The sequence below is a fragment of the Streptomyces sp. NPDC047982 genome (genome assembly GCF_043204165.1).
Lineage (GTDB): Bacteria > Actinomycetota > Actinomycetes > Streptomycetales > Streptomycetaceae > Streptomyces.
Map to the genome: position 1 here is coordinate 1 of NZ_JBIDBS010000029.1, position 57671 is coordinate 57671.

The 57671-nt window shown below is 72.0% G+C and carries 41 protein-coding genes and 1 pseudogene (1 of these 42 running past the window's edge); 15 read left to right on the plus strand and 27 right to left on the minus strand.

The features are described from left to right. The first annotated feature begins 89 nt into the window (after positions 1 to 89). Positions 90 to 503 (plus strand): hypothetical protein, encoded by a 414-nt coding sequence (locus ACGF2V_RS28175; protein WP_362709994.1) that lies wholly within the window; start codon positions 90 to 92, stop codon positions 501 to 503. A gap of 394 nt (positions 504 to 897) precedes the next feature. Here the strand turns inward: ACGF2V_RS28175 and sucD are convergent, their stop codons facing one another. From sucD to ACGF2V_RS28205, 6 genes are all read right to left on the minus strand, one after another. Then, entirely contained in the window at positions 898 to 1782 is an 885-nt protein-coding gene (gene sucD / locus ACGF2V_RS28180; protein ID WP_362709992.1) for a succinate--CoA ligase subunit alpha, read from the minus strand. Positions 1783 to 1803: 21 nt separating this feature from the next. Then, positions 1804 to 2985 (minus strand): ADP-forming succinate--CoA ligase subunit beta, encoded by a 1182-nt coding sequence (gene sucC / locus ACGF2V_RS28185; RefSeq protein ID WP_362625160.1) that lies wholly within the window; start codon positions 2983 to 2985, stop codon positions 1804 to 1806. A gap of 790 nt (positions 2986 to 3775) precedes the next feature. Then, entirely contained in the window at positions 3776 to 5005 is a 1230-nt protein-coding gene (locus ACGF2V_RS28190; RefSeq protein ID WP_362625162.1) for a VWA domain-containing protein, read from the minus strand. Next, on the minus strand, positions 5002 to 7827 hold the full coding sequence (locus ACGF2V_RS28195; RefSeq protein WP_362709990.1) for a DUF5682 family protein: 2826 nt from the start codon (positions 7825 to 7827) through the stop codon (positions 5002 to 5004). The genes ACGF2V_RS28190 and ACGF2V_RS28195 overlap by 4 nt, the downstream gene beginning before the upstream one ends. Further along, a complete protein-coding gene (locus tag ACGF2V_RS28200) occupies positions 7824 to 8948 on the minus strand; it encodes an AAA family ATPase (protein WP_362709988.1) in 1125 nt (374 codons plus the stop codon). The genes ACGF2V_RS28195 and ACGF2V_RS28200 overlap by 4 nt, the downstream gene beginning before the upstream one ends. A 251-nt stretch (positions 8949 to 9199) precedes the next feature. Then, the gene (locus tag ACGF2V_RS28205; RefSeq protein WP_362625168.1) at positions 9200 to 9673 is read right to left on the minus strand and encodes an MmpS family transport accessory protein; all 474 of its coding nucleotides are present in this window, start codon (positions 9671 to 9673) and stop codon (positions 9200 to 9202) included. A gap of 168 nt (positions 9674 to 9841) precedes the next feature. Between ACGF2V_RS28205 and ACGF2V_RS28210 the strand changes: the two are divergent. Next, positions 9842 to 11248, plus strand: a pseudogene (locus ACGF2V_RS28210) (SWIM zinc finger family protein); the annotation flags it as partial. Between the two features lie 455 nt (positions 11249 to 11703). Beyond that, on the plus strand, positions 11704 to 13419 hold the full coding sequence (locus tag ACGF2V_RS28215; RefSeq protein WP_392913532.1) for a DUF5691 domain-containing protein: 1716 nt from the start codon (positions 11704 to 11706) through the stop codon (positions 13417 to 13419). A gap of 350 nt (positions 13420 to 13769) precedes the next feature. On the opposite strand, the gene ACGF2V_RS28220 is transcribed toward ACGF2V_RS28215, so the two are convergent. Continuing rightward, a complete protein-coding gene (locus ACGF2V_RS28220) occupies positions 13770 to 14183 on the minus strand; it encodes a cobalamin B12-binding domain-containing protein (protein ID WP_362625171.1) in 414 nt (137 codons plus the stop codon). Between the two features lie 246 nt (positions 14184 to 14429). On the opposite strand from ACGF2V_RS28220, the gene ACGF2V_RS28225 reads away from it, so the two are divergent. Together ACGF2V_RS28225 and ACGF2V_RS28230 are read left to right on the plus strand one after the other, a co-directional pair. After that, positions 14430 to 15293, plus strand: coding sequence for an esterase/lipase family protein (locus ACGF2V_RS28225; protein WP_389044608.1), 864 nt, complete (start codon positions 14430 to 14432; stop codon positions 15291 to 15293). A 452-nt stretch (positions 15294 to 15745) separates the two neighbouring features. Then, on the plus strand, positions 15746 to 17326 hold the full coding sequence (locus ACGF2V_RS28230; protein ID WP_362625175.1) for a M23 family metallopeptidase: 1581 nt from the start codon (positions 15746 to 15748) through the stop codon (positions 17324 to 17326). Between the two features lie 96 nt (positions 17327 to 17422). Here the strand turns inward: ACGF2V_RS28230 and pcrA are convergent, their stop codons facing one another. Further along, entirely contained in the window at positions 17423 to 19879 is a 2457-nt protein-coding gene (gene pcrA, locus ACGF2V_RS28235; RefSeq protein ID WP_362625177.1) for a DNA helicase PcrA, read from the minus strand. 450 nt (positions 19880 to 20329) lie between these two features. Further along, complete coding sequence (locus ACGF2V_RS28240; RefSeq protein WP_362625179.1) at positions 20330 to 20683, minus strand: hypothetical protein; 354 nt, start codon at positions 20681 to 20683, stop codon at positions 20330 to 20332. Between the two features lie 355 nt (positions 20684 to 21038). On the opposite strand from ACGF2V_RS28240, the gene ACGF2V_RS28245 reads away from it, so the two are divergent. Beyond that, positions 21039 to 22082 (plus strand): NlpC/P60 family protein, encoded by a 1044-nt coding sequence (locus ACGF2V_RS28245; RefSeq protein WP_362625181.1) that lies wholly within the window; start codon positions 21039 to 21041, stop codon positions 22080 to 22082. 138 nt (positions 22083 to 22220) lie between these two features. Further along, the gene (locus ACGF2V_RS28250) at positions 22221 to 23057 is read left to right on the plus strand and encodes a GNAT family N-acetyltransferase (protein ID WP_362709983.1); all 837 of its coding nucleotides are present in this window, start codon (positions 22221 to 22223) and stop codon (positions 23055 to 23057) included. Between the two features lie 169 nt (positions 23058 to 23226). Here the strand turns inward: ACGF2V_RS28250 and ACGF2V_RS28255 are convergent, their stop codons facing one another. Continuing rightward, the gene (locus ACGF2V_RS28255) at positions 23227 to 23928 is read right to left on the minus strand and encodes a response regulator transcription factor (RefSeq protein WP_362709981.1); all 702 of its coding nucleotides are present in this window, start codon (positions 23926 to 23928) and stop codon (positions 23227 to 23229) included. Beyond that, entirely contained in the window at positions 23912 to 25210 is a 1299-nt protein-coding gene (locus ACGF2V_RS28260) for a PspC domain-containing protein (protein ID WP_362625186.1), read from the minus strand. The genes ACGF2V_RS28255 and ACGF2V_RS28260 overlap by 17 nt, the downstream gene beginning before the upstream one ends. A gap of 396 nt (positions 25211 to 25606) precedes the next feature. On the opposite strand from ACGF2V_RS28260, the gene ACGF2V_RS28265 reads away from it, so the two are divergent. Together ACGF2V_RS28265 and ACGF2V_RS28270 are read left to right on the plus strand one after the other, a co-directional pair. Further along, complete coding sequence (locus tag ACGF2V_RS28265; RefSeq protein ID WP_362625188.1) at positions 25607 to 26944, plus strand: PspC domain-containing protein; 1338 nt, start codon at positions 25607 to 25609, stop codon at positions 26942 to 26944. Beyond that, a complete protein-coding gene (locus ACGF2V_RS28270; protein ID WP_392913539.1) occupies positions 26931 to 27194 on the plus strand; it encodes a hypothetical protein in 264 nt (87 codons plus the stop codon). The genes ACGF2V_RS28265 and ACGF2V_RS28270 overlap by 14 nt, the downstream gene beginning before the upstream one ends. Here the strand turns inward: ACGF2V_RS28270 and ACGF2V_RS28275 are convergent. From ACGF2V_RS28275 to guaA, 5 genes are all read right to left on the minus strand, one after another. After that, on the minus strand, positions 27101 to 27637 hold the full coding sequence (locus tag ACGF2V_RS28275) for a DoxX family protein (RefSeq protein ID WP_362625192.1): 537 nt from the start codon (positions 27635 to 27637) through the stop codon (positions 27101 to 27103). The genes ACGF2V_RS28270 and ACGF2V_RS28275 overlap by 94 nt on opposite strands. 395 nt (positions 27638 to 28032) lie before the next feature. Continuing rightward, on the minus strand, positions 28033 to 29301 hold the full coding sequence (locus tag ACGF2V_RS28280; RefSeq protein WP_362625258.1) for a hypothetical protein: 1269 nt from the start codon (positions 29299 to 29301) through the stop codon (positions 28033 to 28035). Between the two features lie 199 nt (positions 29302 to 29500). Further along, positions 29501 to 30295 carry a class II aldolase/adducin family protein gene (locus ACGF2V_RS28285; protein WP_362625194.1) on the minus strand — a complete coding sequence of 265 codons (795 nt, stop codon included), beginning with the start codon at positions 30293 to 30295 and terminating at the stop codon, positions 29501 to 29503. A gap of 100 nt (positions 30296 to 30395) precedes the next feature. Then, positions 30396 to 31004, minus strand: a complete 609-nt coding sequence (locus ACGF2V_RS28290) for a Uma2 family endonuclease (RefSeq protein ID WP_362625196.1) — start codon at positions 31002 to 31004, stop codon at positions 30396 to 30398. Positions 31005 to 31147: 143 nt separating this feature from the next. After that, complete coding sequence (gene guaA / locus ACGF2V_RS28295) at positions 31148 to 32743, minus strand: glutamine-hydrolyzing GMP synthase (RefSeq protein WP_362625199.1); 1596 nt, start codon at positions 32741 to 32743, stop codon at positions 31148 to 31150. Between the two features lie 487 nt (positions 32744 to 33230). Here guaA and ACGF2V_RS28300 point away from each other — a divergent pair, with 487 nt between their 5' ends. Beyond that, positions 33231 to 33596 (plus strand): chorismate mutase, encoded by a 366-nt coding sequence (locus ACGF2V_RS28300; protein ID WP_362625201.1) that lies wholly within the window; start codon positions 33231 to 33233, stop codon positions 33594 to 33596. A gap of 566 nt (positions 33597 to 34162) precedes the next feature. Here the strand turns inward: ACGF2V_RS28300 and ACGF2V_RS28305 are convergent. The 5 genes from ACGF2V_RS28305 to ACGF2V_RS28325 form a co-directional block, all read right to left on the minus strand. Further along, on the minus strand, positions 34163 to 36040 hold the full coding sequence (locus ACGF2V_RS28305; protein WP_362625202.1) for a GMC family oxidoreductase: 1878 nt from the start codon (positions 36038 to 36040) through the stop codon (positions 34163 to 34165). Positions 36041 to 36088: 48 nt separating this feature from the next. After that, the gene (locus ACGF2V_RS28310) at positions 36089 to 37741 is read right to left on the minus strand and encodes a succinic semialdehyde dehydrogenase (RefSeq protein WP_362709978.1); all 1653 of its coding nucleotides are present in this window, start codon (positions 37739 to 37741) and stop codon (positions 36089 to 36091) included. A 319-nt stretch (positions 37742 to 38060) separates the two neighbouring features. After that, positions 38061 to 39779, minus strand: a complete 1719-nt coding sequence (locus ACGF2V_RS28315; protein WP_362709975.1) for a serine/threonine-protein kinase — start codon at positions 39777 to 39779, stop codon at positions 38061 to 38063. A gap of 211 nt (positions 39780 to 39990) precedes the next feature. Continuing rightward, positions 39991 to 42744 carry a serine/threonine protein kinase gene (locus ACGF2V_RS28320; RefSeq protein WP_362709973.1) on the minus strand — a complete coding sequence of 918 codons (2754 nt, stop codon included), beginning with the start codon at positions 42742 to 42744 and terminating at the stop codon, positions 39991 to 39993. 183 nt (positions 42745 to 42927) lie between these two features. Further along, entirely contained in the window at positions 42928 to 44934 is a 2007-nt protein-coding gene (locus ACGF2V_RS28325; RefSeq protein ID WP_362709970.1) for a serine/threonine-protein kinase, read from the minus strand. 219 nt (positions 44935 to 45153) lie between these two features. Between ACGF2V_RS28325 and ACGF2V_RS28330 the strand changes: the two genes are divergently transcribed. Next, complete coding sequence (locus tag ACGF2V_RS28330) at positions 45154 to 46260, plus strand: serine hydrolase domain-containing protein (RefSeq protein ID WP_362709967.1); 1107 nt, start codon at positions 45154 to 45156, stop codon at positions 46258 to 46260. A 121-nt stretch (positions 46261 to 46381) separates the two neighbouring features. Here ACGF2V_RS28330 and ACGF2V_RS28335 read toward each other — a convergent pair whose 3' ends face one another. Next, the gene (locus ACGF2V_RS28335; protein WP_362709963.1) at positions 46382 to 48088 is read right to left on the minus strand and encodes a glycerol-3-phosphate dehydrogenase/oxidase; all 1707 of its coding nucleotides are present in this window, start codon (positions 48086 to 48088) and stop codon (positions 46382 to 46384) included. 318 nt (positions 48089 to 48406) lie between these two features. On the opposite strand from ACGF2V_RS28335, the gene ACGF2V_RS28340 reads away from it, so the two are divergent. After that, positions 48407 to 49669: a nucleotide sugar dehydrogenase gene (locus ACGF2V_RS28340; RefSeq protein ID WP_362625216.1), complete on the plus strand. Its 1263-nt coding sequence runs from the start codon at positions 48407 to 48409 to the stop codon at positions 49667 to 49669. Positions 49670 to 49801: 132 nt separating this feature from the next. After that, positions 49802 to 50434, plus strand: a complete 633-nt coding sequence (locus ACGF2V_RS28345; protein WP_362709961.1) for a hypothetical protein — start codon at positions 49802 to 49804, stop codon at positions 50432 to 50434. Between the two features lie 165 nt (positions 50435 to 50599). Here ACGF2V_RS28345 and ACGF2V_RS28350 read toward each other — a convergent pair whose 3' ends face one another. From ACGF2V_RS28350 to ACGF2V_RS28365, 4 genes are all read right to left on the minus strand, one after another. Beyond that, a complete protein-coding gene (locus ACGF2V_RS28350) occupies positions 50600 to 51724 on the minus strand; it encodes a GuaB3 family IMP dehydrogenase-related protein (protein WP_073786904.1) in 1125 nt (374 codons plus the stop codon). 143 nt (positions 51725 to 51867) lie between these two features. Next, positions 51868 to 53373 (minus strand): IMP dehydrogenase, encoded by a 1506-nt coding sequence (guaB, locus tag ACGF2V_RS28355; RefSeq protein ID WP_362625220.1) that lies wholly within the window; start codon positions 53371 to 53373, stop codon positions 51868 to 51870. 274 nt (positions 53374 to 53647) lie between these two features. Then, positions 53648 to 54223, minus strand: coding sequence for a sigma-70 family RNA polymerase sigma factor (locus ACGF2V_RS28360; protein ID WP_362625222.1), 576 nt, complete (start codon positions 54221 to 54223; stop codon positions 53648 to 53650). A 315-nt stretch (positions 54224 to 54538) separates the two neighbouring features. After that, positions 54539 to 55150 carry a response regulator transcription factor gene (locus tag ACGF2V_RS28365; RefSeq protein WP_003948568.1) on the minus strand — a complete coding sequence of 204 codons (612 nt, stop codon included), beginning with the start codon at positions 55148 to 55150 and terminating at the stop codon, positions 54539 to 54541. 422 nt (positions 55151 to 55572) lie between these two features. On the opposite strand from ACGF2V_RS28365, the gene ACGF2V_RS28370 reads away from it, so the two are divergent. After that, positions 55573 to 55911 (plus strand): WhiB family transcriptional regulator, encoded by a 339-nt coding sequence (locus tag ACGF2V_RS28370; protein WP_073786897.1) that lies wholly within the window; start codon positions 55573 to 55575, stop codon positions 55909 to 55911. Between the two features lie 111 nt (positions 55912 to 56022). Here ACGF2V_RS28370 and ACGF2V_RS28375 read toward each other — a convergent pair whose 3' ends face one another. After that, the gene (locus ACGF2V_RS28375; RefSeq protein WP_362625224.1) at positions 56023 to 56913 is read right to left on the minus strand and encodes a LysR family transcriptional regulator; all 891 of its coding nucleotides are present in this window, start codon (positions 56911 to 56913) and stop codon (positions 56023 to 56025) included. Positions 56914 to 57126: 213 nt separating this feature from the next. Here ACGF2V_RS28375 and ACGF2V_RS28380 point away from each other — a divergent pair, with 213 nt between their 5' ends. Continuing rightward, positions 57127 to 57671, plus strand: the 5' portion of a protein-coding gene (locus tag ACGF2V_RS28380; RefSeq protein WP_362625226.1) for an SDR family oxidoreductase. The gene runs 229 nt beyond the window's last position; the window shows 545 of its 774 coding nt (coding positions 1-545); it begins with the start codon at positions 57127 to 57129; its stop codon lies off the right edge, out of view.

The window sequence follows — 57671 nt, forward strand, 5'->3', positions numbered from 1 at the left end:
CCCTGGCGGCGAATCGCAGCCCTTGCCCTGCTCCACAGGAGTCCGTTTCCTCTCCGCCCTGAAGGGCGGAGTATCCACGGAGGAATCAGATGAACGCGCGTGCCGCGGTCGCCGAGCGGCTGCCCGAACTGGTGGAACCGCCGTCCCCTGCCGAGTGGTCGGCCCTTCTGCGTGAACGGATCGGCATGCTCGCACAGGGGCGGGCCGAGGTGTCCGCCGGGCTCCCCCCGCCCGACGCGATCCGTACCGGCAGCGAGCGCAGGGCGCGGCAGTGGACCGGGGCGGTCTTCTCCTTCGTGGCGCTGCTGATCGGTCTGGCCCTGTTCACCCCGGTCACGGCACCGGACCGGTACGAGCCCCCGAAGTCCCCGGCCAACCGGGGCGAGGAGGCACCGCCGCGGTTCGCTCCGCAGCCGCTGACCGCGCAGGAACTGCGGCTGCGCGCGCGACTGTACGGCGAACTCGTGCGGGGGCCCGCGCGGCTGATCCCCCGAGCCGGCTGACCCCGCTCCCTGTCTGTCGCAAGGCTTCCTGTCCCGTCACAGGGCCGATCTGCTGCCACGGGCCCGGCCATCTGTCACCGTGCTTGCCGCCTGTCAGGACCGGCCACCTCCTGTCACGGCGTGGCCTCGTTCACGAAGCCGGACGCACGGGGCCGGACATGGCCAAGCGACGGGGCCGGACATGGGCCAGGCGACGGGGCCGGACATGGGCCAGGCGACGGGGCGGACATGGGACGTACGGAGCCAGCATACGGAGCCGGGCATACGGAGCCGGGCATACGGGCGGTCCGGCGGTGGCACGAAAGCGGCGCGGGCCCGCACCCCGATCAGGGGTACGGGCCCGCGCCGTCTGTGCGGTGGCTCACCGAGGCGTGCCGCTCCGATGACGGAACGGTCAGGCGCCGAGGATCTCGCGCGCCAGCTTGGCGGTCTCGGTCGGCGTCTTGCCGACCTTGACGCCGGCGGCCTCGAGGGCCTCCTTCTTCGCCTGCGCGGTGCCGGAGGAACCGGAGACGATGGCGCCGGCGTGGCCCATGGTCTTGCCCTCAGGGGCGGTGAAGCCCGCGACGTAACCGACGACCGGCTTGGTGACGTTGGCCTTGATGAACTCGGCCGCACGCTCCTCGGCGTCGCCGCCGATCTCGCCGATCATCACGATCAGGTCGGTCTCGGGGTCGGCCTCGAACGCCGCGAGGGCGTCGATGTGCGTCGTACCGATGACCGGGTCGCCACCGATGCCGACGGCGGACGAGAAGCCGATGTCACGCAGCTCGTACATCATCTGGTAGGTCAGCGTGCCGGACTTGGACACGAGACCGATGCGGCCGGGCTTGGTGATGTCGCCCGGGATGATGCCGGCGTTGGACTGGCCGGGGGTGATCAGACCGGGGCAGTTAGGGCCGATGATCCGGGTCTTGTTGCCCTTCGAGCTCGCGTACGCCCAGAAGGCGGCGGAGTCGTGGACGGCGATGCCCTCGGTGATGACGACGGCGAGGGGGATCTCGGCGTCGATCGCCTCGACGACGGCGGCCTTGGCGAAGGCCGGCGGCACGAAGAGGACGGACACGTTCGCGCCGGTCTTCTCCATCGCCTCGGCGACGGAGCCGAAGACGGGAACCTCGGTGCCGTCGAAGTCGACGGACGTGCCGGCCTTGCGGGGGTTCACGCCGCCGACGATGTTGGTGCCGTCACCGAGCATGAGCTTGGTGTGCTTCATGCCGGTGGCGCCGGTCATCCCCTGGACGATGACCTTGCTGTCCTTGGTGAGGAAGATTGCCATGGTGTGGGAGTCCCTCGTCCTTTACTTCGCAGCCGCGGCGAGCTCGGCGGCCTTGTCGGCCGCGCCGTCCATGGTGTCCACGCGCTGAACCAGCGGGTGGTTGGCGTCGGAAAGGATCTTGCGACCCAGCTCCGCGTTGTTGCCGTCAAGGCGCACGACCAGCGGCTTGGTGACCTCTTCGCCCTTGCTCTTGAGCAGCGCCAGCGCCTGTACGATGCCGTTGGCGACCTCGTCGCAGGCGGTGATGCCACCGAAGACGTTGACGAAGACGGACTTGACGTCCGGGTCGCCGAGGATGATCTCCAGGCCGTTCGCCATGACCTCGGCGGAGGCACCGCCACCGATGTCGAGGAAGTTGGCGGGCTTCACGTTGCCGTGGTTCTCACCGGCGTACGCGACGACGTCCAGGGTCGACATGACCAGACCGGCGCCGTTGCCGATGATGCCGACCTCGCCGTCGAGCTTGACGTAGTTGAGGTTCTTGGCCTTGGCGGCGGCCTCCAGCGGGTTGGCCGCGGCCTTGTCCTCCAGCGCCTCGTGCTCGGGCTGGCGGAAGTCGGCGTTGTCGTCGAGGGAGACCTTGCCGTCCAGCGCCAGGATGTCGCCGGAGGCGACCTTGGCGAGCGGGTTGACCTCGACGAGGAGCGCGTCCTCGGCGACGAAGGTCTTCCACAGCGTCACCAGGACCTCGGCAACCTTCTCGGCGACCTCGGCCGGGAACTTCGCCTGGGCGACGATCTCACGGGCCTTCTCGATGGTGACGCCGGCGTTGGAGTCGACCGGGACCTTGGCGAGGGCCTCGGGGGTCTTCTCCGCGACCTCCTCGATGTCCATGCCGCCCTGCACCGAGGCCATGGCCAGGAAAGTGCGGTTGGTGCGGTCGAGGAGGTACGAGACGTAGTACTCCTCGACGATCTCCGGCGCGGTCTCGGCGATCATCACCTTGTGGACCGTGTGGCCCTTGATGTCCATGCCGAGGATGTCGCTCGCGCGGGCGACCGCCTCGTCGGGGGTGGAGGCCAGCTTGACGCCGCCGGCCTTGCCGCGGCCGCCGACCTTCACCTGCGCCTTGACGACCGACTTGCCGCCCAGCCGCTCGGTCGCCTCGCGGGCTGCCTCAGGCGTGTCGATGACTTCACCGGCCAGCACCGGTACACCGTGCTTGGCGAAGAGGTCCCTCGCCTGGTACTCGAACAGGTCCACGCGCGTCCGTCCCTTAATCAGTGGTCTCGCGGTTCGATTTCTGCGTGGGCGTGCCGCGAGGGGCAAATGCGACTGCTCTGTCACGAGGGAGGCGCACAGGGTGACCCGTGCACGCGGCATGTCCATCTCGCAGGTTATCCCCGCGCTCCGCGTGACCCTAAATCGCAGATCACACCTGAGCGGTGATTACGGTCACAGATCAGGCGGATGACCGAGGCGCGGTGGACGGGACGGTGCGCGGCGTGGCAGGGCTCCCGGAACGAGCCCACGGCGCCCTCCGGAGATCCCGGGTACGGGACCCTCGCTCGCAGGACGCCGGGGGCGTCCGCCCCGGGGTGTCCGCCCTGGCGCCCTGGCGCCCTGGGGTGGACGCCCCGAGGTGTCTGCCCCGTCTGCCCCCGGCTGCGTCGGACAGCGAGCGCGTTGGACCCTGAGGGCGTCGGACAGCGAGCGCGGGTGTGCGGGGCTTCGGCCCAGGGCGCGGGACGCGAGGCGCAGGATCCGGGAAGCCAGGCGCGGGATCCGGGAAGCCGGGCGCAGGATCCGGATGCGCACCGGGCCGGGTCCGGACGCCCAGGGCGGTGTCCGGGTGCGCACGGGGCCGGACCGGGCGCCCGGCGCGAAATCCGCGGGCGCGCCGGGCGGTGTCATGGGGGGCCGTGTGCGAGGCCGACGCACACGGTCGGGATGCACGTCGGGCGTGCGCGGCCAGGCGCGTGGTGGCCGCACGTGGTCGGCGCACGCCTCCGGGGCGGCGGGTCCGCTCACGTCGTCGGGGCGGCAGGGCCGCTCACGCGGTCGGGCCGGGGCGGCGGGGGGCCTCCGTGTCCGGTACGGGTATCGGCCTCTTCTCGATCGCCGCGGCCATCACCTCGGGGAAGAGATCCGGCGTGCAGGCGAACGCCGGTGTTCCCAAGGCCGCGAGAGCCGCCGCGTGATCGTGGTCGTAGGCGGGCGCGCCCTCGTCGGACAACGCCAGCAGGGTCACGAACTGCACCCCGGACGCCTTCATCGCGGCGACCCGCTTCAGCATCTCGTCGCGTATGCCGCCCTCGTAGAGGTCGCTGATGAGCACGACGACGGTGTCGGCGGGGCGGGTGATCCTGGACTGGCAGTACGCGAGCGCGCGGTTGATGTCCGTGCCGCCGCCCAACCGCGTGCCGAACAACACGTCCACGGGGTCGTCCAACTGGTCCGTGAGGTCGACGACCGCCGTGTCGAAGACGACGAGCCTGGTGCGCAGCGTGCGCATGGAGGCGAGGACCGCGCCGAAGACGGAGGCGTGGACGACGGAGGCCGCCATCGACCCCGACTGGTCGACGCAGAGGACGACGTCCTTCTTCACGGACCGTGCGGCCCGCCCGTATCCGATGAGTCGTTCGGGGACGACGGTGCCGTATTCGGGCAGGTAGTTCTTGAGGTTGGCCCGGATCGTGCGGTCCCAGTCGATGTCGTGGTGCCGGGGGCGGTCGCTCCGCGTCGAGCGGTCCAGCGCCCCGGCGAGGGTGGCCCGGGTGCGGGTCGCGAGCCGTTTCTCCAGGTCGTCGACGACCTTGCGCACGACGGCCCGCGCGGTCTCTTTCGTCGTCTCGGGCATGGCCTTGTTGAGCGAGAGGAGCGTTCCGACGAGGTGGACGTCCGCCTCGACGGCCTCCAGCATCTCCGGTTCGAGGAGCAGCGCGGAGAGGCCGAGCCGGTCGATGGCGTCCCGCTGCATGATCTGGACGACGGAGCTGGGGAAGTACGTGCGGATGTCGCCGAGCCAGCGGGCCACGGACGGAGCGGAGGCCCCGAGTCCTGCCGAGCGGCTGTTCCCGTTTCCGCCTCCGGCCCCGCGGCCGTACAACGCGGTCAGCGCGCCGTCCATCGCGGCGTCGCGGCCGGTGAGGCCGCGCCCGGTGCTCTCCTCGCCGTCCCCGCCCAGGACCAGCCGCCAACGGCGCAGTCGCTCGTCGGCCGCCGGGCCGGGCCGGGGGCCGTGGGCCGGATGGGTCGTGGTGCCGGCCGTGTTGGTGGTCATCCCGTTGCCCCCAGCGGTTCCTCGACGGTTCGGGTCCTGCCGTCCGGGGCGTCTCCGCCCTGCCGCGGACCGAGGTCCGCGGCCACGCCGGTGCCGATGCCGGCGCCAGTGCCGGTGACCGGGCGGCTACGGGTAACCGCTTCGGGCTCGGCTTCGGCGGATTCTTCAGTGGTCGTTCCGGTCCCCGTACGGGCGTCGGCTTCGGCCTCGGCGGGTGCGTCGGCGATCGTGCCGAGAAGGAGGCGCAGAACCGGCCCCACCGCGTCGGCCCGCGCCGCGTCGAGTCCGGGCCCGAAGCCGGGAACCATCACCCTGGTGCCCGCACCGGTGGCACCGGCCGCCGCCCCGCCCGCGGCCGGACCACGCCGTACGAGTTCGCCCAGCGTGCGCCGAACCCCGGCCTCGTAGACCGAGAAGGTTCGACGCAGCAGGGGCAGTACGTCGGCGAAGGTGTCGGCGGGAACGCCGGTGAGCCAGACGTCGACCAGACCGAGCAGCCGCGCGTCGTGGACGAGGAGCATTCCGCCGCCCGCGCCACCGATGAAGCCCTCGATCCAGGCTGCCGCGTCGGCGGGTGGCGTGCCGGGTGAGAGGACCAGACCCATCAGTCGTGCCGCGTCGTCCTCCGCGATCCGCCCCTCGTCGAGCAGCAGGCGGGCCGCACGGCCCCTGACGACGCCCGCGACGGTGTCCCGGGTGGCGAGCTTGTGCAGTACGGCGGCCCAGCGCCCACGCAGCCCGTCACCTTCCAAATGCGCGGGAACGGCCCCGCCGAGCAGCCCGATCGCGGTATGGATGCCGTCCATCCGGCGGCGCATCCCGGCGGCGCCGTCGGCATCGAGTCCGGTGCACGCCGGTGGCAGGCCGACGCAGACGCGCTCCGCCAGTCCGACGGCGACCTCGCCGAGCGCCCCCGTGTCCGTGGACCGCACATCGCCGTAGCGCAGGATGCGGGCCAGTGCGGGCAGGGCGTCGGCGAGCCGTCCTACGTCGGCGTCGAGCGCGGCGCGGTCGGCGAGGGCCCGCATCACCACGGGCAGGGCGTCCGGCAGTTCCGCGAGCAGGCACTGCTCGGCGAGGGCCGTGATGTCGGCGAGGGAGGCTGCGGAAGCGGCCTGGAACTCCGCCTTGGCGGTCGCGGCGCAGAGCACGGTGGTGCCCCATGTCCCGGCCTCGGCGACCTGTACGTACAGCTCGGGTTCCCAGCACAGCCGCCAGCTCTCGCGGAACGTGCCGGTGCTTGCCCGGCCGGTCGCGGGCTCGCCCCAGTCGACGGCGAGGATCCGCAGCCGGTGCAGCAGCCGGCTGCGTGCCGCGTCGGTGTCCTTGCGCAGGTCGAGTTCCAACTCCCGTACGGTTGCTTCCGGTTTGAGCCGGAGCGCGCGCTGTCGGCGGGTGAGGTCGCGTTGCAGCGGTACGGCGGGGGCGGTCTCGGGCACCTCTCCCAGGGTTTCGCCGACGATCAGCCGGTCCCGTACGAGCGCCAGGGGGACATCGGAGCCGTCGCACATCACGGCCCGGACCGCGTCCGTCGTCTCGCTCAGTCCGGCGAGCGGACGGCCGCGCATGGCTGCGAGGGACTCGGCGAGCCGGACGGCCTCGATGACATGGGCGGACGACACGAACCGATCCTCCTCGCGCAGGAGTCCGGCGACCTTGGTCATCCACCGTTCGATCGGGCGATCGGCGGCGGCGAAGAGGTGTCCGTACCAGCCGGGCGAGTCGATACCTGCCCCGTATCCACTGTTCCGGGCGAGCCTGCGATGCGACCAGGGCACCCATGTCAGCTCGGTCCTGACCTTGGGCAGTCCCTTGAGCACGGACCTGTCGGCGGCGAGCGTGGTCCTCGTCGCGAGCGCGGGAACGTGCCAGGCGCCGCAGACGACCGCGATGTCGTCGCCGAACTCCTTTCGGGCCTTTCGCAGTTCCACGCGCATGTACGCCTCGCGAACGGTGTCACGGGGATGGTCGCCGTCCCCGTGCACCTCGCGGAGCGCCGTCATCGCCTCGGCGAGCGCGGCGAAGGGCGCCATCGGGTCGGCGTCGCCGTCCTGGGTGCGGTGCTCGACGACGTCCTCCCACCAACGCTCCGGGTCGTCGTAACCTGCCGTCTCCGCCAGCACACGGACGGGGTCGACGGGGACTCGCCCCGCCGAGCCGTCGGCACCCGGCCCTCCCACCCCGCCCCGGTCCGGGTCTCCGCCCTCGTTCGCTCCCTCGGCCGCTCCCCCGGCGTTCCCGTCCCTGTTGCCGTCCTCGGCCGTCGGCCCGTTCCCGTTCCCCTGGCCTGCCGTCGGCGCGTTCCCGTTGCCGGGGCCTGCCGTCGGCCCGCTCCCGTTCCCCTGGCCTGCCGTCGGCCCGCTCCCGTCGCCGTGGCCGCTCTCGGGGGTGGCCCTGCTCCCGTCGTGGGCCGCTTCCCGGTCGGTGTCCCGGTCGTCCTCGTACTCTTCCTCCTCAGCAGCTCGCTGCTCAGCCGCCCGTGCGATGGCCAGGGAGTTCGCCGCGGGAAGGTCGATGAAGCGGACCGGCACGCCGTGCGCCAGGGCCCAGCGGATCGCGACCCATTCGGGAGAGAACGCGGCCATCGGCCAGAACGCCGCCTGCCCCGGGTCGTCGACGGCGTGGGCGAGCAACGCGACCGGCGGTCGCATTCGTTCGTCGGCGGCCAGCGGGAGCAGCGCGTCCCCTTCGGGCGGGCCCTCGATCAGGACGGCCCGGGGACGTACTGCCTCCAGGGCCGCGCGGACGGCACGTGCCGAGCCCGGCCCGTGATGGCGCACCCCCAGCAGGAGGGGCCCGCCAGGGCCCGGGGTCCGGGTCATGCGGACACCTCGCGGCAGGCGCGGTAGAAGTCCTTCCACCCGTCTCGTTCCCGTACCACCGTCTCCAGGTACTCCTGCCAGACCACACGGTCGGCCGCCGGATCGCGGACGACGGCGCCGAGGATGCCCGCCGCCACGTCACCGGGGCGCAGCACCCCGTCGCCGAAGTGGGCGGCCAGCGCCAGCCCGTTGGTGACGACGGAGATCGCCTCGGCCGTCGACAGTGTCCCCGTCGGGGACTTGAGTTTGGTGCGGCCGTCGGTGGTCATTCCGTCGCGCAGCTCGCGGAAGACGGTGACGACGCGTCGGATCTCGGCCAGTGCGTCGGTCCCGGGCGGCAGGTCGAGCGAACGCCCGATCTGATCGACCCGCCGGGACACGATGTCGACCTCCGCGTCCGCAGTGGCGGGCAACGGCAGGACGACCGTGTTGAACCGGCGGCGCAGGGCGCTGGACAGTTCGTTGACCCCTCGGTCGCGGTCGTTGGCCGTGGCGATGACGTTGAAGCCGCTGACCGCCTGGATCTCCTGTCCCAGTTCGGGGATGGGGAGGGTCTTCTCCGACAGGATCGTGATCAGCGAGTCCTGCACGTCGGCGGGGATGCGGGTGAGTTCCTCGACGCGCGCCGTCATGCCGTCGGCCATGGCGCGCATCAGCGGGCTCGGCACCAGCGCGTCCCTGCTGGGGCCGTGCGCGAGCAGTCGCGCGTAGTTCCAGCCGTAGCGGACGGCTTCCTCGGGGGTGCCCGCCGTGCCTTGGACGAGCAGCGTCGAGTCGCCGCTGACGGCTGCCGCGAGATGTTCGCAGACCCATGTCTTCGCGGTACCGGGGACGCCGAGGAGCAGCAGGGCCCGGTCGGTGGCGAGCGTGGTCACGGCGACCTCGACGAGGCGGCGCGGGCCGACGTACTTGGGGGTGATCACCGTGCCGTCGGACAGGGTGCCGCCCAGCAGATAGGTGGCGACCGCCCAGGGGGACAACCTCCAACGAGCGGGCCTCGGGCGGTCGTCGGCCGCGGCGAGGGCCTTCAGCTCATGGGCGAAGGCGTCCTCCGCGTGCGGTCGCAGCGCCTGCGCCCCTACGGCGGCGGTGGCGGCGGCGACGGTTTCGGACACGGTCATGGGTCCCCCTCCAGATCGGTCGACCTGTTGTGGTTCCCACCGTGCACCATGGCACTGACAATGGGCCCCGCCGCAGGTCGGAGGCCGATTCGGGCGTCGTGGGCGACTCGCGTGCCGTGGCGACTCGCGTGCCGTGGCGACTCGCGTGCCGTGGCGGACCCGTCTGCCGCGACCGATTCCTCCGTCACGGCCCATTCATCCGTCGCGAGCATGGGGCGGCCCTCAGCGGATGGAGGCCGCGGGCAGGACGATCAGCCGGCCACCGGCGAGACCGCGACGCAGCCGCCCGCCGTGAGGAGTCCCTCGCCCTCGGCCTTCTTGATCACCTTGCCCTTGTACGTGATCGAGCAGGTGATCTTGGCCCCGTCCTCCTCCAGCGCGATCGGCATGACCGCGGGCGGCATGATCCCGCGCAGCGTGACGGTCTTCCGCCACGGCAGCTGGGGCGACTTGACCGACTCGATCTTCGGGTCCATCGCCTTGCCCCCGCCCGCGTGGAACTGGATCTCGTCGACACCGGTCCCGGTGACCTCGTAGGTGACCTCGTACTTCTCGTCGACGGCCTTGTCCACGGCCTCGTCGACGGCCTTGTCGACCGTCTTGTCCGCCTGCTCGACGGCCCCGGAGCAGGCGCCGAGACCGAGGGCGAGCCCGAACACGGCGGCCGCGCAGAAAGCGGTCCGAACGCTTCGGGCGCCAAGGCTGTTACGGGTGGTGAGACTCATCCCTCAACTCTCCCAAGTCTGTGTCTCTGCCAATGAATCAGTTCATGGATCTGTCGAGTGTGCGAAAACCGCAGCAAAGCGCAAGGAAGCGATTGGGTCAAGTGGTGTACGCGATGCCGAATCAGCAGGTCAGAACGACTGTCAGTGGGGCACTCTACCGTCGTTCCCATGCTGCTATCTCACGGGGGAGAACTCTCGCGCACGGCCGCCCCGGCGGTGCGCTGGACGGTGGAGCAGGTCCTGGCGCTGGCTGCCGACGAGCCGTCACGCAAGGCGGGGAGCAAGCTTGGCTCGGCCGGATCGTGGTCGGGGGGCGGGTGCGACGGTTCGGGTGCGGTGTGGGGGCTGTGCGCGGGAAACGGGAGCAAGCCGTATCGGACGGTGGTCGACACCAGGGGGCCGGCGTACAGGTGCAGTTGTCCCAGCCGGAAGTTCCCGTGCAAGCACGCGCTGGGCCTGCTGCTGGTCTGGGCCGCCGGTGAGTCGGCCCTGTCCACGGGCGAGGTGCCCGACTGGGCCGGCGAGTGGCTGACGGGGCGTCGCGAACGAACGGCGGAGAAGAAGGGGAGGGCAGCCGGGGCCGCGGCGGGCCGCGCCCCGGGCGCGGGTCCGGCCGATCCGGAGGCCGCGCGGCGGCGGGCCGAGCGCCGGGCGGAGCGGATCACCGGCGGCGCCCAGGAGCTGGAGCGGCGGTTGGCGGACCTGCTGCGGGGCGGCCTGGCCGCGGCCGACCAGTCGGGATACGGGCTGTGGGAGGAGACGGCGGCGCGCATGGTCGACGCCCAGGCGCCCGGACTGGCCGCACGAGTCAGGGAGTTGGGCGCCATACCGGCTTCGGGGCCGGGCTGGCCGGTGCGGCTGCTGGAGGAGTGCGCGCTGCTGCATCTGCTGGACCGAGCATGGCTGGGGATCGACCGGCTGCCGGAGCCGCTGGCGGCCACGGTCCGTACGCGCGTGGGGCTGACGGCCCCCGCCTCGGGCCCGCCGGTCCGGGACCGCTGGCTGGTCCTCGCCCAGTACGACACCCCCGACGGCAGGCTCGTCACGCGTCGCATCTGGCTGTACGGCAGGGAGTCGGGGCGCACGGCGCTGGTGCTCTCCTTCGGGGCGGCCGGGCGTTCGCCCGAGCTCGCGCTGCCGGTGGGCGCCACGATCGACGCCGAGATCACGCGGTATCCCGGCGCCGGTCAGCTGCGGGCCGAACTGGGGCAGCGGTTCGGTCACCCGTCACCGGCCGGGACACCGCCCACAGGCGGTACGACGGCGGAAGCGATCAGTGCCTACGGCGGCGCCCTGCGGGACGATCCGTGGCTGGACTCCTGGCCGACGACCCTGCGCGAGGTGATACCGGTGCCGTCCGGGCCGGACGGCTGGCAGTTGGTCGACGCAACGGGCGGCGGCGCCCTGCCCGTCGCTCCGTCGGCGCGGTCCCGGCCCGGGCTGTGGAGGCTGGTCGCGCTCTCCGGCGGCGGCCCGATCACCGTCTTCGGTGAGTGCGGACACCGCGGCTTCGACCCACTGGCGGCCTGGGCCACGCCCGTGGACCAGCACCGGGGCGGGACGGCGGGCCCGGACCGTACGGCGAGTACGGACCGTACAGCGAGTGTTGGCGGACCATCGGACACGGGCGGACCATCGGACACGGGCAAAACGGCGAGTAGACGTACGGGAATGAACCTGGGCGCGCCCAGGTCTGCCCGAGCCGACACCGACGACCCCGACGACACCGACGACACCGAATGGCGCGGCACGCAACGCGAGGGGACGGAGCACCACGGCGCGGAACGCCACGGCGTCGGAAGCGAAGGTGCCGAGAACGTCCGCACCCAGAACGTCCGCGCCGAGAACGCCCATGTCGAGAACAGCGGTGTCCAGAAGAGCCGTGTCGACAGGGGCGGCATCCCCGACATGGGCGTCGGGAGTGGCGGTGCTGATGGCGTCCTTACCGGGTGCGCTGGCGTCGACGACGTTCGCATGGTTCCCGAGATCGTGCCGCTCATCTGACCTCCGATGGCATCCGAAGTCAGCCGATGTCATCCGATTCACTGTCCGAGGGGGGACCAATGCCTCGTACCACCAGGCCAGAGCCTTGGGAGGAACTCGTCACGTCGGCGCTGCTCGGCACCGACCGGCGACCCGTGGAGCAGGGTGGCGGACCGGCCGAGCTGCTGGACGCGGCGGCGGTCCTCACCGTACGGCGCCGAGCGGGGCTGCTGCCCGCCACCGCGGCCGCCCGGCCCGCCCCGTCCCCGGCCGATCCGCGGCCGCCGCTGCCCCCGGCAGCGCGGCGCAGACTGGCCCAGTTGCTCGCGGACCGGTCGGCATCGGGCGGTTCGGGTGGCCGGCGCGGTACGGCGCCCGATCTCACGGAACTGATCCCCCAATGGCTGGCCATCGCCAACCGGCGCGGCTTCCGCGCTCCTGCCGCCCTGCTCCCTCAACTGCTGGACGCGGCCAGGTCCCGTACCGATCTCCGGCCGCAGGCACTCGCCTTCGCCGGACCGCGCGGGCTGTGGCTGGCCGGGCTGAACCCCGAGTGGAGGTTCGCGCTGCGCGGCTCCTCCGGCGGCTCGGCGCTGCCCGACGTCACGGACCGGGAAGCGATCGCCCGGCTGTGGGAGGAGGGACTGTTCGCCGAGCGGGTCGCGCTGCTCGGGGCCGTACGGGCACACGATCCGGCCGAGGCGCTCGCGCTGCTCTCCGGCACATGGGCCACCGAACGGGCCGAGGACCGGCTGATGTTCCTCGACTCCCTGCGCACCGGACTGTCCCCGGTGGACGAACCCTTCCTGGAGCGGGCGCTCACCGATCGCAGCCGGAACGTCCGCTCGACCGCCGCCGAACTGCTCTCCGCGCTGCCGGAGTCGGCGTTCGCCGGTCGGATGGCGGCCCGCGCACTGTCCTTCGTGAGCCCGGACGTCACGGGCGACGACGCCCGCATCGCAGTGGAGGCCCCGCACGAATGCGACGCCGCGATGGAGCGCGACGGTGTGGTGGTGGTGCCGCCGTCCGGTCGGGGCGAACGGTCCTGGTGGTTGCGGCAGTTGGTGGAGGCGGCCCCGCTGTCCGCCTGGCCGGTGCGGTTCGGCGGGCGCACCGCGTGGGAGATCGTCGCCCTGCCAGTGGCCGACGGCTGGGCCGAGGAGCTGCATACGGCGTGGTGCCGGGCAGCGGTGCGTCAGCGGGATCCGGAGTGGGCCCGCGCGCTGCTCGGCGCTCCTTCCGTCCCTCCGTCGAACGGCCCCGGCACGGCGTCGCTCGCCGAGCGGTCCAAGCTCCTCGCCATACTTCCGCCGGCCGAACGCAGCGCGTGGGTCGCCGACTTCATCGCCGCGCACGGACTGTCGGAGGCGTTCCAGTTGCTCGGGGTCTGCCCGACGCCCTGGGCCGGACCGCTCGGCCGCTCGGTCGTCGACGCCCTCGACATCGCGCGGGACGCGGGCAGCTATCCGTGGAGCTTCAGCGGCGTGATGGGGCTCGCCGAACGCTGTCTGAACCCGGCCGAGGCGGACCGCCTGGAAATCCTCACCACGCCCCAGGACGAACCGGAGAACGCCTCCCCGGGCGCCAACGGCTACTGGTCGGAGGCGTTCCAGCGCCTGGTCTCCACGCTTCGGCTGCGCGCGGCGATGGAGTCGGAGTTGACGATGGAGTCGGAGCTGATGCTGGGGCCGGAGCTGATGCTGGGGTCGGAGCTGATGCTGGGGTCGGAGCTGATGCTGGGGTCGGAGCAGCTGTCGGACTGAACAACGGCCCGCCCGGAGCTCCTGACCGGCCGGTCCGGTCACGACGTCCGCCCCAGCCGGTCGGCCGGTGGCCGACTGGTGATCGACCGGCTCCGCCCCCGGTCGGCCGGTGATCGGCAGGTTCGGTTCGGTCCCGAGCACCCCGGCCGCCCCGCATACTCCGACGGGCCCGTGGCCACGCCCGTACCGCCCCTACCGCGGACCCGTAGCCACACCGCCGGTGCCGCCCCCACCGTGCGGACCCGTGGCCGCACACCCGCACCGCGCCTCTGCATGCGCTCGGTGCGATGCCGTTCCGGGCGGGCGGGCCGTGTGGCCGGCCGGCCCGCCGCCCCGTGGCGCGGGCGCGGTCATGCCTCCGCGGGATGCCGGACGTTGGCGTTGACCCAGTCGACGATCGACGCCGTCGTGGCGCCCGGGGTGAAGATCTCCGCGACGCCCTGTTCCTTCAGGGGCGCGATGTCCGCCTCCGGGATGATGCCGCCGCCGAAGACCTTGATGTCCTCCGCCTCGCGTTCCTTCAACAGCTCGATCACCTTGGCGAAGAGCGTGTTGTGGGCGCCGGAGAGGATCGAGAGGCCGATCGCGTCGGCGTCTTCCTGGATCGCGGTGTCCACGATCTGTTCGGGCGTCTGGTGGAGCCCGGTGTAGATGACCTCCATACCGGCGTCGCGCAGCGCCCTCGCGATCACCTTGGCTCCACGATCATGGCCGTCCAGGCCCGGCTTGGCCACCACCACACGGATCGGACCGGTCACACCCATCACTGCCTCCACATGCGTCTCCCGTGCCTGAAGGGCCGGGGATGTGAACGAACGTTATCGACAGCATCCCGCAACCCGTCGTTTCGCGGTGGGCGGGGAGGGGGAAATCACACGTGGGACATGTTCACCGGGTGTCGTTCCCCCGCGATGCGGTAGGCCCGCCGTCGCGGGAACGCCGCCGGGGGAGCCGCTACGAGGTCGTCGTACCACCGCGCCGTCAGCCGCGCGGCACGGTGGTACGGCCTCATCGAACCCGGTCCCGGGCACCGCTCTCCACGACTCCCCACGAGGGCCCGCGGGGCCGCAGCCGCTTCCCCCGCTCGCCGCAGCAGGAGGTCGGCCATGAAAGCCCTTGCCTTCCTCGCCGAAGACGGAGGCGGGGACGGGGGCGGAAGCGACGACAGGAGTGGTGACCGGCCTCCCGTCGTCCTCCTGCATGGCTTCATCGGCCACCGTTCGGTCTTCGTCCCCCTGCGCCGTTCCCTCGCCCGGCATGGTCGGCGCCACCTGGAGTCGCTCAACTACTCGCCGCTGACCTGCGACATCCGTACCGCCGCCGAACTGCTCGGCCGGCACGTCGAGGAGATCTGCGCCCGCACCGGACACCGCGAGGTCGACATCGTCGGGCACGGCCTCGGCGGTCTGATCGCCCGCTACTACGTGCAACGCCTGGGAGGTGACCAACGGGTCCGTACCCTGGTCACCCTCGGCACTCCGCACGGCGGGACCACTGTCGTCCCGCCGGCAATCGGCCACCCCCTCATGCGCCAGATGCGTACGGGCTCCGCGCCGATCGAGGAACTACGCGGGCCCGCACCCGGCTGTCGCACCCGTTTCGTGAGCTTCTGGAGCGACCTCGACCGAGTGATCGTCCCGGCGGAGGCGGCCCGTATCGACCACCCCGATCTCGACGCGCTGAACGTACGCGTCACCGGGATCGGCCATCTCGCCCTCCCCGCGCACCCCACCGTCGCCGCGGCGGTCAGGCAGGCGCTGGAGTCCGGCAGCCCGACGACCGGAGCGGCCGAGGAAACGGCGGAGGGGACGACAGGGGGAACGGCGGAGGGACGACAGGGGAAACGACGGAAGGGACGGCGGGGGGAACGGTGAAGGGGACACGGGGGACGGCGGGCGCGACGGACGCCACCGAAGCCACCGGGTCCGACGGAACGGCTCCGCTCGCCTGACCCGGGCCGGGCTCCGCCGCCCCGACACCTCCGCCCCCGATAGGCCCGCCCCCAACAGGCCGGCGGCCGACAGCCGAACGGCCCGAGAAACCGGAGCGAGCCGCGCCCCACGACCACCCCCATGCCGAGCGCGCACCCCGCGACCGCCCCGGCGCCCGCACCCGTCACAAATAAAACAGGTTTCGAACATAGAGCCAAGGGTCTGTGGACGGCCCGTCGAATGACGGCCGATCGTCCGTTTCCTGAGTCGTCCACACCCGCCGAAGATTGTCCGCGCCGCATACCGCCGGGTACAGTCGCGGCCACTGCTTCCTCCGGGATCCGCCCGCCGGCCCCCGGAACACAGGTCCTGCTGCCGAGGCGAGAGAGAAGTTGGTGAACGACCAGCACCCCCACGCCGGGTATGCCGGATACGACAGCCAAGCCACCGGCAGCTACGCCGTCGATCCGCTCTTCGGCTCCCTGCCCGGCGGTCACGACGGCACGTACGCCGAGGGCGGCTACGACACCGGACAGGGCGGGCACACCGGGCAGACCGGATACAGCGGCCACTACGACTCCACGCAGTGGGACACGGGTGCGCACCCGACCGCCTCGTACGACGCCTACACCTCGTACGACACGCAGTCGCAGCAGATCTACTCCGCGGGTCAGACGTACGACACGACAGCCACGTGGATGTCCGCCGACGCATACGGCACGGCCGCGACCACGACGATGACCACCACCTCCTTCGCCGACGTTCCGTCACAGGCCGCTTCCCCGGACGCCACGGGCCAGTGGGACACCGGCGGCTGGTGCGAGACCGGCCAGTGGGCGACGACCGGAGCGGCCGCGTACAGCACGGGTGCGTACGACACCGGCGCGTACGACGCCACCGCCTGGAACACCGGCGCCGCGCCCGACCCGGAGCACGAAGGGCTCGCCGCGCACTCCACCCAGGTGCTGCACGAGGTGGCGACGGGAGCGGAACGCGAACAGGCCGACGAGTCCGCCACGGCCCACCAGGACACGGCCCACGCGGACACGGCCCACGACGCCGTGGCCGACACCGCCGTGTTCGACATCACGGCCGGTACGGCCGAGGCGACCACCGGCGCGGAGAGCGGTGGTGACGGCCACGACGACGCCGCTGACGCTGTCGCGACCGCTGACACGGTCGGCATCGTGCTCGACCACCACCGTTCCCCCGGCCGCCCCGACGCACGCGGCGGTCGGAGCCGGCGGCGTTCCCCCGTGAAGCGTTCCGCGCTCCTCACCGTCGCCGTGCCCTCGGCCTGCGTCATGAGCGTGGCCGGTATCGCCGCGGCCTCGGTCAGCGGTCTGGGCGGCGAGGGCAAGAAGGACGACACCACCACGTTGGCGGCCGCCGCCCCCGGCTCCGTCAAGCCGGCCGTCGCCAACAGCAAGCTGGACACCCAGCTCGCCAACCTCAGCGCCGACGCCGAGAACTTCGCCGACCGCGCCAGCCGCACCCAGGAACGCATCGACCTGCGGGAACGGCAGGCCGCCGAGAAGAAGAAGCGCCTGGAGGAAGCCGCCCGCAAGGAGGCGCTGCGCCCCAAGTTCGTCATGCCGGTCGCGCAGCACGGCCTCAGCGCGTACTTCGGCCAGGGGGGTGTCAACTGGATGTCCGTGCACACGGGCATCGACTTCCCCGTCTTCACCGGCACGCCGGTGATGGCCGCGACCGACGGCACCGTGCGCACGCAGTGGAACAGCGCCTACGGGAACATGGCCATCGTCACCATGGCCGACGGCACCGAGACCTGGTACTGCCACCTCAGCGCCACCAAGATCCGCTCGGGCCCGGTCAAGGCCGGTGACGTCATCGCGTACTCCGGGGACTCCGGCAACTCGACCGGCCCGCACCTGCACTTCGAGGTACGGCCCGGTGGCGGCACGCCGACGGACCCGTTGCCGTGGTTCCGCAGCCACGGCGTCAACGTCGGCTGAGCGCCGCCCTCGCCTGAGCCCTGAGCCGCCCGGCCACCGGGCCCGCTACCCGCACGCGGAGCGGGCCGCGCCCCGACGGGCGGCCGGGCCGACCGGCTACAGCTTCTCGACCGGGGCGTACCGCAGCAGCAGCTTCTTCGGGCGGTCGTCGCCGAAGTCGACCGTGGCCTTCGCCTGGTCGCCGACGCCCTCGACCGCCGTCACCGTGCCGAGCCCGAACTGGTCGTGCGTGACCCGGTCCCCGACGGCCAGCGTGATCGTCGGCTTGTCCGAGGTCCGCCGGGTCGCGAAGCCCGAGGGTCCGGAGCGTGTACGCGACGAGGACAGCGAGGAGGAGAGCGACGAGGCGATGCCGGACGTCGGGCCGGCCGGGGCGGCCATCGGCCCGGTGCGCTTCCACGACAGGTGCTGGTCCGGGATCTCCTCCAGGAACCGCGACGGCGGGTTGTACGAGGGCTGCCCCCACGCGCTGCGCATTGCCGCCCGGGTCAGGTAGAGCCGCTCACGGGCCCGGGTGATGCCGACGTACGCGAGGCGCCGCTCCTCCTCCAGCTCCTTGGTCTGGCCGAGCGCCCGCATGTGCGGAAAGACGCCGTCCTCCATGCCGGTGAGGAAGACCACCGGGAATTCGAGGCCCTTCGCGGTGTGCAGCGTCATCAGCGTGATGACGCCGGAGCCCTCCTCGTCCTCGTCGGGGATCTGGTCGGAGTCGGCGACGAGCGCGACCCGTTCCAGGAACTCCGCGAGGGTGCCCGCGCCCTCCCCGCCCGCCTCGCCCCGCTCCTGCTCGAACTCGAGGGCGACGGCGGCGAGTTCCTGAAGGTTCTCGATGCGGGTCTCGTCCTGCGGGTCGGTGGACGCCTGGAGCTCGGCAAGATAGCCCGTACGCTCCAAAACGGCCTCCAGGACCACCGCCGGGCCCGCACCGGACTCGACGATCGTGCGCAGCTCTTCCATCAGCGTGTTGAACCGCTTGACGGCATTGGCCGACCGGGCCGCCATGCCGTACGCCTCGTCGACCCGGCGCAGCGCCTGCGGGAAGGTGATCTTCTCGCGCAGGGAGAGGGCGTCGATCATCGCCTCGGCACGCTCGCCGATGCCGCGCTTGGGCACGTTGAGGATGCGGCGCAGCGGGACCGTGTCCTCGGGGTTGGCGAGGACACGGAGGTAGGCCAGGACGTCCCGGACCTCCTTGCGCTCGTAGAAACGCACCCCGCCGACGACCTTGTAGGGCAGGCCGACGCGGATGAAGATCTCCTCGAAGACACGGGACTGCGCGTTCGTGCGGTAGAAGACCGCGACGTCGCCCGCCTTGGCATCGCCCGCGTCGGTCAGCCGGTCGATCTCCTCGGCGACGAACTGCGCCTCGTCGTGCTCGGTGTCGGCGACGTAGCCGGTGATCCTGGCTCCCGTGCCCGCGTTCGTCCAGAGGTTCTTGGGGCGGCGGCTCTCGTTGCGCTCGATGACCGCGTTGGCGGCGGACAGGATGGTCTGCGTGGAACGGTAGTTCTGTTCCAGCAGGATCGTGGTCGCGTTCGAGTAGTCCTCCTCGAACTGGAGGATGTTGCGGATGGTCGCGCCCCGGAAGGCGTAGATCGACTGGTCCGCGTCACCGACGACGCACAGCTCGGCGGGGACGTCGCCCCCGCCCGCCGGGCCGACCAGTTCGCGCACGAGGGTGTACTGGGCGTGGTTGGTGTCCTGGTACTCGTCGACGAGGACGTGCCGGAAGCGGCGGCGGTAGTGCTCGGCGACGTCGGGGAATGCCTGGAGCAGATGCACCGTCGTCATGATGATGTCGTCGAAGTCCAGCGCGTTGGCCTCGCGCAGCCGCGCCTGGTACATCGTGTACGCCTGGGCCAGGGTCTTCTCGAAGCCGTCCGCGGCCTGACCGGCGAAGGTCTCCTCGTCGATCAGCTCGTTCTTCAGGCTGGAGACCTTGGCCGTGAACGACTTCGGCGGGAAGCGCTTCGGGTCGAGGTCCAGGTCGCGGCAGACCAGGGCCATCAGCCGCTTGGAGTCGGCGGCGTCGTAGATCGAGAACGACGAGGTGAATCCCAGCTTCTTCGACTCGCGGCGCAGGATGCGCACGCACGCGCTGTGGAACGTCATGACCCACATGGCGTTGGCGCGGGGGCCGACGAGCTGCTCGACGCGCTCCTTCATCTCGCCCGCGGCCTTGTTGGTGAAGGTGATCGCCAGGATCTGGCCGGGGTGGACCCCGCGCGTGGCCAGCAGGTGGGCGATCCGGTGGGTCAGTACGCGGGTCTTCCCGGAGCCTGCCCCGGCGACGATGAGCAGGGGCGAGCCCGCGTGGACCACGGCGGCGCGCTGCTGCTCGTTCAGCCCGTCGAGGAGCGCCGCGGGGTCGATGACGGGGCGGGGCGCGCCGTCGCGGTAGTACGCGTCCCTGGGTGGCGCAGGCGCGTCGAACGCGCCCGCGAAGAGGTCCTCCGGCACGTCTTCGGGCGCCGGCTCCTCGGGGGGCGGCGGGGGCCCTTCCTCCGCGTGCTGGAGGCCGGCCAGGAAACTGTCGTCAAAGAGGCTGCTCATCGCTTGTCGAGTCTAGGCCGCCGCGCCGACACGCGACTGACCGCATGACGAACCGGGACCGGACCACGCGCCCGACGCCTCCTCACGCAGGGACGGCGCCACGCAGGGACGGCGCCGCATCAGGGACGGCGTCTCATCAGGGAAACACGGCCGCGCGGAGCCGTCCTCGTACGACTGCTCCTGGCTCACCCAGGCGGCGTGGAGGCCGCGGGCGTCGGCCTCCCCCGCACCACCTGGGACACCCGGTCGACGCGGGCACCCGGAGTCACCGGCGGAGGGGCACGCCCGGCGTACGCGTGCGCCCGGCACAGAGGTTACGCCCGGCGTACGCGTGCGGCCCCGGAACGGCGGTGAGCCCCTGCGGGACGGCCTCGCAAGGGCTCACTCGACAGAAGAACCGGCGGAAGAACCGGCGGAAGAACCGCGGAAGAACGCGGCGGAAACCGGGGATCAGACCCAGAGCGTGGCGATGAAGATGTTGGCGAGCGTCAGCCCGCCCACCGCCGCGAAGGCCCCCTTGTCGACCTTCTCCTCGTCGCGCTTGATGTAGACGAGCGCGAGGATGACGATCAGGATCAGCAGCTTCACGCCGATCTTGATGTTGTTCACCTCGTGGCCCTGGGCCTGGTGGAGGCCGACCAGGGCGACACCGGTGACCAGCATCGTGAGCGCGCCGTGCAGCATCGCCGGGACGAACCGGGCCGTGCCCGCACCCATGGCCTTCATCTGGGTCAGGAAACCGCCCAGCAGCGAGGCGATACCGACGATGTGCAGGGCGACCAAGACATGTATGAGTACGTCCATGGCCGAAGCCTAGCCGTGCCCATATCACCACTCGGCAGGCAGGTCCACGTTCCTGAAGCCTCACTCGCGTCTGCATCAATTGCCCGACTCTGATGCGCTTCCCCTGATCGATTGACGACGGCGGCGCGCCAAATTCGGGCAATAAGCGTCATTACGACTCTTTCCCGTGCCCTGGGATTAGCGTCCCTGACCAGGTGACCGGCCATCCCCCCGCTCCGCATCCGGACAAGGCGCCGGTCACCCCGCCGAGAGCTCCGGCGGCGGACCGCTCCCTTGCCGGTGCCCCGTCGCCCGACTTCGGGCGGGCCCGCCGGTAGTCCCCGACGGGCAGTCGCCAGGAAGGACGCACGCCCCCGTGGCAGCGCATCGGAAACCCAAGCAGCGCCCCTACACGGGCACCGCTGCCCGCACCGCGGCCGCTCTCGCCTTCGCCGGGGCCGCCACCGCTGCCGCCCTGCCGGGCTCGGCGCACGCCGACCCCCGGCGGACACCCGCCCAGGTCGAGGCCGAGGTGGACCGGATCTACCGCGACGCGGAGGTCGCCACCGAGAAGTACAACGGCGCGAAGGAGCGGGTGACCGCCGCCGCCAAGGACGTCGACGCCCTGCGCGACGAGGCCGCCCGCCGCACCGACCGCCTCAACGCCGCACGCAACGCCCTGGGCTCACTCGCCGCCGCGCAGTACCGCAACGGGGCGCTGAACCCGTCCGTACAACTGGCGCTCTCGTCCGACCCCGACCAGTACCTGGAACGCGCCTCGTACGTGGACCGGCTCGGCGACCGCAGGGCCGTCGAGGTCGACGCGGTGGAGCGGCAGATCGCCCGGATCGCCCAGCTGCGCTCGGAGGCCGGGAAGAAGCTGGCGGCCCTGGAGGCACGCCGGGCCGAGCTGAGGAAGCACAGGGCGACGATCCGCGGCAAGCTGGCCGAGGCGCGACGGCTCCTCGCCACCCTGTCCCCGGCCGAACGCGCCGCCTACGTGGACGGTACGGGTTCCGGCGGCGCCCGCGCCGACCGCGACCTGACACGCGGCCCCGCCCTGGCGCCGAACGCCCGCGCCGCCGAGGCTGTGACGTTCGCGTACGGGGCTCTCGGCAAGCCGTACGTCTGGGGCGCGACCGGCCCGTCCTCGTACGACTGCTCCGGGCTCACCCAGGCCGCCTGGCGCGCCGCCGGTGTCTCGCTGCCCCGCACCACGTACACCCAGATCAACGCCGGGCAACGGGTGTCGCGCTCCGAACTGGCCCCGGGCGACCTGGTGTTCTTCTACTCGGGCATCAGCCACGTCGGGCTGTACATCGGCAACGGCCGCATGATCCACGCCCCGCGCCCGGGCGCCCCGATCCGGATCGCCCCCATCGACCAGATGCCCTTCGCCGGGGCGACCCGGGTGGCGTAGGCTCCCGAATCCGATCACGCTCCCCGGGGACGGCCCGCCGTCGGCCCGGCCCGCCACCGGGCCGTACGTACCGGGCCGCCCATACCGGACTGTACGTACCGGGCCGTCACCGGACCAACCGCCGAAGGACACCCGCACATGACCACCGACATAGACGTCCAGACCCATGCCCGTACGCTCGCGTTGCGCTCCCCCGGTCATCTGCGGGTCGGGCCCTTCACCGTGCGGTACGACCCGGACTGGTCGATCAAGTACGCCAACTACGCGATCCCCGACCGGGACGCCGAGCCGACGGCGGCGGATGTCGCCGCCCTGGTCACGGCGTTCCGCGAGCGCGGGCGGCTGCCCCGGCTGGAGTTCCTGCCCGGCTGGGCCCCGGCGGTCGAACCGGCCCTGCTCGCCGCCGGTTTCACCGTCGAGAACCGTGCCCCGGTCCTGGCCTGCGCCCCCGGCGGGCTGCTGCCGCCGAAACCGGTGGACGCCCTCGTGATCGCGGAGCCGGTCACCGACGCGGAGTTCGACGCCGCCGCTCTGGTCCAGCACCGCGGATACGGCGGGACCGGGGAGCCCGAGGGGGGCGAGGCGGCCTGGCTGCGCGCGGCGGCCGGAGGCGGCGGGGCCGCCGCGCTCGCCGCGCTCGACGGGGTACCGGTGGGCGCGGGCGGCTGCTCGGTCCCGGTCGACGGCCTCAGCGAACTGGCCGGGGTCGCGGTCGCCGCCCCGTTCCGCGGCCGCGGCATCGGCGCCACGCTCGCCGCGCACCTGACGGCGACGGCCTTCGAACGCGGTTGCCGGGCGGTATGGCTGGAGCCCGCCGACGCAGACGTGGAGCGGATCTACGCGGGCATTGGCTACCGCAGGGTCGGCGAGAAGCTGAACGTCTCGCTCGCCGAACCGGACGTCACGGACGAGGGACCGGTCATCACACCCGCCGGGTCGGATGCCCCGCTCGTCGATGGCGGCGCGGACGGCTGAGCCACCACGGGCGCCGGACCGGCCCGGTCCGATCGGGCGCACCGGTCCGTCCGGACAGTCCAAGACGGCCGGGCGTCCCGGGCGTCCGGGCGCCCCGGGGCAGAGGGTGCCGGCCCCAAGCACGGTCCGGCCGGATGTTCCGGAAGACCGGCGTTCCGGGGCAGCCGGTTCAGACCAGCCGCCGGGCGGTCGCCCAGCGGGTCAGCTCGTGACGGTTCGACAGCTGGAGCTTGCGCAGCACCGCCGAGACGTGCGACTCGACCGTCTTCACCGAGATGAACAGCTGCCTGGCGATCTCCTTGTACGCGTAGCCGCGGGCGATCAGCCGCAGCACCTCGCGTTCGCGCTGGGTCAGCCGGTCCAGGTCCTCGTCGACCGGCGGCGCGTCCGTGGAGGCGAACGCGTCGAGGACGAAACCGGCCAGCCGGGGTGAGAACACCGCGTCGCCCTCCTGGACCCGGAAGACCGAGTCGATCAGGTCGGTGCCGGTGATCGTCTTGGTGACGTAGCCGCGGGCGCCGCCGCGGATGACGCCGATGACGTCCTCGGCAGCGTCGGAGACGGACAGCGCCAGGAAGCGCACCGGGTTCTCGACGGCCCCCATCAGCGGCGCACAGCGGCGCAGCACCTCGACGCCGCCGCCGCCCGGCAGATGCACGTCGAGGAGGACGACCTCGGGGCGGGTCGCCGTGATGACCGTGACCGCCTGATCGACGTCGTCGGCCTCGCCGACCACCTCGACGCCCGTCTCCTCGGTGCGGCCGATCTCGGCCTGGACGCCGGTGCGGAACATCCGGTGGTCGTCGACGAGCACGACCCTTACCCGGCGGGCCGGCCCCTGGCCCCCGGCCGTCTCAGTGGTCTCCGTCATCGCTCGCCCTCTCCATCTCCAGCTCGACCTCCGTGCCCCCGCCGGGCACCGGACGCAGTCGCGCCGTGCCACCGTTGCGCTGCATCCGGCCGATGATCGACTCTCGTACGCCCATTCTGTCCCCCGGTACGGACTCCGGGTCGAATCCCGGTCCCCGGTCGCGGACCGACACGAAGACCGTACGGCCCTCGACCTCCGCGTAGACCTGCACGGCACCGCCCTCGCCCCCGTACTTGGCGGCGTTGACCATCGCCTCGCGCGCGGCCTGCATCTGTGCGCCCAGCTTCTCGTCCAGCGGGCAGTCCCCGACGACCACGACCTCCAGCGGGACGCCGTACTTGTCCTCGACCTCGGCGGCGGCACGTTTGACCGCCTCGGCGAGGGTCTCGGGCTCGTCGTCCTCGTCCTTGCCCGTGCCCTCGGGGTTGTAGAGCCAGTTGCGCAGTTCGCGTTCCTGGGCGCGGGCCAGCCGGCGGACCTCGCCCGCGTCCTCCGCGTTGCGCTGGATCAGGGTGAGGGTGTGCAGCACCGAGTCGTGGACGTGGGCGGCGACCTCGGCGCGTTCCTGGGCCCTGATGCGCATGGTGCGTTCCTCGGAGAGGTCCTGGGTCATGCGCACGAGGTACGGGCCGGCCAGCAGCGCTATGCCGGTGAGGACGGCGATCGCGGCGGTCAGGACATTGCCGAGCTGGGCGGCGGAGCCGCGTACCACCATGAAGACGGCCAGGCCGAGGCCGACCAGGGCGACGCCGGCGAGCCCCCGGGCCAGGTGCAGGACCCGACGGCGGTTTCCGGTCTCCATCCAGCGGGCGCGGCGGGCGTTGTCGGCCTGCCGCCACACCAGTACGGAACCGGCGCCGATCAGCAGCGCGGGCCAGATGTAGCGGTCGGCCCCGCTGCCCATGTCGACGTCCCTGACGAAGATCATCGCGCCGATGAGCAGCGCGATGAGGGCGAAGACCTGTCCCCTGTCGGGTTTACGGAGCCTGCGTCTGCCGTCCGGACCGGTCTCGAAGAGCGGGCGCGGTGCTTCCACTCCGCCGACGCCGAGCGGGACGACGATCCAGAACACGGCGTAGAGCAGCGCGCCGAGTCCGTCGGCGAAGAACAGGCCGACGAAGACGAACCGCACCCAGGCGACGGGCAGCCCGAGATGCCCGGCCAGACCGCGTGCGACGCCGCCGAGCAGCCGCCCGTCGGCGCTGCGGTACAGCTTGCGCGACGACGGTTCCTCCGGTTCGGTCCTGACGGAGCTCATGGCCCGGGGCATGGCGGCTTGCATGCCCCCGATCGTCACATGCCCGGAAGGGGCGCGGCATCAGGGTCCGTCCCGGACTCCACCCTGAGAGCGCCGCCCCGGCTCGCCGAGACCATGGCGGACCGGGCCTGTGGCCGACCGGGTCTGGCCGACCGGGTCCGTGGCGGACCGACACCGTGGCAGGCCGAGAGCGCGGCGGACCGACACCATGGCAGGCCGGACCGTGGCGGACCGCGGCCCGGCAGGCCAGATCGCGGCGGACCGGGGGACATGGCGGACCGGGACACGGCGCCGCCCCGGCCGCACGCCCCGGGCCGTCGGGGAGCGGCCCTCCCCCAGGGGTCGCGGTGGGGCAATATCAGGGATCGGCCAGGGTGGGGGCGGGTCCCGGACGGTCCCCCGGCCCGTCACCATGGAGCCATGACCGTTCCCCAGGACACCTCCCCCGGTGTCGCGCCGCCCTCAGAACCACGACCGCAACTGCGGCGCAGCCCGCGCCAGAAGGTCGTCGCGGGGGTCTGCGGCGGGCTTGGCCGGTACTGCGACGTCGACCCGGTGATCTTCCGGATCGTGCTCGGGGTGCTGTCCGTCACCGGCGGCGTCGGGCTGATCTTCTACGGCTTCGCCTGGCTGCTGATCCCGCTGGACGGCGAGGACGAGAACGAGGCGCGCAGGCTGTTGTCCGGCCGTGTCGAGGGGGCATCGCTGATCGCGATGCTGCTCGCGCTGATCGGGTGCGGGCTGTTCCTCTCGATGCTGGGGAACGGCGGCACACTGGCGTTCTCCGCGATGCTGTCGCTGGCGGTCGTCGGTTTCGCCGGTTGGACGCAGAACCGCAGGGGGGTGGCGCCCCGCGATCCGTCGGACCCGGCGACCGCGCAGGCGGTGGCGGACGCGCCGCCCGAGGTGAAGGCGCCGCCGTCGCCGGGCAGTCCGTCGTGGTGGCGGGACCCGATCGTCAAGGACGGGACGACGGGACCGGTGGCACACGGCTACCTGTGGGGTCCGGCCGACGCGCCGCCCGGCGGGCGGTCCCCGCACATCCGGGGGGCGGCTCCGCGGGCTCCGTACTCCACGCCCCGGCGGGAGCCCGGCACCATGGGCCCGGTCTCCATCGGTGGTCTCGTCTTCCTGCTGGCACTGGTCGCGGGCGGGCTCGGCACGGGACTGACCTGGGAGTCGCAGCCGCTCGGCACGAGTCTGCAGTTCGGTCTGGCCGGGGCACTCGCGGTGTTCGGGCTCGGCATGCTGGTCAGCTCGTTCCTCGGCCGGACCGGGTTCGGCACGGTCATGCTGGCGATGATCACGGCCGTGCTGCTGGCGGGCGCGTCCGGGCTGCCGAAGGACATCTCCGCGCAGTGGGTGCGCGAGGGCTGGCGGCCCGCCACGGCGGCGGCGGTCCGGCCGGAGTACGCGCTCGGCACCGGCGAGGCGCGACTGGACCTCACCGGTATCGCCCTCCCCGAGGGCAACACCCTCGCGACGGCGGCGAGAGTCGGGGCGGGCCGTCTGGTCGTCGTCGTACCGAAGGCGGTGACGGTGAGACTGGACGCGCGGGCGGGCTTGGGCGACATCACGCTGCCGGTCGACCGGACGGGGGGCGCCCCGCCCGAGCAGCCGGGCGACGTCGACGTCAGGCCGTCGCGCAACGAACACAGGACGCTGCCGCCGGTCCCGGGGAGCAAGCCCGCCGGTACGGTCGAGCTCGCTCTGGAGGTCGGTATCGGACAGGTGGAGGTCACCCGTGCTGCTTCATGAGATCCGTCCGGGCCGGGCGGTGGCGGGCCTGGCGATGCTCGCTCTGGCAGCGGGGTACGCGGCGGACGCGGCGGGTGCCTGGGGCGCCCCGTGGGTCTTCTTCTTCCTGCTGTTCTTCGGTGGCCTCTGGCTGGCCACCACCGTGACCTGGGTGAACTACGTGATCCGTCGCCGCCGTGACGCGCGGAGTGCGTCCACCGAGAAGGACGCGGCCCCGGCGAGCAGCAGCGGCAGCCAGGCCACGAGATAGGCCAGGTCGTTGCCGAAGTAGTACGGCTCGACCTGCCAGCTGACGGTCAGCCACAGGCTCAGCGAGATCAGTGCCCCGCCGAGCGCGGCGAGCCGTGCCCACAGCCCGACGAGGGTGCCGATCCCGACGGCGATCTCACCGAGGGCGATGGCGTATCCGAAGACGCCGGGGTTCTTCAGCGCGAGGTCGACGAGGGCCGGGATCGCGGACGAGTCGCGTACTGCGCGCATCATCTCGCCGATGGAGTCCGGGCCGCTCGCGCTGAAGAAACCGGCGGTCGTCAGTTTGTCGATCCCGGCGTAGACGAAGGTGACACCGAGGAAGATCCGTAGCGGCAGCAGGGCGTGCTCCCGCGCGAGTTCCTTGAGTCCCCGCGCCCCGCCCGGACTGCCCGTACTCACTCCATAGCCGCGCAAACTCGGCAATTCCTGCAGATTTTGCATAATGACTGCCCATCCTTCCGTGATCCCGTCATCAGACGATACGTAGAAGGCGCAACGCGGCGCTCCTCGCGATGGGCCGTCCGGTCGGAAGATCCACCGCCAGGAAGGGACATCGGCACGGGGTCGCTCTTCGGTACGCGGACCGCCGACCCGGTGACCGACGACCGGGCGACCGGGCGACCGGGCGACCGAGGTGAAGAAACCGACGGCGGGACCCGGGTGCCCGGGCAGCCTCTGACCGGTGACCGGTGACCAGGCAGCCTGTGGCCGGTCCGTCGGCCGTCGGCCCGGAGGTCCATCAGCGCTTCGGCCCCGGTAGACGGCCAGGCCCTCAGCCCGGCTGCCCATCAGGCCCCCAGTCCATGGGCCCGCTGGTCCGGCAGGCCGCCGGACCGTCAGTCCGTCACCTCGATCTCCACCCGGTTCGTCTCCACCCCGGCGGCGGTCACGACCTGCACCTCCACCCGGCCCGGCTCCACGTCCACCGGCACCGGCACGGTGAGCACACCGTCCGTCGGGTTGGCGAAACCGCCGGTGACCGGGACGAGCGGCACATGCACATGGACCCTGCCGATCCGCACGACCATGCCCGCCAACCGGTCCGGGGTACCGGCGCCGGGCGGCACGAACCCGGCGCCCCGGATCTCGATGTCGTCACCGGTACGGATCGGCGCGTCCAGGTCGCCGGCCTCCCGGGACCGGACCACCGAGAGCACCACCGGGCGCCCGCCCTCCGTGTATTTCCCTGCGAAGTACGCGACCGCCGAGACGGCGACCAGCAACGCGAGCCCCCAGGGCAGGTCGGGCAGCTGCTCGGGCCTGCGGGCCAGCCGGACCGCGGCGAACAGCACCGCGACGGTGCTCACCAGCACGTATTGCACGTCCGTGAAGCTACCCCGCCCCGAATCGTCGGTGAGCAGGTCGGCGGCGCGCGGGCAGTCGGCCCGCAGCTTTTGGAGCCGCCCGGACAGAGCCCGTACACCCACCACCCGGCGCACGACCACGGCGACGGCGCACACCAGCGCCAGCACCGTCACCATCCCGGCGCCCCTGGCCAGGTCCAGTCCCTCGATCAGCGCGTCGCGCTCGGCATGGTCGGAGGCGCCGGCCAGTTGGAGCGCCAGCACGAGTACGGAAAAGACGGCGAGCAGCACCCAGGACGCCGCGACCGCCCGGGAGGTGGAGAGCCGGTTGTCCTCCCCGATCACCGGGGCGAGGAGACCCCCGCGGGCCCGGTGGACGTGGGCGGCACCGGTCAGCAGGGCCGCGGTGACGAGCCCGGCGATCAGACCGGCCGTACGGGCGTTGCTCCAGCCCGCGCCGATGGCGGTGGCGGTCTCCGCGACGACCAGCACGGCCACGCCTCCCCATACCGTGACCAGGGTGCGCCGCCACACCCGGTACCGCCAGACGTCCCCCGCCTCCCGGCCCCGCTCGGCAACGGTCCTGGCCGACTGGGTCAGCTCGTCCGACACCCACTGGCGGGTCGCGGAGACGGACTGGGCGACCCCCCGCGGCACCCCCTGTCCCGCGGCGAATTCGTCCCGCTTGGCCAGGAAGGCGGCCACCGCGCGCCGATGGCCCTCACGTGCTCCGTGCGGGCAGCCGCCGCACGTGCAGCCGCCGCTGTGCGTGCCGCTCGCCCTCGCCTCGTCCAACGCCACGGAGAACGCCGCCCTTTCCAGCCCTGATCCAGCCACGGTCCAGTCAACTCGACTGCGATTGCTGCGAATTGTGCCGTATGAAACGGCCTCTGACCGCATCGGGGAGACGGACCGTTGCGCATCGCAAGAATGTGCGACCTATTCGGCCGTCAGAAGTCGCCGGATGTCATGAGAATGTGCGACTCGTCGATGCGAGGCGTCAGGACGTGCGATTCATCCGGTGCCACAGCGGCTGGTAGTTGGTCCAGGCCACCAGGTCGCCGCCCAGATGCTCCCGGGTGGCGACGGCGTCCCGGTGCCCGATCGGTACCGGCTTCCCGGCGGCACGCGCGGCCAACTGCACCTGGCAGCAGCGCTCCAGGGAGATGAACCACCACGCGGCGGCGTCCACCGTGCCGCCGACGGTCAGCAGCCCGTGGTTGCGCAGCACGATCGCCTTGCGCCCGCCGAGCGCCGCCGCGATCCGGCTCCCCTCCGCCTCGTCGACCACGACCCCGGTGTACGCGTCGTACAGGACGTGGTCCTCGTAGAAGGCACAGGCTTCCTGGGTGATCGGTTCGACGAGCTCGCCGAGCGCCGACAGGGCCCGCCCGTGCACGGAGTGGGCGTGCGCGACGGCGACGACGTCGGGGCGGGCCCGGTGCACCTGCGCGTGGACGGTGAACGCCGCCTGGTTGACGTGGTGCCGCCCCTCGACGACCTGACCGTCCCCGTTCACCAGGATCAACTCGTCCGTGGTGATCCTGGTGAACGGGACACCGAAGGGGTTGACCCAGAAGCAGTCGGCGAACTCCGGGTCGCGCGCGGTGAGATGGCCCGAGACACCGTCCTCGTACCCGTACTCCCCGAACAGCCGGAGCGCCCCGGCCAGCCGCTCCTTGCGGTGGGCGCGCTCCTCCTCCACCGACGCGTGGACGGGCGGCATCGCGAAATGGAGCCGGTCCACGGGTACGGGCGTGGGCTCCGGCCTGTGGTCGGGCGTGGGCTCGGGCATGACGCCTCCTCGGGCTCCCAGGACGTAGGGAGGCGGAAGCTACCGCTGGTCGCGAGAAGTGGCCAGGGGTGGCGAGGAGCCGATCGGGCCCGGAGCCGTTTCACCGGCCGCGGTGGTAGATCTGGGTGAGGTCCGCCTCGATCAGGTACGGAACGTCCAGCTTCAGTTCGTTGTGGTAGATGCCCGTCGGGGTGTACGCCTGCCGAGCCGGGTCGAGTTCGTAGACGTACACGATCGGCAGGCCGTCGGCATCCGCCTCCACCCGCCAGAAATGAGCGATCCCGGCCGCGGCGTACTTGCGCGGCTTGACATCGCGGTCACGGTCCTGCGAATCGGGCGACACCACTTCGACGGCCAGGACGACGTCCTCGGGCGCGTACCAGATCTGGTCCGCGCCGGTGTCCGCCTCCGCCCGGTACACCAGCATGTCGGGCTCCGGACGGTTTCTCTCGTCGATTCGGATGGTCATCTCGCGATCGACGTCCAGGTCGCTCGGCAGATGCGCGAGCAGAGCCTGCTCCAGCAGCCACATCGTGCGGGTGTGGAACTTACGCTGCGGACTCATGAAGACGAGACTCCCGTCGATCAGCTCGGTGTGAGGCGGCAGGTCCGCGAGCCGGTCGAGATCGTCCGCCGTCCACCCGCCCTCGGGCGGAACGGGCCACCGGTATCGCTGCTTCTCAAGCCTGGGATCGGGTGCGGCGCTCATGATTGCTCCCATGGGGGCAGAGTCTCGTCTCCTCAGCCAGCGTACCCAGCGGAAACGGCGACGCCGTCGCCCAAACGAATGAGCGACGGCATCGGCATTGCCCCTGCTGAGGGGGTGTTCCCGGGCACTGGCGGCCAGGGAAATCACTCCCACTCGATGGTGCCCGGCGGCTTGCTCGTCACGTCGAGCACGACCCGGTTGACGTCGGCCACCTCGTTGGTGATGCGGGTCGAGATCCTGGCGAGGGTCTCGTACGGGAGGCGCGACCAGTCGGCGGTCATGGCGTCCTCGGAGGAGACCGGGCGCAGCACGATCGGGTGGCCGTAGGTGCGGCCGTCACCCTGGACACCGACGGAGCGGACGTCGGCGAGCAGGACCACCGGGCACTGCCAGATCTCGCGGTCCAGGCCGGCCGCCGTCAGCTCCTCACGGGCGATGGCGTCGGCCTCGCGGAGCAGGTCGAGCCGCTCCCGGGTGACCTCGCCGACGATCCGGATGCCGAGCCCGGGGCCCGGGAACGGCTGGCGCTGGACGATCTCCTCGGGCAGGCCGAGCTCCTGTCCGACCATCCGGACCTCGTCCTTGAACAGCTTGCGCAGCGGCTCGACGAGCTGGAATTCGATGTCGTCGGGGAGACCGCCGACGTTGTGGTGGGACTTGATGTTGGCGGTGCCGGTGCCGCCGCCGGACTCGACGACGTCCGGGTAGAGCGTGCCCTGGACGAGGAACGCGACGTCCTCGCCGTCGGCGGCTCCCTCGGCGACGATCTCGGCCTGGGCCTGCTCGAAGACGCGGATGAACTCGCGGCCGATGATCTTCCGCTTCTGTTCGGGGTCGGAGACGCCGGCCAGCGCGTCCAGGAACCGCTCCGAGGCGTCGACGACCTTCAGCTGGACGCCGGTGGCGGCGACGAAGTCCTTCTCGACCTGCTCGGTCTCGCCCTTGCGCATCAGACCGTGGTCGACGTACACACAGGTCAGCTGGGAGCCGATGGCCTTCTGGACGAGGGCGGCGGCGACCGCGGAGTCCACCCCGCCGGACAGGGCGCAGATGGCGCGCTTGCCGCCGACCTGCTCGCGGATCAGGGCGACCTGCTCCTCGACCACGTTGCTCGTGGTCCAGGTCGGCTCGATGCCGGCGCCGCGGTAGAGGAAGTGCTCCAGAACCTGCTGGCCGTGCGTGGAGTGCATGACCTCGGGGTGGTACTGGACGCCGTAGAGCTTCTTCTCGTCGTTCTCGAAGGCGGCGACCGGGACGACGTCCGTGGACGCGGTGACGGTGAAACCCTCGGGGGCGGCGGAGCAGGCGTCGCCGTGCGACATCCAGACCGGCTGCTCGGCGGGCGTGCCCTCGAAGAGCGTGGAGCCGGTCTTGGTGACGGTGAGCGTGGTGCGGCCGTACTCGCGGGCGCCGTTGTCGTCGACCGTGCCGCCGAGTGCGGTGGCCATCAGCTGGAAGCCGTAGCACATGCCGAAGACCGGCACCCCGGCCTCGAACAGCGAACGGTCGAGCGTGGGTGCGCCCTCCTCGTACACCGACGAGGGGCCGCCGGACAGGATGATCGCCCGGGGGTTCTTGGCCAGCATCTCGGCCACCGGCATCGTGGACGGGACGATCTCGCTGTAGACCCGGGCCTCACGGACGCGACGGGCGATGAGCTGGGCGTACTGCGCGCCGAAGTCGACAACGAGAACCACGTCGGTCGCGCTGTCGGGGGCGGCGGGGGGTGCTGCTGGCACGGGGCGGCCTTCCGGCGGTGAAAAGGGGGTCGGTTCTTCCGATTCTACCGGGGGCGCGGAACGGGCCGTCGTCCCGTGGGGGCGAGGCAGCCGTACCACGGGCGGAGGGGGCGGGCGCTTCCTCCGCCCGGTGCGTACGGGACGGGTCGTCGCGCGGGCCCGGGCACCGGAACGGGCCGGTGGCCGTACGGGCCGGGGCAAGGGGCCGGGGCCGGGAACGGCAACGGCAACGGGAACGGGAACGGGTCTCAGCATCCGGTCGCGGTTGGACAGACCGCGCGGGCGGTCCATACTGGGCCCCATGCGTCAGCACACGACCTTCGTCTTTACCTATGGCATCCGGCCCGCCGGCTGCCATGGTCGTGCTGCTTGATCCTCTGACAAGCAACGTTCCAGGCGCCCCGGGCCGAAAGGCCCGGGGCGCCTCGGCGTTTTCGGACCGGTCGGCTCCGGGGACCGCACCCGCACCCCACGAGGAGTCCTCACAATGATCAGCACCGCCCCCGCCACCACCGACCTCACCACGACGGACGCGAGGAACGCCGCGGACACGCGGAGCACCACGGACGCGCAGAGCGCCACGGAAAAGACCGGCGCGCGCACCGAGGAGGCCGCCGCGCTGATCGCGGAGGCACGGTCCCGGATCGACGCCCTCGACGACCGGATCATCGGGCTCGTCCAGGAGCGGATGGCCGTCTCGGCCGTTATCCAGGAAGCACGGATCACATCCGGCGGCCGTCGCGTCAACCTCTCCCGCGAGATGGAGGTCCTCGGCCAGTACCGGGACGCGCTCGGCAAGCCCGGGACCTCCCTGGCCATGACGCTGCTGGAGCTGTGCCGCGGCCGGATCTGACGGCCGTGCGGTCCGGGGTGTGCGGGCGTATCCCAGTTCGGGCCCGCTCTCACCCGTACGGCGCGTGACCGGCTCCGCGACGGCTTCGTTGGTCCCGGTGTCCGTGCCAGCCAGGGGCGGCTTCGGTAGGAAACCACGCGTGGCTCCGCCGGGACGTGAGGCGTACCGCAGGTGCGCCGTGGGACCACGGCCCGGCGTGCGTGACCGGTCGGCAGGGGACAGCAGCCCGGTCACCCCCACGGTCGGCTCCGGGGACGCCCGGAGCCGACCGTGTCCGGACGGAAGGGTGCGCGCCACGCGGCCCGTAGGACACCGGCTCCAGGGCACCGAGCCGGTGTCCATACGCGAAGGGCCCCGTCGGCCGATATCCGGCCCGCGGGGCCCTCGTTCATGCTGTCTCCGCGCCGCGTGTCCTCGCCGGGTGCCCGGGAACCGGGTGCGGGATCACCAGGTACGGGCCGGACTGACGTGATGGGCCGGACTGGCGTGAGCGGTGTCACATAAAGGATTGGTGAGCCTCCGGACAACCATGGCGGCGAACCACGGGCTCACCGCGCTCGGAGCCCTCACGGCTTCTGCTTCGGCGGAAGCTTCGGCATGCCGAGGAACGGCAGCCTCAGCGCGCCGAAGGCGTCCTTCGGCACGGCGGGCGACCGGGGCTCCACCGGGGCCAGCCGTTCGTACGCCCCGCCCTGCGCCGGGCGCGGATCCTCCTCGCCCTTGTTGGGCCAGAAGGACATCGCCCGTTCCGCCTGCGCCGTGATGGTCAGCGAGGGGTTGACCCCGAGATTCGCGGAGACCGCGGCGCCGTCGACCACCGATATGCCGGGGTGTCCGTAGAGGCGGTGGTACGGGTCGATGACCCCGTCCTCGGCGCTCGCGCCGATCGGGCAGCCGCCGAGGAAGTGCGCGGTGAGCGGGGTGCCCATCAGTTCGCCGACGTTCGAGCCCGCGAAGCCGTTGATCTCCTCGGCGAGCAGCGTGGCGCCGCGCGTGGCCTCCTCGATCTGTGCCGGGTTGGGGGCGCCGTGCCCCTGCCGGGCGGTGAGCAGTCCCTTGCCGATGCCCGTCGGCTTGCGGTACGTCGTCAGGGAGTTGTCCAGCGACTGCATGACGAGCCCGATGATGGTCCGCTCCGACCAGCGGCGGTTGGACAGCGAACGGAGCGCGAGGGCGGGGTGCCGGGCGACGTTGCCGAGCCAGCCCAGCACACGGCGGCCGTGGGACGCCTGGGCGCCGTAGGGCACCTGGAGGATCGACAGCGCGCCCATCGCGTTGGAGCCCTTGCCGTAGCGGACCGGCTCGATGTGGGTGTTCTCGTCGGGGTGGATCGAGGAGGTGATCGCGACGCCCCGGGTGAAGTCGACCCGCGCGGCGCCGTGCTTCCTGCGGTAGCGCCGGTCGGTCGTCTGCGAGCCGACGAGCGCCTCGGAGTTGGTACGGGTCAGCTCGCCGAGCCGGTCGGAGAGCCGGGGCAGCAGCCCCCGGTCCTTCATGGTGTGCAGCAAGGTCTGGGTTCCGTACGTCCCGGCGGCCACGACCACCTGGCGGGCCCGCAGCCGGGTGGGGCCCGCCTTGCGGCGGCGGTCGGTGGGGACGGTGAGGACGCGGTAGCCGCCCTCCGGGTGGTCGGTGATCGCGACGACGGTGGTCATCGGGCGGATGACGGCCCCGGCCTTCTCGGCGAGGTGGAGATAGTTCTCGTCGAGGGTGTTCTTCGCGCCGTGACGGCAGCCCGTCATGCATGCGCCGCACTCGGTGCAGGCCCGGCGGGCGGGGCCCGCGCCGCCGAAGTACGGGTCGGCGACCGTGCCGCCGGGCTCCGCCCGCGCCGTGCCGTCGGCGTCCTCGCCGTCGCCGAAGAACACGCCCACCGGGGCGAGATGGAAGGTGTCCCCGACGCCCATGGCCTGCGCGGCTGCCTTCAGGTGGACGTCGGAGGGGGTCGTCGTCGGGTTGAGCCGGACCCCGAGCATCCGCCTGGCCTGGTCGTAGTACGGCTTCAGCTCGTCCTGCCAGTCGGTGATGGACGCCCACTGACGGTCCTCGAAGAACGCCGCCGGGGGCACGTACAGGGTGTTGGCGTAGTTGAGCGAACCGCCGCCGACGCCCGCGCCGGCCAGCACCATCACGTTGCCGAGCAGGTGTACGCGCTGGATTCCGTAGAGGCCGAGGGCGGGGGCCCACAGGTAGTTCTTGAGGTCCCAGGAGTTCTTGGGGAGGGTGCCCGGGGTGAAGCGGCGGCCCGCCTCCAGGACGCCGACACGATACCCCTTCTCGGTCAGCCGGAGGGCCGACACCGCCCCGCCGAAGCCCGAGCCGACGACCAGCACGTCGTAGTCGTACGCGGCGTCGTCGGCCCCTTCCGGGGAGGCGGCCCCCTCCTGGGAAGCGGTCCCGCTCCCAGAAGCGGTCCGATTCCGGGCAGGGCTGTCCTGGGGCATGGCTCTCCTCGGTACGAAAAGGACGGAAGGGGCTGCGGTGCCAGGACGTCAGCGCAGGCGGAACGCCTTCATCGCCTTCAGGCTGCGTGTCATGAACGCCGCGTACTTCTCGTCGTCCATGCCGAAGGAGGGGGCGATCGGAATCAGCCGCTGTTGGGCGATGGTCTGCGCCTCGGTGTACTTGAGGATGCCCTCGGAGCCGTGCCGTCGGCCGAGACCGGAGTCCTTCATGCCGCCCATCGGGGACTGCACGCTGCCGTACGCGGAGGCGTACCCCTCGTTGATGTTCACCGTGCCGGTCCGCAGCCGGGCGGCGACCTGGTGACCGCGCTTGGAGTCCCGGGTCCAGACGCTCGAATTCAGCCCGTACGGCGTGGCGTTGGCGAGGGCGACGGCCTCGTCCTCGTCGGTGAAGCGGTAGATGGAGACGACCGGTCCGAAGGTCTCCTCGTTGCAGACGGCCATCGGCGCCTCGACGCCGTCGAGGATGGTCGGCTCGTAGAAGAGCGGGCCGATATCGGGACGGGCGACCCCGCCCGCGACGAGCTTCGCGCCCTTCTCGACGGCCTCCGTGACATGCCGGGTGACGGCCTCCATCTGGCGCTCGCCGACCAGGGAGCCCATGTCGGCGCCGTACGCGAGGGAGCTGCCGAGCCGCATGGCCTTCGTACGGGCGGCGAAGCGTGCTACGAAGTCGTCGGCGACCGACTCGTGGACGTACAGCCGCTCGATGGACATGCAGAGTTGGCCGGCCGAGGAGAAGCAGGCGCGGACGGCGCCCGCAGCGGCCTTCTCCACATCGGCGTCCTTGAGGACCAGCATGGCGTTCTTGCCGCCGAGTTCCAGCGTGACGCCGACGAGCCGGGCCGCCGCACCCTGCGCGACCTCACGGCCGGTGCGCGTGGAACCGGTGAACGAGACATAGTCGGCGTGCTTGACGACCTCGGGGCCGACGACCGGTCCGTCGCCGAGGACCACCTGGAACACCTCGGCGGGCAGCCCGGCCTCGATCAGCAGGTCCCGGGACCACAGAGCGGTCAGCGCGGTCTCCGTGTCGGGCTTCATCACGACGGCGTTGCCGGAGACGAACGCGGGCAGCGCGTCACCGACGGACAGCTCCAACGGGTAGTTCCACGGCGCGATCTGACCGACGACGCCGCGCGGCTGGCGCAGCTCGGTGACCTTGGTGAGGGTCGGTACGGCTCCGGCGTGCCGCTTCGGCTTCAAATAAGCGGCGGCCCTGTGCCCGAAGTGACGGGCCACGACGGCGACGGCCTGCACCTCCTCGTGGGCGTGCAGCCTGGCCTTGCCGGTCTCCAACTGGATGAGGTCGAGGACCTCGGCCTGACGGCTGAGGACGAGGTCGTGGAAGCGGAGCAGGACGGCGGCGCGGGCGCGGACGGGGGTCGCGGCCCAGGCGGGCTGGGCCGCACGGGCCCGTTCGAACGCGGTCGCCACGTCCTCGGGGGTGGACTCGGGCAGATCGGCCAGCTTCTGCCCGGTGAAGGGCGTGTGGTTGGCGGTGCGGCCGGAGCCGACCACGTCACGGGTCAGCCGGGCGACCAGGTCGGGGGTCACCACGTCGGCGGCGGTGCGCACGCCCGCCGGGGCGGTGGCCACGGGGTTGGTGCCGACCGGGGCCGTGGAAGTGCCGCCGGCCGGGGCCGCGGGGGTGGGCTGGGGGGCCTGCGAGTCCGTCATGAGGCCGAGAGTACGTCCACCCGACCACTTTGGGTACCCGTGAGTAATGGGTTTTCACACACCCCACAAAGGAGCCAGCGATCACTGGCAACAAAGCCCCTGATCAGGCCCCTTCACCGCCGGAAGACCGAACCGGGACCCGGGCCGGGGCTCGGACCGGATGCGTCGGGCGTCCTTCGGCCGGAGCCTTCGCACGCATGTCGGCCGGAACCACCGCACGCCCGCCGACCGGTGCCGCCGGGATCTCTTCGGGCGCCCGTCGGCCGGAGCCTTCGAGGGTCCCGTCGGACACGACCGGGTCGGAGCCGTCCGACGGTCGTCAGTCGGATTCGTCGGGCGCGCGCCATCCACGCAGGATCGTGTCGAACTGCGCCCGGGTCGCGTCCCAGTCCTTCGCCGGGCCCGTCATGTACAGCGCGTACTCCGGGCCGCCCGTCTCCCCGAAGTACATCTGGTCGATCGCGCGGCGCGGGCCCGGATGGTTCTTGGTCTCCGTCCAGGTGAACTCCCAGAGCGAGCCGGGCCGGTCCCGGTAGGTGTTGGAGTGCAGGGTCTCGCGCTCGTACCCGGGGAGCCGTTCGGCGAGTTGCTTCTCCAGGTTCAGCATGTGCATGTACGAGTTCTCGTAGTCGGGCTCCGGGTCGATGCTGATCCGGATGTAGTGCACGCCGTTGTCCGGGGTGTAGTCGATCTGGTTGCCGTCCGCCCGGCGCTCCCAGCCCTCCGGCACGGTCAGGCTGAAGCCCTCGGGATCGTCCACCCGGTGCCAGCCGTCGGGTATCTCCTTGGTCTCCGCCTTCTTACGCAAGGGATCGGTCGTCTCCGAAGGACTGCTCGCCGGTCCGGTGGCGGTGCCGGGCGCATGGGTGCCCGTGCCGCCCGACCGGGCGGTGGGGTCGTCGGTGCGGTCCGTGTACTTCATCGCGACGAGTCCCGCACCGCCGCCGACCAGCGCCGCGGCGACGAGGAGCAGCGCCGCCGCGCGCCACCGGCCCCGGCTGCGCCGGGTCACCGGGTCCGACAGCGGGCCGTTCACATGGCCGGCGGCCAACTCGCCTGGAGCGTGCGGCAGTTGGGCCGCGCCGGCCGCACCCGGATCACCGGGGGCGGGGGCCGGACCGGAAGCGACGGCCGGACCGAACATGCGCAGGGCCTCGTCGGGGACGCGCTCCGTCGGCACGTACGCCTGCGCCGCCTGGGGCTTGCGGCCCTCCATGGCGTCGAGCAGCATCCGTTCCGTCTCCGCCGCCGACGGCCGGTTCTCGGGCTCCTTGCGGAGCAGTGCGGTGATCACGGGGCCGAGCGGGCCCGCACGCCCGGGCGGCGGCGGTTCCTCGGTGACGACGGCCTGCATGGTGGAGAGCGGGGACGTGCGCCGGAACGGCGAGCGGCCCTCGACCGCGGTGTAGAGCGTGGCGCCGAGCGACCACAGGTCGGAGGCCGGGCCCGGATCGCCGCCCCGTACCCGCTCCGGCGCCAGGTAGTCGATGGAACCGACGAGTTCACCGGTCCTGGTGATGGTCGAGTCGCCCTCGATCGCCGCGATCCCGAAGTCGGTGAGCAGCACCCGGCCGTCGGCGGCGAGCAGTACGTTGCCGGGTTTCACGTCCCGGTGCAGGACCCCGGCGGCGTGTGCCGCACGCAGGGCGCCCAGCACGTGCAGGCCGATCCGGGCGGCCTCGCGCGGCTCGATCTCGCCGGTCTCCTTGGCCGCGTCGGCGAGCGACGGACCATCGACGTACTGCATGACGATCCAGGGCCGGTCGTCGTACTCGATCACGTCATGGACGGTGACCACCCCCGGATGGGTGATCCGGGCGGCGGCGCGCGCCTCCTTCTGCGTGCGCGCGTGCAGGACGATCCGGTCGGCCTCGGCGACGTACTGTCCGGCCGTCAGTTCCTTGACCGCCACCGTGCGGTGCAGTACCTCGTCGTGGGCGCGCCAGACCTTGCCCATGCCGCCACGCCCGAGGACCTCGCCCAGCCGGTACCTTCCGGCCAGCACCAGTCCCGCGTCCGTACCCTGTGCTCGTTCCACGTAATCCCCGCCCCGTTCCCTCGGAGGCCAGATTACGGAGGGGCTCTCGGCCGCGGAACCTCGCATCCCCGTGGAGAGCGCACTGTGATGCTTGTCGCTCCGCCTTCCGCTGCGCGGCGAACCGGAACGGTTCACCGCGGATCCGAAAGGGCTCGGTGTGGCCCGAAGGGTTCGAGGCGGAACAAAACAGTTCGCCTCGTCCTGAAACGGCTCAGCGCGTCACACGGTAGGAGGCGACGGCCTGTTGGTAGATGTCCGAGATCTCGTCGCGCCGGTCCTTTGGGCCGATCACCTGGATGACGTGGTATCGACCGTCGACGATCATCGCGAGGTTACGGGCGTACACCTCACGCCCGTTCGCGTCCTGCCAGGTGAACTGGCCCTCGGCCATGCTCTGTCGACCCACGTCGGTCCGGCGCAGCCCGCTCGATCCCGACCAGCCGGACTCGCGGAACTGCCGCAACTCCCGTTCTCTGTCGGCCTGGTACGCCAACGGGTCGGCGCCCTCGGCCTCGACCGTGTCGCGCCCGGGGACGACGAGCAGCGTGAACCCGTCGCCGTCGTAACGGATCTGACGGTCCGCGTTGGCGGGGGTGCGCCGCCAGCTCTTGAGGACGCCGATCTCGAAGCCCTCCGGGTCCTCGCGCAGGGTGTAACCGGCGGCGAGGGCCACGGCTGAGCGGGTGGTCTGCGGCTGCTGGGCACCGCCGGGCCGCGCGGACGGCTGGTCGCCGGACTCCCCCGCACCGGAGCGCGGCGGGCCGGACGCCGACGTGCCCGGGCCCGCGGCGCCGGGTTCGTCGTCCCCCTTGGGCATGAACAGCACGGCATATCCGACGGCGGCGGCCAGGGCCAGCAGGATCAGCACCAGGAGCAGCCGTCCGAGGCGCTTCGGCGACCGCTCCTCGCCGTACGGGGAGCCCGGCGGTGGGGTGCGCAGCGCCTTGGGACCCTTGGGCTCGCGCGGCGCCCTGGCCGTCCGGGGCGCCTTCTGCGTCCTGGGAGCCTTCTCCTCCCGGGGCCGCTCGGTGCGCTCCGGCCGTTCGCGGGTCTGCCGGTGGCGGCCGTGGGCCGCGCCCCGGCCGAAACGGCGCCTGCGGACCAGTTCGCCGCGGCGGCGCACGACGGGGAGCCGGGGGGCGTCGGCGGACGGCAGCGGCACGACGTCCAGACCGGCCTCGGGTTCGGGCGCGGACCGCACGAGGGAACGCAGCCAGCCGCTCAGTTCCTCGACGTCCGGCCGGTCGGTGGGGTCCTGGCGCAGCAGCGACTCCACGACGGGGCGCAACGGACCGCACTCCTCGGCGAAGGCGGGCGGTTCCCCGCACACCATCTGGACCAGTTCGGCGGCGCTCTCCTCGGGGTACGGGGCGTGCCCCTGGACGGCGCGGTAGAGCAGCGCGCCGAGCGCCCAGAGGTCGGTTGCGGGGCCGATCGGCGGGGCCAGCCGCCAATTCTCGTGGATGGGCCCGCCCTGTTCGGGTGCCCAGCGCTCGGTGACCGCGCCGACGACGGCGATGCGGGCCTGCCGGGCGCGCTCGGCGGCGAGCGGGGTGTCCGGGCCCCGGTACGGGGCGTCCTCGGCGCGCCCGCTCGCCACGAGGTCGTCCCAACGGCCGGGGCGGTGCTCCTTCTCGGAGCGGTGTGCCGGGAGCGCCGGGGCCGGGCTCGGGTGCCGGGTGTCCGTGCGCTCCGCGATCTCGCCGGTGCCTCCGGCGGGGACGGGACGCCCGTCCTCGGGGCCGTCGCTCCATATGCCGGTGAGATGCATCCGGCGGGCGGGGGGCAGGAGTCCGTCCTGGTCCGCGTCGTCGTAGCCGGTCTCGTCGTAGCCGGTGCCGTCGTAGCCGGTCTCGTCGCGGCCAGTGCCGTCGCGACCGGTGCCGTCGTGGTCGTCCGCCTCGTCGCCGTACGGGGCGTCGCCGTACGGGGCGTTGGCGTACGGGGCGTTGGCGGAAGCCTCGCGGTTGTACGGACCGTCGGCATGCGGGTCCTCGGCGTACGGACCATCGGCGTACGGGTCCTCGGCCTGCACGTCCGCGGCGTGCGGTCGGTCGTCCGGCCGGGCGGGACGCTGCACGGGGAGCAGGGCCGTGTCCTCCAGTTCACCGGCCGCGCCGCTCCACGTGTCCGGCCGGAGCCCGTCCCCGCGCCCGTCGTCCCCGTCCCCGTACGTGTCGTCGACGCCGTCGCCGTCCCCGTACGCATCGTCGGTGTCACGGGGCGTCAGGCCCTTCTCGCCGGACACCGGACCGAGTGAGGCCGGCAGCTCGGCCGGGTGCGGCGGCAGGGGCGGCCGGGGCGGGGCGAACACCCCGGCCGGGTCCGTCGCGCCCGCCGGGCGGCCGTAACCGAGCTCGTCCTCGTCGTCCGGCTGGGGCGTCGACACGTAACCGCAGAGCGCCTCCTCCGCCGCCCCGGCCGCCAGGCCGGTCAGCACGACGCGCCCGTCGTCGCAGATCAGCACCGTGCGGACGGTGATGTTGCGGTGGGTCCAGCCATGGGCGTGCAGTACCCGCAGCGCGGTCAGCACGTCGGAGCCGATCTCGGCGGCGCGGAACGGGTCGAGCGGACGCTCCGCGAGCAGCGCCGCGAGCGGGCGGGCGGCGACGAACTCGCTCACGATCCAGAGCGATCCGGCCTCCGCGAACACGTCGAAGACCTGGTCGAGCCTGGGATGGTCGGGGACCCGGGCCGCCTCCTGCGCCGCCTCGACGGCCCGCCGCACCGCCGGGTCCGCGGGACGCCGCACCGCCCGTCCGGTGACCTGCCGGACCGAGGGCACCGGAGCGTCGGCGTCGAGCACCTCGGCGTCCACCACCTCGGGCAACGGCACCTGACGGACCAACACCTCCTGGCCGCTGTAGGTGTCGAACGCCCGGGTCTCGGCCAGTTCGTACTCGTCGGACGGAGGCAGCGGAAGGCGGTAGCGGTCGGCGAGCACCCGACCCGCGTAGTCGTCCATGACGCCTCCCCAGAGCGTGCCTACCCCCGGCCATGAAGACCACTCGCATGCCGTCAATCACGGTTGCTCACCGTGCGATTGACCGACCGTCCCACCGCGTGCGGTCTTCAGGTTCTCACGATACGTGGCGCGTGACAGCACCGCGCCGGGGCCGGCGCATCCCGACGCTCCCCCGCCCGTTGATCAGTCGGTGGGCTCGAAGGTGTCGAACGCGGTGGAGCGCAGCGTCCGGCACTCCTCGCCGTCCCATTCGCTCGCCGGGCAACTGATCATGATCGCGTAGCCGTGCTCGGCGTCGACCTTGAACCCCCGGTTGAGCACACGGACCCGCTCGCCCTGCTGGGTGCGCTCGAACTGCCAGTCGGCGACCGTCGGATAGCCGTTGTAGTCGACCTTCTTCACACCCAGGTGCCGGTAGCCCTTGCTGGTGGCCGCGACACCGCTCTTCGCGGCGTTCCAGGCCGCGGCCGCGTCGCCGCCGGGCGAATCGGTGTAGTCGACCTGGATGCGCGGGAAGCCGCCGTCGGCGTTGTAGATGGCACCGGAGTTGCTGCCGGCCGTGCGGTCGAACGTGAAGCTCTTGGGCATCGCGATGCCGAAGTGGAACTTCTTGTTCGCGACGGCCTTGTACCCGTCGGGCAGCGTGCCCTGCGGCTTGTCGTCCTTCGAACCGTCCGCCCCCGCGTCCGGGCCCTCGTCCTGACCCGCGCCCTTGTCCCGGCCCTCGCCCTTGTCCTGATCCGCGGCGCCGCCGCCGTCCGCGGGCTTGGCGCCGTCGCCGCTGTTGGCGTCCGGGGAGCTGCCGGAGGCCGAGGCGGTCTTGTCGTTCTTGCCGTGGCCGGCGCCCGCGTCGTTCTTGTCGTCGCCGTCGAGCGTGAGCGCGAGGACCGTGGCGATGACGGCGAGCACGATCACGGCCGCGATGACGGCCAGGGTGCGGCGCGGCACCACGTCCGTGAGGGACGCACGGGGCGGGGCGGGCAGGGACGCGGCCTGGCGCTGGGGCGGTACGGCGGCAGTGACCGGGCCTCCAGCCGCGCCCGTCATCCTCGCCGCCGCGGGGGACGCGGCGGGCTTCACGGGTGCCGGGGCACCGCTCGCCGGGGCCGCCGGCGGCGGCACCGAGGGCTTGGGCGGCGCGGTGGCCGGGCCGGCGGCGGCCGGTGCCGCTTTCGCGCCGCGTACGGAACGCAGCGCGCCCCGCAGCCGGTCGCGGGTGCCCTCGCCCGGCTCACCTGGCTTCGCGGCCGTCCTGGCGCCGCCCTCGGCGGACTTCCCGGGCATCGCCATGACCTGGGTGGCCTCGGCGGGCGGCGGCACCACCGGGTCCGGCTTCTCGGGGGCGTGGATCACGTCGTCGAGCAGGGCGCGCGCGCCCGCGTCGTCGAGCCGCTGGTCGGGGTCCTTGGCCAGCAGGCCGTAGATGACCTCCTTGAGCGGACCGGCGTTCTTCGGCGGGTCGAGCGGCTCGGTCATCACCGCGGTCAGCGTGGCGATGGCCGACCCCTTGTCGTACGGCGGGGAGCCCTCGACGCTCGCGTACAGCAGGCCGCCGAGCGACCACAGGTCGGCGGGCGGTCCGGGCTTGTGCCCCCGCGCACGCTCCGGTGAGATGTACGAAGGCGCGCCGACGAGCATGCCGGTCGAGGTGACGGACGGGTCGCCCTCGACCTGCGCGATGCCGAAGTCGGTCAGCACGACCCGGCCGTCCTCGGCGATCAGTACGTTGGACGGCTTCACGTCGCGGTGCAGGATGCCCTCGCGGTGCGCCGACCGCAGCACGTCGAGGATCGCGAGGCCGACCTCGGCGGCGCGCTTCGGAGTCAGCACCCCGTCCTCGCGGATGGCCTCGGCGAGGGACTTGCCCTCGATCAGCTCCATCACGATCCACGGCCGGTCGTCCTCGTCGACCACGTCGTAGACCGTCACCGCGCCGTTGTTGCGGATCCTGGCGATCGCCTTCGCCTCGCGCAGCGTGCGCGTGATCAGACGACGCTTCTCGTCCTCGTCGATGGCCGAGGGAAACCGCAGCTCCTTGACCGCGACCGTACGGCCCAGCGTCTCGTCGACGGCACGCCAGACCGTGCCCATACCGCCCCGACCGAGCACCGCCCCGAGCCGGTACCGACCCGCGAGAAGACGTCCGTCCTTGTCCCGTTGGGGCCCCTGTGCCTGCTCCGCCTCCGACATGCGTCCCCTCTGCGATCAACCCGCCCTGGCAGAGCGTTCATTGTCCCTCACCCCGGGACCGGCCCTGGTGCCGGGTCCGCGGGCCCGGCCATGATGCCGGTCCACGGGCCCGGCGCGGGTCCGGTCCACAGGCGGTCATGGTGCCAGGTCCGCGAACCCGGTCGCGGTGCCCGGTCCACCGACCCGTCATGATGTGTCCCGAGGAAGGGAATCCCCGCCATGCCGACACTCAGGGCGCTGTTCTCCGTCCCGTTGCTGTTGGCGCTGCTGGGACTGGGCACGACGCCCCTGCACAGGGAACCACACCTCACCCCCGCGGCTTCCCACCTTCCCCGGCTTGTCGCCGAGGGCGGCGCTCCCACGGCGGCATTGCTGACCGGCCGTACCTCCTCGGCACCGTACGGCACCTTCCGCTCGACGGGGCCCGGTATCCGCAGGGCGGACCGGTTCCGGGCCGGCAGCATCACCAAGACCTTCGTCGCCACGGTCGTGCTCCAACTCGCCCGGGAGAAGAGGCTGCGACTGTCGGATCCCGTCGACCGGCTGCTGCCCGGTCTGATCCGGGGCAACGGCTACGACGGCCGCCGCATCACCCTGCGCGCCCTGCTCAACCACACCAGCGGCCTCCCCGACTACATCGCCGACGCCCCGCCCCGGCCCGTCTCCGCCGGCTCACCCGTCCGGGCGGTGTCCGCCACCGACACGGTCCGCAGCGCCCTCTCCCACCGACCGACGAACGCGTACGGCCATTACGCCTACTCCAACACCAACTACGTCGTCCTCGGGCTCGCCGTCCGGCGCGTCACCGGGCACGACTACGCCGACGAGATCCGCCGACGCATCATCACCCCGCTGCGCCTCACCGGCACATCCCTGCCCGGCTCCCGGACTTCGCTGCCCTCGCCGCACGGCCGGGGCTTCACGCGCGACCCGGCCGACGGCTCTCTTCGCGACGTCACCGCGCTGGACCCGCGCACCGCCGGCGCGGCCGGGGAACTGATCTCCACGCTCGACGACCTGAACCGCTTCTACACGGCCCTGTTCGGCGGCCGTCTCCTCCCTCCCGCCCAGCTCGGGGCCCTGCTCGACACCACGGCCACGCACGGCGTCTACGGCCTGGGCGTCTATCCGCAGAAACTTTCCTGCGGCCTCACCGTCTGGGGCCACAACGGGCACATCGCGGGCAGCTACGTCCGGACCGCGGCCGCCGCCGGGGGCGGCCACATCCTGACGTTCCGTGTCGACACGGACAGCGTGGCCGACGCGCCGGCACTCGAACGGGCACTGCTCGACGCGGAGTTCTGCCCCCGCGCACCCACCGACTGAGGCCGCCTCGCCCAGGCCCCGGACTCCGGTTCGGGGCTCCGCCCCTGGCCGTCCGGCGAGAAGGGCCCGCCGGGCCGGGCGGGCCCGTTCCCCGTCTTTCCGTCTTTCCGTCTTACCGGCGTCAAAGCGGCACGATGTCCGGCGCGCCGAGCCGTGCCGCGTCCGCCGTGAGGTCGTCGGGCTGGCGCTGCGACTCCCGTTCCGCCTGCACCCGCTTCTCGTAGTGCTCGACCTCCCGGTCGATCTGCCGCTCGTCCCAGCCCAGCACCGGCGCCATCAACTCCGCGCAGATCCGGGCGCTGCGCGTGCCCCGGTCGAAGGTCTCGATGGAGATCCGGGTGCGCCGGGTCAGTACGTCGTCGAGGTGCCGGGCCCCCTCGTGCGAGGCGGCGTAGACGATCTCGGCCTTCAGGTAGTCGTCGGCGGCGGGCAGCGGCTCGCCCAGGGCCGGATCGGCGGCGATCAGTTCCAGGATCTCCTCCGTCAGGGAGCCGTAACGATTGAGCAGATGCTCGACGCGGACGACGTGCAGCCCCGTCCGGGCGGCGATCCTCGCGCGGGCGTTCCACAGGGCCCGGTACCCCTCCGCGCCCAGCAGCGGGACGTCCTCCGTGACGCATTCCGCCACCCGCTGGTCGAGACCGTGCACCGCCTCGTCCACGGCGTCCTTCGCCATCACCCGGTACGTGGTGTACTTGCCGCCCGCGACGACGACGAGGCCGGGCAGCGGATGCGCCACCGTGTGCTCGCGCGAGAGCTTGCTGGTCGCCTCCGACTCGCCGGCCAGCAGCGGCCGCAGCCCCGCGTAGACGCCCTGGACGTCGTCCCTGGTCAGCGGGGTGGCCAGCACGCTGTTGACGTGTTCGAGGAGGTAGTCGATGTCGGCGCTGGACGCCGCCGGGTGCGCCTTGTCCAGGTCCCAGTCGGTGTCGGTCGTCCCGATGATCCAGTGCCGCCCCCACGGAATGACGAAGAGGACGGACTTCTCGGTCCGCAGGATCAGGCCCGTCGAGGAGTGGACGCGGTCCTTCGGGACGACCAGGTGGATCCCCTTGGACGCCCGGACGTGGAACAGCCCGCGCTCCCCGATCAGCGCCTGGGTGTCGTCCGTCCACACGCCCGTCGCGTTCACCACCTGCTTGGCCCTGACCTCGTACTCGCCGCCCGCCTCGACGTCCTCCACCCGGGCGCCGACGACCCGTTCGCCCTCCCGGAGGAAGCCGGTCACCCGCGCCCGGTTCGCCGCATGGGCGCCGTACGCGGCGGCGGTGCGCACCAGGGTCGCCGTGTAGCGGGCGTCGTCCATCTGCGCGTCGTAGTACTGCAACGCCCCGACCAGGGCGTCCTTGCGCAGCGCCGGGGCGACCCGCAGCGCGTGGCGCCGGGAGAGGTGCCGGTGGACGGGCAGACCGCGGCCGTGCCCCGAGGACACCGACATCGCGTCGTAGAGCGCCACGCCGGAACCGGCGTAGAACCGCTCCCAGCCCCCCCGCCGCAGCGGGTAGAGGAACGGCACGGGCTTCACCAGATGCGGGGCCAGCCGCTGGAGAAGCAGTCCGCGCTCCTTCAACGCCTCCCGGACGAGCGCGAAGTCCAGCATCTCCAGATACCGAAGACCGCCGTGGATCAGCTTGCTCGACCGGCTCGACGTGCCCGAGGCCCAGTCGCGCGCCTCGACCAGCCCGGTCGACAGACCTCTCGTCGCCGCGTCCAGCGCCGTACCGGCGCCGACCACGCCCGCCCCCACGACCAGCACGTCCAGTTCGCGCTCGGCCATGGCGGCGAGCGCCTCGGCGCGATCCGTGGGTCCCAGTGTCGCTGTCCTCACTGCTGCCTCCCGGGTGGCTCGGGGTGGTCCGGCACGGGACGCCGTCCGACCGATCGGTCGGCCGGGGCGTCCGACCCCTCGATTCTGTCCGCCGTCCACGACTTCGGCCACCGCCTGGGGACAACCCCGGGCAACACCAGGGCGGCACGGGCCTCGCAACACCCTTCAAATGCTGCATATAGGTCATATTTACGCCTAGTCTGACATTGCGCTGTCCCCAGCGGTTGCGCTTTCTGCTCTCAAGGCCATGTACCGGCCGGTTACACGGAGGACGCCCCTCTCCGCGCCCCGCCCGGTCCGAGGGAAGGACGGCCCCATATGCCCGCAGACCTCGCTGTCGTCGGACTCGGCCACCTCGGCCTGCCCCTTGCACAGGCCGCCGTGGCCGCCGGTATCGAAACCGTCGGCTACGACGCCGATCCGCGCGTCCACGCGGAACTCGCCGCCGGACGCACCCCCGTCGAGGGCTCGCTCACCGCGTCGGACGTCCGCCGGATGCTCTCGGGGGGTTTCCGGCCCACCACCGATCCGGCCGAACTCGGCCGGATCCGTACCGCGGTCATCTGCGCCCCCACCCCGCTCGGCGCCGATCGCACCCTCGACCTCACCGCCCTCACCGATGCCACCCGCGCGCTCGCCGCCCGACTGCGCCCGCACACCACCGTGCTGGTGGAGTCGGCCGTGCAGCCCGGCACCACCGAGGGACACATCCGGCCCCTCCTCGAAGAGGGGTCGGGGCTGCGCGCCGGACGCGACTTCCACCTCGCCTACGCGCCGAGCCGCCTCGACCCCGGCAACCGGACCCACGTCCACGTCAACACCCCCAAGGTCATCGGCGGACTCACCCCCGTCTGCACCGAATCCGCCGCCGCCTTCTACGGACGGCTCACCGACAAGGTGGTCCGCGCCCGCGGGCTGCGCGAGGCCGAGATGACGAAGGTCCTGGAGACCAACTTCCGGCACGTCAACATCGCCCTGGTCAACGAGATGGCGGTGCTCTGCCACGACCTCGGGGTCGACCTGTGGGACGTCATCCGGTGCGCCGAGACCAAACCCTTCGGCTTCCAGGCGTTCCGGCCGGGGCCCGGCGTCGGCGGACACGGCGTCCCCGTCGACCCGGGACGCATCCCGTACCACAGCCGCACCCCCGGCCACCCGCTGCGGATGGTCGCGCTCGCCCAGGAGATCAACGACCGGATGCCGCAGTACGTGATCCAGCGCTGCGCCACCCTGCTGAACGAGCACGGCAAGTCGGTGCGCGGCGCCCGCGTGCTGCTCCTCGGCGTCACCTACAAGCCCGACCTCGCCGACCAGGAGGCGTCCCCCGCCCAGGAGATCGCCTCCCGGCTGCTCGACATGGGCGCGCAGATCGGCTACCACGACCCGTACGTCCTGCACTGGCGGGTACGGGACCTCCCCGTCCCGCGCGCCGACTCGCTGTACGAGGCGGCGTCGAACGCCGACCTCACGGTGCTGATCCAGCATCACCGCACGTACGACCTCCAGGGCCTCGCCGTGAAGGCCCAACTGCTCCTGGACACCCGGGGCGCGACCCCGGCGGGGGCCGCACATCGACTGTGAACCGGGGATTTCGGAGGCTTCGGGAGCTTCGAGGATTTCAGGGATTTCAGTGGGCGATGTCATAGCCGACTGCTAGCCTGCGGCGTCACTTCTCGCACAATCGTGCGCTTCCGCTCCAAGGGGGATCCCACCATGAGCCAGCCCGTGCCGCCGCCGAACCAGCAGCCCGGCGCCCAGCCCGTCGACGGCAACCCGTACGCCGCCCAGCAGCCCGGCGCCCAGCCGGGAGACGGCAACCCGTACGCGGGCCAGCAGCCGGGGGCCCCGACCGGCAATCCGTTCGCCGGTCAGCAGCCCGGTGCCTACGGACAGCCGGGTCAGCCCGCCCCCGCGTTCGGCGGCGCGCCCTTCACCCCGCCCGCCCCGGCCCGCGGCAAGATGGGCCTCGGCCTGCTGGCAGCGGTGGTCGCGGCGCTCGTCGGGGCCTTCCTCTACGGCGTCATCGCCGGAGCGATCGAGCGCGAGGTCGGCTACATCGCCATCGGCGTCGGGTTCCTCGTCGGCTTCGCGGCGAGCAAGGTCGGCGGGCGCAACCCCATCCTGCCCGTCGTCAGCGCCGTCCTGTCCGTGGGCGCCGTCTACCTCGGCCAGCTGATCGGCATCTCGGTCATCCTGTCCGACATGATCAACCAGTCCGCGTCCACCCTCTTCATCGACCACTTCGACGTGCTGACGAAGGCGTGGGGCGAGGGCTCGGACTTCATGACCTACGTCTTCCTGCTGCTCGGCGCCGTGGCGGCGTTCGGTGGTGCCAAGAAGGCGTGACGGGCGGAACGCGTCCGAGAGGGCGTGTCCGAGAAAGCGTGACCACGAAGGCACGCCCCGGGCACACATGGGCGAAGGCCCCGGAACCCGCGTGCGGTTCCGGGGCCTTCGCCCATGTGTGCCCGGAGATGACCGGCAGCCCGGAGGCGACCGGTCGTGAGCCGGTCAGCGGCGGTGCTGCGAGTCCGCCACCGTCACCTCGACGCGCTGGAACTCCTTGAGTTCGCTGTACCCCGTCGTCGCCATCGCCCGGCGCAGCGCGCCGAAGATGTTCATCGAGCCGTCCGGCGAGTGCGAAGGACCGGTGAGGACCTCCTCGGTCGTGCCGACGGAACCGAGGTCGACCAGCTTGCCGCGCGGCACGTCCTCGTGGACGGCCTCCATGCCCCAGTGCCGGCCGCGGCCCGGCGCGTCCGTCGCACGGGCCAGCGGGGAACCGATCATCACGGCGTCCGCACCACAGGCGATGGCCTTCGGCAGGTCGCCGGACCAGCCGACCCCACCGTCCGCGATGACGTGCACGTACCGGCCGCCCGACTCGTCCATGTAGTCGCGGCGGGCCCCGGCGACATCGGCGACCGCCGTCGCCATCGGCACCTGGATGCCGAAGACGTTGCGCGTGGTGTGCGCGGCGCCCCCGCCGAAACCGACGAGCACGCCGGCCGCGCCGGTCCGCATCAGGTGCAGGGCGGCGGTGTACGTGGCGCAGCCGCCGACGATCACCGGGACATCCAGCTCGTAGATGAACTGCTTGAGGTTGAGCGGCTCGGCCGCGCCCGAAACGTGCTCGGCGGAGACCGTCGTACCGCGGATGACGAAGATGTCCACACCCGCGTCGACGACCGCCTTGGAGAACTGGGCGGTGCGCTGCGGGGAGAGCGCCGCGGCGGTGACGACCCCGGCGTCACGCACCTCCTTGATGCGCTGCCCGATCAGCTCCTCCTGGATCGGGGCGGCGTAGATCTCCTGGAGGCGGCGGGTCGCGGACTCGGCCGGCATCTCGGCGATCTCGTCCAGCAGCGGCTGCGGGTCCTCGTACCGCGTCCACAGCCCTTCCAGGTTGAGGACACCGAGACCACCCAGCTCACCGATGCGGATCGCGGTCTGCGGCGAGACCACCGAGTCCATGGGCGCGGCCAGGAACGGCAGCTCGAAGCGGTAGGCGTCGATCTGCCAGGCGATCGAGACCTCCTTCGGGTCGCGGGTTCGGCGACTCGGAACGACGGCGATGTCGTCGAACGCGTATGCCCGGCGGCCGCGCTTGCCGCGCCCGATCTCGATCTCAGTCACGATGGTGTGGCCTTTCCCTCTATGTCTGCGCTGTCCAGTATCCCCGACACGTGGCGGAGGGGCGGCCCCGGGAACCCTCGGCCCCACTGGTCGCCCAGCGGGGCCGGAAAGCCCGGGTCCGCCCCTCGGGGCGCCGGCGCGCGTTACTTCCTGCTGTAGTTGGGCGCCTCGACCGTCATCTGGATGTCGTGCGGGTGGCTCTCCTTGAGGCCCGCGGAGGTGATCCGGACGAACCGGCCGTTGGCCTGAAGCTCCGGCACGGTGCGGCCGCCGACGTAGAACATCGACTGGCGCAGACCGCCGGTGAGCTGGTGGACGACCGCGGAGAGGGGACCGCGGTAGGGGACCTGGCCCTCGATGCCCTCGGGAACCAGCTTCTCGTCGGAGGCGACGCCCTCCTGGAAGTAGCGGTCCTTGGAGAACGACATGCGGTCGCCGCGGGACTGCATCGCGCCGAGCGAGCCCATGCCGCGGTACGACTTGAACTGCTTGCCGTTGATGAAGAGCAGCTCGCCCGGGGACTCCTCGCAGCCCGCCAGCAGCGAGCCGAGCATCACGGCGTCCGCGCCGGCCACCAGGGCCTTGGCGATGTCGCCGGAGTACTGCAGGCCGCCGTCGCCGATGACCGGGACGCCGGCCTCCTTCGCGGCGAGCGACGCCTCGTAGATCGCGGTGACCTGCGGGACGCCGATGCCGGCGACGACGCGGGTGGTGCAGATGGAACCGGGGCCGACGCCGACCTTGATGCCGTCGGCACCGGCGTCGATCAGCGCCTGGGCGCCGTCCCGGGTGGCGATGTTGCCGCCGATGACATCGACGCCGGACGCGTTCGACTTGATCTTGGCGACCATGTCGCCGACCAGCCGGGAGTGGCCGTGGGCGGTGTCCACGACGATGAAGTCGACACCCGCCTCGATCAGGGCCTGGGCCCGCTCGAAGGCGTCACCCGCGACACCGACGGCGGCGCCGACCAGCAGCCGGCCCTCCTTGTCCTTCGCGGCGTTCGGGTACTGCTCGGCCTTGACGAAGTCCTTGACGGTGATGAGCCCCTTGAGGACGCCCGCCTCGTCGACCAGCGGAAGCTTCTCGATCTTGTGGCGGCGCAGCAGCTCCATGGCGTCCACGCCGGAGATGCCGACCTTGCCGGTGACCAGCGGCATCGGCGTCATGACCTCGCGCACCTGCCGCGTACGGTCCGGCTCGAAGGCCATGTCGCGGTTGGTGACGATGCCGAGCAGCTTGCCCGCCGCGTCGGTGACCGGGACCCCGCTGATGCGGAACTTGGCGCACAGCTCGTCGGCGTCGCGCAGGGTCGCGTCCGGGTGCACCGTGATCGGATCGGTGACCATGCCGGACTCGGAGCGCTTCACCAGGTCGACCTGGTTGGCCTGGTCGGCGATGGAAAGGTTGCGGTGCAGCACACCGGCGCCGCCCTGTCGGGCCATGGCGATCGCCATGCGGGCCTCGGTGACCTTGTCCATGGCGGCGGAGAGCAGCGGGATGTTCACCCGTACGTTCTTGGAGATGTACGAGGAGGTGTCGATCTGATCGGGCGCCATGTCGGACGCGCCGGGCAGCAGCAGCACGTCGTCGTATGTCAGCCCGAGCGTCGCGAACTTCTCGGGCACTCCGTCGACGTTTGCAGTCATGACACCTTCCCCAAATGGCCTTGATCGGTGCGGATGTCCATGCTAACGGCCTTCGCACGCGTCTCATTCCACATGCAAGATCACCTACAGGTTCTGTAGGTTCGTACGGAACCGGAGCGGCACGGATCAGGCACGAACGGTACGCGCGCGAGGCGCGGGCCGTACGCGGAACCGGAACGGCCGGGCCGAAGAGGTCCCCGGCCGAAGAGGATCCGCTCCGGAGAGGTTCCGCCGTCCCGCTCACGCACGTCGGCGGCTGCCGGAACGGCCCGGCTCACTGCTCGGCGAGCGCCCGCAGCCTGCTCAGTGCCCGGTGCTGGGCGACCCGGACGGCGCCCGGCGACATGCCCAGCATCTGCCCGGTCTCCTCGGCGGTCAGACCGACCGCGACCCGCAGCACGAGCAGCTCGCGCTGGTTGTCGGGCAGGTTGGCCAGGAGCTTCTTGGCCCAGGCGGCGTCGCTGCTGAGCAGCGCGCGTTCCTCGGGGCCGAGCGAGTCGTCGGGCCGCTCGGGCATCTCGTCGCAGGGCACGGCCGTCGATCCCGGGTGCCGCATGGCGGCTCGCTGGAGATCGGCCACCTTGTGACCCGCGATGGCGAAGACGAAGGCTTCGAAGGGCCTGCCGGTGTCCTTGTAGCGCGGCAGCGCCATGAGCACCGCGACACAAACCTCCTGCGCCAGGTCCTCGACGAAGTGACGCGCGTCACCGGGCAGACGGCTCAGTCGCGACCTGCAGTAACGCAGCGCCAGCGGGTGGACATGGGCCAGCAGATCATGGGTGGCCTGCGCATCGCCCTCGACGGCGCGGTGCACCAGTGCACCGATCGTCGTCGTCTCGTCGTCGCGCATCGGACCATGGTGCCTCGGAGTCTCTTCTTCCGCTCCGCCGCGTCCGTAGTTGTGCACCGAAGCGTTATGAGCGGGTGCGCCGGAAGTCATGTCCTGCGCCCTCCCCTTCCGCTCGACCGAATCGTTCCCGAGGAACTCCACGCCTCAAGGATGCGCCATCGGCCGTGAAGCGTCACATGCCGTCGACCTGACGGGCACGGCCGGCCGGGCGGGCGCCACCGACGCTGCGGCGGACGCCCCGCACACGACGGTCGCGTCCCCCCGCCCGCTCGAGCGCGGACGGGAAGACGGCCGGCCGCCGGTCACGGACGGTCCTCAGCGGACCAGGCCCCAGCGGAAGCCGAGCGCGACGGCGTGCGCCCGGTCCGAGGCTCCGAGCTTCTTGAACAGACGCCTGGCGTGCGTCTTCACCGTGTCCTCGGAGAGGAACAGCTCACGCCCGATCTCGGCGTTCGAGCGACCGTGGCTCATCCCTTCGAGCACCTGGATCTCCCGCGCGGTGAGCGTGGGAGCCGCGCCCATCTCGGCCGACCGCAGTCTGCGCGGCGCGAGCCGCCACGTCGGATCGGCCAGCGCCTGGGTGACGGTGGCCCGCAGCTCGGCGCGGGAGGCGTCCTTGTGGAGATAGCCGCGGGCACCGGCGGCGACCGCGAGCGCGACGCCGTCCAGGTCCTCGGCGACGGTCAGCATGATGATCCTGGCGCCGGGGTCGGCGGAGAGCAGCCGCCGTACCGTCTCCACACCCCCGAGACCGGGCATGCGTACATCCATCAGAATCAGATCCGAACGGTCGGCGCCCCAGCGGCGGAGGACTTCCTCGCCGTTGGCCGCCGTCGTCACACGCTCGACGCCGGGCACGGTCGCGACCGCGCGACGGAGCGCCTCTCGGGCAAGCGGGGAGTCGTCGCAGACGAGGACGGATGTCATGGCCGCCCTCCGCAGCTGATGCGCGTCACCTTGAGCCTCCAGGCTGTTCACAAATCGTCACCTGAGCGGTTGACGCTCTCGGACAGCTGCCCGATCGCTTTTCCTGTCAACCGCTTCCGCCCTCTCAACGACGGTCACTCGAAAGAGTTACGGGTCCGACGGCCAGGTTCGGCACTCTACGTGAGGAGGCGCGCACGGAGGAGAGCGACGCGGATCGTCCAGCCATCAACCGGATCTTCACATCAAGATATGCCCCATTTAGCGGGTCTTCTTCCCTTTTCCCGGTGTCTGTGGCTAGATTCGCAATCAGTCATATTTACATCTACTTGCACCGTGGCTGTAAGCGTCATGGGCACAATCAAAACAGACAACGCCTGACGACAACGACGTTTCCGACTCAGCATGGTTTGAGGGGACAAGCAATGGCAGATTTCTCCCGCCTTCCCGGACCCAACGCCGATCTGTGGGACTGGCAACTGTTGGCGGCCTGCCGCGGGGTCGACAGCTCGCTGTTCTTCCACCCCGAGGGTGAGCGCGGGGCGGCACGCAGCGCCCGCGAGAACTCGGCGAAAGAGGTCTGCATGCGATGCCCGGTACGCGCCGAGTGCGCGGCGCACGCACTGGCCGTGCGAGAGCCCTACGGCGTGTGGGGTGGACTCACCGAGGACGAGCGCGAGGAGCTGATGGGACGGGCCCGCAACCGTCTGATCGCGGCGTCGGCACCGTCGGGCGGCGTTCCGTCCCCGGCGGGACACGGCTGATCCCGTCGGCCCGCGCGACCCAGAGGACAAAACGTTTCTTCATCAGCACCCGGCCACCGAGGGAGACCGGGTCACAGGCAGGCCCCGAGCCGGGTCACGGGCAGCCCCCGGTCAGCGGGCGGCCGTCAGGGACAACCGGTCCAGGGTGGCCGCCACGGCGGGCACCTGCGCGAGGTCGGGGAGGGTCAGGGCGACGATCTCGCGCTCGACGGCCGGTTCGACCGTGACGGTGCGCACCCCCTTGGCACGCACCGACTCGATCGCCAGCTCCGGCAGCACCGCCACCCCGAGTCCGGCCCCGACCAGGCCGACGACCGCGGGGTAGTCGTCGGTGGCGAAGTCGATCCGGGGCGTGAAGCCCGACTCCTCGCAGACCTCCACCAGCTGACGTCGACAGCGCGGACAGCCTGCGATCCACGACTCCTCGGCCAGCTCGGCGATGCCGACCGCCCCGGTACCGGACAACCGGTGCCCCTCGGGGACCAGCCCGATCAGCCGGTCGGAGAGGAGCGGACGCACGACCAGGTCCTCCCATTCGGCGCCCGGTGCGCCGTACCGGAACGCCAGCGCGATGTCGCAGTCGCCCTCGCGCAGCATCTCGACCGAGCGCGGCGGCTCCGCCTCGACCAGGGAGACCCTGGTACCGGGGTGGGCCGCGCGCAGTGCCGCGAGGGCCCCGGGCACCAAGCTGGAACTGCCGCTGGGGAACGAGACGAGCCGGACCCGGCCGGCTCGCAGCCCGGCGATCGCGGCGACCTCCTCCTCCGCGGCGGTGAGCCCGGCGAGGATGCCGGAGGCGTGCCGGACGAGGGCCTCGCCCGCCTGCGTGAGCCGCATCTCGCGTCCGGTGCGGATCAGCAGCGTGGTCCCGGCGGAGGACTCCAGGGCCTTCATCTGCTGGCTGACCGCGGGCTGCGTGCAGCCCAGCTCGCGGGCCGCGGCGGAGAACGAGCCGGTGGCGGCCACGGCGCGCAGAACACGGAGATGACGGGCTTCGATCACCCCTTAACCATAAGCAACTCTTGGGCGAGGTGCTCATTGTCCAGGTGCACCTTTGGGGAGGAATAGTCAGGTTCTCCGTGCGCGCCGCCGCGCCCCGCCTCGCCCGATGCGCACCCGCGCGACACCGGAGTGCGCCGTGGGTGCGGCGGCAGGGGGCGGCGTCAGGGCCAGGGTCCGGCCGTGATCCGGCGGACAGGCACTAACGTGCCGCTCATGACGACTGCACTGATCACGGGCGCGACCGCGGGGATCGGCGCCGCGTTCGCGCGGCGGCTGGCGGCCGACGGGCACAACCTGGTACTGGTGGCGCGCGACACCGAACGACTGCGCGAACAGGCGACCGAACTGCACGACCGGCACGGAATCGAGGCCGAGGTCCTGCGGGCCGACCTCTCCGAGGACAAGGGGATCGCGACGGTCGAGGGCCGATTGACCGACCGTCACCACCCGGTCGACCTGTTGGTCAACAACGCCGGGTTCGGGAACAAGGGCCGCTATCTGGAAGTGCCCATGGCCGACGAGCTGAACATGCTCAAGGTGCATTGCGAGGCGGTGCTGCGCCTGACCTCGGCCGCCGTGACCGGGATGCGGGAGCGCGGGCGGGGCGGCGTCGTCAACGTGGCCTCGGTAGCGGCTTTCGTGCCGCGCGGGACGTACGGCGCGTCCAAGGCGTGGGTCGTGCAGTTCACCCAGGGCGCGGCGAAGGACCTGGCCGGTTCCGGCGTGCGGCTCATGGCGCTGTGCCCGGGTTTCGTACG

Coding starts and splice junctions, on each gene's coding strand:
- ACGF2V_RS28175 (WP_362709994.1), top strand. CDS start 90: ATGAACGCGCGTGCCGCGGTCGCCGAGCGGCTGCCCGAACTGGTGGAA.
- sucD (WP_362709992.1), bottom strand. CDS start 1,782: ATGGCAATCTTCCTCACCAAGGACAGCAAGGTCATCGTCCAGGGGATG.
- ACGF2V_RS28190 (WP_362625162.1), bottom strand. CDS start 5,005: ATGACCACCAACACGGCCGGCACCACGACCCATCCGGCCCACGGCCCC.
- ACGF2V_RS28195 (WP_362709990.1), bottom strand. CDS start 7,827: ATGACCCGGACCCCGGGCCCTGGCGGGCCCCTCCTGCTGGGGGTGCGC.
- ACGF2V_RS28200 (WP_362709988.1), bottom strand. CDS start 8,948: ATGACCGTGTCCGAAACCGTCGCCGCCGCCACCGCCGCCGTAGGGGCG.
- ACGF2V_RS28205 (WP_362625168.1), bottom strand. CDS start 9,673: ATGAGTCTCACCACCCGTAACAGCCTTGGCGCCCGAAGCGTTCGGACC.
- ACGF2V_RS28215 (WP_392913532.1), top strand. CDS start 11,704: ATGTCATCCGATTCACTGTCCGAGGGGGGACCAATGCCTCGTACCACC.
- ACGF2V_RS28220 (WP_362625171.1), bottom strand. CDS start 14,183: ATGGGTGTGACCGGTCCGATCCGTGTGGTGGTGGCCAAGCCGGGCCTG.
- pcrA (WP_362625177.1), bottom strand. CDS start 19,879: ATGAGCAGCCTCTTTGACGACAGTTTCCTGGCCGGCCTCCAGCACGCG.
- ACGF2V_RS28240 (WP_362625179.1), bottom strand. CDS start 20,683: ATGGACGTACTCATACATGTCTTGGTCGCCCTGCACATCGTCGGTATC.
- ACGF2V_RS28250 (WP_362709983.1), top strand. CDS start 22,221: ATGACCACCGACATAGACGTCCAGACCCATGCCCGTACGCTCGCGTTG.
- ACGF2V_RS28255 (WP_362709981.1), bottom strand. CDS start 23,928: ATGACGGAGACCACTGAGACGGCCGGGGGCCAGGGGCCGGCCCGCCGG.
- ACGF2V_RS28260 (WP_362625186.1), bottom strand. CDS start 25,210: ATGCAAGCCGCCATGCCCCGGGCCATGAGCTCCGTCAGGACCGAACCG.
- ACGF2V_RS28265 (WP_362625188.1), top strand. CDS start 25,607: ATGACCGTTCCCCAGGACACCTCCCCCGGTGTCGCGCCGCCCTCAGAA.
- ACGF2V_RS28275 (WP_362625192.1), bottom strand. CDS start 27,637: ATGCAAAATCTGCAGGAATTGCCGAGTTTGCGCGGCTATGGAGTGAGT.
- ACGF2V_RS28285 (WP_362625194.1), bottom strand. CDS start 30,295: ATGCCCGAGCCCACGCCCGACCACAGGCCGGAGCCCACGCCCGTACCC.
- ACGF2V_RS28290 (WP_362625196.1), bottom strand. CDS start 31,004: ATGAGCGCCGCACCCGATCCCAGGCTTGAGAAGCAGCGATACCGGTGG.
- ACGF2V_RS28300 (WP_362625201.1), top strand. CDS start 33,231: ATGATCAGCACCGCCCCCGCCACCACCGACCTCACCACGACGGACGCG.
- ACGF2V_RS28305 (WP_362625202.1), bottom strand. CDS start 36,040: ATGCCCCAGGACAGCCCTGCCCGGAATCGGACCGCTTCTGGGAGCGGG.
- ACGF2V_RS28310 (WP_362709978.1), bottom strand. CDS start 37,741: ATGACGGACTCGCAGGCCCCCCAGCCCACCCCCGCGGCCCCGGCCGGC.
- ACGF2V_RS28320 (WP_362709973.1), bottom strand. CDS start 42,744: ATGGACGACTACGCGGGTCGGGTGCTCGCCGACCGCTACCGCCTTCCG.
- ACGF2V_RS28325 (WP_362709970.1), bottom strand. CDS start 44,934: ATGTCGGAGGCGGAGCAGGCACAGGGGCCCCAACGGGACAAGGACGGA.
- ACGF2V_RS28330 (WP_362709967.1), top strand. CDS start 45,154: ATGCCGACACTCAGGGCGCTGTTCTCCGTCCCGTTGCTGTTGGCGCTG.
- ACGF2V_RS28340 (WP_362625216.1), top strand. CDS start 48,407: ATGCCCGCAGACCTCGCTGTCGTCGGACTCGGCCACCTCGGCCTGCCC.
- ACGF2V_RS28345 (WP_362709961.1), top strand. CDS start 49,802: ATGAGCCAGCCCGTGCCGCCGCCGAACCAGCAGCCCGGCGCCCAGCCC.
- guaB (WP_362625220.1), bottom strand. CDS start 53,373: ATGACTGCAAACGTCGACGGAGTGCCCGAGAAGTTCGCGACGCTCGGG.
- ACGF2V_RS28360 (WP_362625222.1), bottom strand. CDS start 54,223: ATGCGCGACGACGAGACGACGACGATCGGTGCACTGGTGCACCGCGCC.
- ACGF2V_RS28365 (WP_003948568.1), bottom strand. CDS start 55,150: ATGACATCCGTCCTCGTCTGCGACGACTCCCCGCTTGCCCGAGAGGCG.
- ACGF2V_RS28370 (WP_073786897.1), top strand. CDS start 55,573: ATGGCAGATTTCTCCCGCCTTCCCGGACCCAACGCCGATCTGTGGGAC.